The following is a 54,329-nucleotide window of genomic DNA, read 5'->3' as shown; positions in this document are numbered from 1 at the left end:
TCGGGCGCGATCGGGATCGAATTCGCCAGCTTCTTCAACACGCTGGGCGCGGACACCACCGTGGTCGAGGTAATGGACCGCATCCTTCCCGTGGAAGACGCCGAGATCAGCGCCTTCGCCAAGAAGCAGTTCGTCAAGCAGGGCATGAAGATCCTGGAAAAGGCCGCGGTCAAGAAGCTCGACCGCCATCCCGGCAAGGGCGTGACCGCCCATATCGAACAGGACGGCAAGATCACCACGCAGGACTTCGACACCGTCATCTCGGCCGTGGGCATCGTCGGCAACGTGGAAAACCTCGGGCTCGAGGCGCTGGGGGTGAAGATCGACCGCACCCATGTGGTGACGGACGAATACTGCCGCACCGGGGTTCCCGGGCTTTACGCCATTGGCGACATCGCCGGCGCGCCCTGGCTGGCGCACAAGGCCAGCCACGAGGGCGTGATGGTTGCCGAACTGATCGCGGGCGGCCATCCGCACCCGATCAAGCCGAACTCCATCGCCGGCTGCACCTATTGCCACCCGCAGGTGGCCTCGGTCGGCCTGACCGAGCAGAAGGCGAAAGACGCGGGCTACACGGTCAAGGTCGGCCGCTTCCCCTTCATCGGCAACGGCAAGGCCATCGCGCTGGGGGAACCCGAGGGCATGGTGAAAACCGTGTTCGACGCAAGGACGGGTGAGCTTCTCGGCGCCCACATGGTCGGCGCCGAAGTGACCGAGCTGATCCAGGGCTATGTCATCGGCCGCACGCTGGAGACGACCGAAGTCGAGCTGATGAACACCGTCTTCCCGCACCCGACCCTGTCCGAGATGATGCACGAAGCCGTGCTAGATGCCTACGGACGTGCGCTGCATTTCTGATCGCGGCAGGGTTTGCCTGTTCGCACGACTTCCTCTTCGCGTCGGTGTACTGCGGCGCGAACTCATGAAGTCATCGACGAGCTACCCCGGCCGCGCTATCCCTCGATGATGCGCAGCCTTTCCCCCATGTTTCTGGTCCTGCTCTTGTGGTGCGCCGGCCTTGGCGCAGCGGCCCAGTTCGGCAAGATCTCGATCCTCTACGAGACCCTGCGCACCACCTACGGCGGCGGGGGAGAAGTCGCGCTTGGCCTTGTCGTGTCGATCGTCGGCATGGTCGGGTTGATCTTCGGCACCACCGCCGGCCTTCTGGTCGCCCGGATCGGCCCACGCCGGGCCATTGTCGCGGCGCTGGCGGCGGGGGCGGCGATGTCGGCGCTGCAAGCCCTGCTGCCGCCCTATCCGCTGATGCTGGCCAGCCGCATCGTGGAAGGGGCGAGCCACCTCGCCATCGTCGTCGTCGGCCCGACGATGATCGCTACGCTTGCCCCCGAACATCGCCGGCCGCTGGCGATGACGCTCTGGTCGTCGTTCTTCGGGGTGACCTACACGATCCTGGCGCTGATCGGCCCCCATGCCGGCCCGACCGGGCTTTTCCTCGGCCACGCCGCCTGGATGGGCGCGCTGGCCGCGATCCTCGCCCTGACCCTGCCGCCCGACCCACGGGGCCATGCGCTGCCGATGGACAACCTTCTGGCCCAGCACGCCCGGATCTACGCCTCGCCCCGCCTTGCCGCCCCGGCGATGGGGTTCTGCTGCTATACCTTCCTTTACGTCGCCGTCCTGACCCTGCTGCCGCCCGAAACCCCCGCGACGCACCGCGCGCTGATCGCGGCGGGGATGCCGCTGGTCTCGATCGCGGTCTCGCTGACGCTGGGGGTCTGGCTGCTGGGGCGGATGAGCGCGGTTGCGCTGGTGCAGACCGGCTATGCCGTAGCGATCCCCGGCTTCCTGATCCTCTGGGTCTTCTGGGGGCAGGGGGCCGGGATGGTGGCGGGGGGCTTCCTGCTTTCGGCCGCGCTCGGCATCGTGCAGGGGGCGAGCTTTGCCGCGATCCCCGAGCTGAACGCCAGCCCCGACGACCGCGCCCGCGCCGCCGGGGCGGTGGCGCAGCTGGGCAATCTGGGCACGACGACGGGCACGCCGGTCCTGGCCGCGCTGCTGGCCAACGCCGGGCCGGCCGGGCTGACCGCCGCGGCCGTCACGCTTTCGGCGCTGGGGCTTGCCATTCACGCCGTGCAGAAGGCCCGGCGCGCGCGGCTCTGACCCGGGATCAGTAGGCGACGACCCGGCCGCCGCCCGCCGCCCAGTCGCGCAGGCCGCCAAGGTTGGTGACCGGGCCATAGCCCAGCCGCTTCAGCAGATCGGCCGCCGAGGCCGACCGCCCGCCCGAGGCGCAATAGACCGCGATCGGCAGCCCTTGCGGCACTTCGCAGCCCGGCTGGCGCGGGTCGGCCTTCAGCGGCAGCAGTGACAGCGGGATCACCCGCGCCCCCTGGGCCACGCCGGAGGCCCTCGCCTCGGCGAACTCGCGCACGTCGATCAGCACCATCCGTTCCGAGGCGACCTCGCGGGCAATTTCAGCAATGTCGATGCGCTGCGCGCCAGCGCCAGTGGGGAAGAAGGAGAACATGGAAAACCTCTCGTTTGGGTTTACACCTATATACATTAAAAGATGACAATGTAAACCCCTTCCCGCGATTTTCGCTGTTCGCTATATGTTCACTTTTTCCGGTTGGAGACTCGGCCAAACCGTCCTATGTCTTGCGCCTGCACCTATGGGGCCGGCCATGGCGGAACAGAAGTTCATCGAAGTGCGCGGCGCGCGCGAGCACAACCTCAAGGGCGTGGATGTCGATATTCCGCGCGACAAGCTGGTGGTTATCACCGGGCTGTCGGGGTCGGGCAAGTCGAGCCTGGCCTTCGACACGATCTATGCCGAAGGTCAGCGGCGCTATGTCGAATCGCTTTCGGCTTATGCCCGGCAGTTCCTGGACATGATGGGCAAGCCGGATGTGGACCATATTTCGGGCCTGTCGCCGGCAATAAGCATCGAACAGAAGACGACCTCGAAGAACCCGCGTTCGACTGTCGGCACGGTGACGGAAATCTACGACTACCTGCGCCTGCTGTTCGCCCGGGTCGGCACGCCCTACAGCCCGGCCACCGGCCTGCCGATCACCGCGATGCAGGTGCAGGACATGGTCGATGCCGTGATGGCGATGGAGGAGGGGACGCGCGCCTATCTGCTGGCCCCGATCGTGCGCGACCGCAAGGGCGAATACCGCAAGGAATTCCTGGAGTTGCGCAAGCAAGGCTTCCAGCGCGTCAAGGTCGATGGCGCCTTTTACGAGCTGGAGGAACCGCCCACGCTGGACAAGAAGCTTCGCCATGACATCGACGTGGTGGTGGACCGGATCGTGGTGCGGGATGGCATCCAGACCCGGCTTGCCGACAGTTTCCGCACCGCGCTGAACCTGGCCGACGGGATCGCGGTGATCGAACTCGCCGACGTCAAGGAGGGCGAGGCGCCCACCCGCATCACCTATTCCGAGAAATTCGCCTGCCCGGTCTCGGGCTTCACCATCGCCGAGATCGAGCCGCGGCTGTTCAGCTTCAACGCCCCCTTCGGCGCCTGCCCCGCCTGCGACGGGCTGGGGGTGGAGCTGTTCTTCGACGAACGCCTCATCGTCCCCGACCAGAACCTGACGCTGCTGCAAGGCGCCATCGCGCCCTGGGCCAAGTCGAAATCGCCCTATCTGACCCAGACGATGGAGGCCCTGGCCAAGCACTACGGCTTCAACCTCAAGGCCAGATGGAAGGACCTGCCGGAGAACATCAAGGAATTGTTCCTGCGCGGGTCCAAGGGCGAGGAGATCGAGTTCCGCTATGACGAGGGCGGGCGGGTCTATCAGGTGAAGCGCGTCTATGAGGGGATCATCCCCAACATGGAACGCCGCTACCGCGAGACCGACAGCGCCTGGTCGCGCGAGGAGATGGAGCGCTACCAGTCCAACCGCGCCTGCGGCGCCTGCGGCGGCTACAGGCTGAAGCCCGAGGCGCTGGCGGTCAAGATCGCCGGTCTGCACATTGGCCAGGTGGTCGAAATGTCGATCACCGAGGCCTTCGCCTGGGTCGAGGGCGTGGCCGAGACGCTGACGAAACAGCAGAACGAGATCGCGCGGGCGATTCTGAAGGAAATCCGCGAACGCCTTGGATTCCTTGTGAATGTCGGCCTGAACTACCTGACGATGAGCCGTGCCGCCGGCACCCTGTCGGGTGGGGAATCGCAGCGGATCCGGCTGGCCAGCCAGATCGGCTCGGGCCTGACGGGGGTCCTTTATGTTCTGGACGAACCCTCCATCGGCCTGCATCAGCGCGACAACGACCGGCTTCTGACCACGCTGAAGAACCTGCGCGATGCGGGCAATACGGTACTGGTCGTCGAACATGACGAAGACGCGATCCGCGAGGCCGACTATGTCTTCGACATGGGGCCGGGGGCGGGGGTGCACGGCGGCCGCGTGGTCAGCCACGGCACGCCCGCACAGGTGGCCGCCGATCCGACCAGTCTGACAGGCCAGTATCTTTCCGGCGCGCGCGAGATTGCGGTGCCGAAGACCCGGCGCAAGGGGAACGGCAAGGTGTTGACCGTGGTGGGCGCCACGGGGAACAACCTGAAGAACGTCACCGTCGATTTCCCGCTGGGCAAGTTCATCTGCGTCACCGGCGTCTCGGGCGGGGGCAAGTCCTCGCTCACCATCGAGACCCTGTTCAAGACCGCCGCGATGCGCCTGAACGGGGCGCATGAGACGCCGGCACCCTGCGAGACGATCAGGGGCTTCGAACACCTCGACAAGGTCATCGACATCGACCAGCGGCCGATCGGGCGCACGCCGCGCTCGAACCCGGCGACCTATACCGGGGCCTTCACGCCCATCCGCGACTGGTTCGCCGGCCTGCCGGAATCCAAGGCGCGCGGCTACGGGCCGGGGCGGTTCAGCTTCAACGTCAAGGGCGGCCGCTGCGAGGCCTGCCAGGGCGACGGTGTTCTCAAGATCGAGATGAACTTCCTGCCGGATGTCTATGTCACCTGCGAGACCTGCAAGGGCCAGCGCTACAATCGCGAGACGCTGGAAATCAGGTTCAAGAACAAGAGCATTGCTGATGTTCTTGACATGACGTGCGAAGATGCCCGCGCCTTCTTCCAGGCGGTCCCCGCCATCCGCGAGAAGATGGACGCGCTCTGCGAGGTGGGCCTTGGCTACATCAAGGTCGGCCAGCAGGCGACGACGCTGTCAGGCGGCGAGGCGCAGCGTGTGAAGCTGTCGAAGGAACTCAGCCGCCGGGCAACGGGTCGGACGCTCTACATCCTCGACGAGCCGACCACGGGCCTGCATTTCGAGGATGTGCGCAAGCTTCTGGAAGTGCTGCATTCCCTTGTGGATCAGGGCAATACGGTCGTGGTGATCGAGCACAACCTTGATGTGGTCAAGACCGCCGACTGGGTGATCGACATCGGGCCCGAGGGTGGCGACGGCGGGGGCGAGATCGTAGCCACCGGCACGCCCGAGGACATCGTGAAGGTGGCTGCCAGCCATACTGGCCGATATCTGAAGGATCTTCTGCGCCCGCGTCGTGTCGCGGCGGAATAGGTCAGTTCAGGGCGCGGTCCAGAATCCGGATAGCTTCGATCACTGTCAGCGTATCGCGCGCGACCCTGAGGATCTGGTTGTCGATGCGCAGGTAAGTGCTGCCATCGCGATAGTCCCGAAGGGCAAGGCGTTCCCAGTCGGCGCGCGGAATCAGGACGTAGTCGCCATAGATCGGCTCTCCGTAATGCCAGGACTTGCGGTGCTTTTTCTTGGCTTGGCCGGGGGGAACGCAGGGAACTGCCTTCTTTGCCAGCCCCGGCGGGCAATGCCTGGGCTCTGCTGCGGCGGGAAGGGTTCCCAGAAGGCAACCCGCAGTCAGGGCGGCGGTCAGGATCAGGGTCAGTCTGGGCATGTCTTGCATCTCTGCGTTGCCGGGACGGTCTGCCGTATTTCCGCACCAAGGTCGATGGCGCATTGCGATGACGGACGGCGACCGGCAGATCCTTGCCGGCAGAAGTTCAAAGCAAAAGGGGGGGCGCCGGAACTGCCTGCGCCCCCTGCCGGTTTCAGACTGCGATCTGCCTAGTCCAGAGCCTTGAAGTTCAGGCTTGCACCTTCCTTGATGCCGCTGAACCAGCGGGCGGTCACGGTCTTGGTCTTGGTGTAGAAGCGGAAGGCGTCAGGCCCGTACTGGTTCAGGTCGCCGAAGGCCGACTTCTTCCATCCGCCGAAGCTGAAGTAGGACAGCGGCACCGGGATCGGGAAGTTGATGCCGACCATCCCGACGTTGACACGCGAGGCGAAGTCGCGCGCGGTGTCGCCGTCGGCGGTGAAGATCGCGGTGCCATTGCCGTAGTCGTTGTCCATCACCAGCTTCAGCGCGTCGTCGTAGGATCTTGCGCGGACGGTGGACAGGACCGGCCCGAAGATTTCCTGCTTGTAGATGTCCATGTCGGGCGTCACATGGTCAAACAGCGTGGCGCCCACGAAGAAGCCGTTCTCGTAGCCCTGAATCTTCAGCCCGCGGCCATCGACCACCAGCTTGGCGCCCTGTGCCACGCCGCTGTCGATCAGGCCTTTCACGCGCTCTTGCGCCTGGCGGGTGATCAGCGGCCCAAAATCAACATCGTTTCCAGCGGTATAGGGGCCGACCTTCAACTTTTCGATCCGCGGGATCAGGCGTTCGATCAGCGCATCGGCCGTCTTTTCGCCCACCGGCACCGCAACCGAGATCGCCATGCAGCGTTCGCCCGCCGCGCCGTAGCCCGCGCCAACCAGCGCATCGGCCGCCTTGTCCAGATCGGCATCGGGCATGATGATCATGTGGTTTTTCGCACCGCCGAAGCACTGCGCGCGCTTGCCGTTTGTCGCGGCGCGGCCATAGATGTATTGCGCGATCGGGGTCGATCCGACGAAGCCCACGCCCTGGATTACCGGATGGTCAAGAATGCCGTCCACCACTTCCTTGTCGCCGTTGACCACCTGAAGCACACCATCCGGCAGCCCCGCCTCTTGCAGAAGCTGCGCAAGATACAGCGAGGTCGAGGGCACACGTTCGCTGGGTTTCAGGATCATCGCGTTCCCGCAGGAAAGCGCCGGGGCCATCTTCCACAGCGGGATCATGGCCGGGAAGTTGAAGGGCGTGATGCCTGCGACGACGCCCAGCGGCTGGCGCATGGCGTAAAGGTCGATGCCAGGGCCGGCCGAGTCCATGTATTCGCCCTTCAGCATTGCCGGCGCACCCATGCAGACCTCGACGACCTCGAGGCCCCGCTGCACGTCGCCCCTGGCATCGGGGAGGGTCTTGCCATGTTCGCGTGCGACCATTTCGGCCAGCTTGTCCATGTCGCGGTTGATCAGCTGGCCAAAGGCCATCATCACCCGCGCGCGACGCTGCGGGTTGGTCGCGGCCCATGCCGCCTGGGCCTTCGCGGCCTCGCGGATCGCGTGGTCAAGTTCCGCCGTGGTCGCCAGCGCGACGCGGGCCTGCACTTCGCCGGTGGCGGGGTTCATCACTTCGGCAAAGCGGCCGGAGGTTCCGGGGACAAGCTTGCCGTTAATCCAGTGACCGATCTCTTGCATGGTATCCTCCCGAATGAGCTGAGGCGCTTTTACTCTTGCGGAAACGCCAGACAAAGAAGCAATCTGCCAAAAGGGTCTTGCAGGAATGCATGAATGGACTGGGACGATCTGCGCGTCTTTCTGGCGGTGGCGCGGACAGAAAGCCTTTCGGCGGCCGCCAAGCGGCTGAAGATCGACCCGGCCACGGTCGGACGCCGCATCGCCCGTCTGGAGGAGGCGACGCGCGCGCGTCTGTTCACCAAATCTCCCCAAGGCTATGCTCTCACCGAAGAGGGTGCGCGGCTTTTCCCTCACGCCGAAGCGGCCGAGCACGCCGCACTGGGGGCACAGGAAAGCCTGTCCGGCCCCGGTGGGCTGACCGGCCTGGTCCGCATCGGGGCGCCGGATGGCTGCGCGAACTATCTGCTGCCGCAGATCCTGGCGCGGATCTGCGACGCGAACCCCGGACTGGAGGTGCAGATCGTCGCGCTGCCCCGCGTGTTCAACCTGTCGAAGCGCGAGGCCGACATGGCAATCGCCGTCTCGCGCCCCGAGGCCGGGCGGCTGACTGTGCAAAAGCTGACCGATTACCGGCTGCATCTGGCCGCCAGCCGCAACTATCTGGCGACGCATCCGCCGATCCGTGTGCCGGCGGATCTGACCGGGCACCGGGTGGTGGGTTACATCCCCGACATGATCTTTGACAAGGAACTGGACTATCTGGCCGAAATCGGGATCGGTCCGGCCAGTCTGACATCGAATTCGGTCTCGGTTCAGCTGAACTGGCTGCGGCACGGGGCGGGGATCGGGGTGGTGCATGACTTTGCGTTGCCCGCCGCCCCTGGCCTGACCCGCATCCTGACCGACCGGATCAGCCTGACGCGGGCCTTCTGGCTGATCCGTCACGAAAGCGACGCGCGGCTGGACAGGCTGAACCGTTTTGCCGACCAGCTGGTCCGCGAGGCGCGGGCCGAGATGGCGCGGCTGGAAGCGGCACTGGCGCAAGCCGAACAGCAGGCTTGACAGAATCCCCGTTGCGGTCCGACCCTTGTCGTCCGGTCAGGAGGAGGGGCCGTCCCATGCTCGTTCAGCAGATCCTCAAGTCCAAGGGTGACGATGGCGTGGTCACCGTGCCGCCCGGCACCAGCGTTCTGAAAACTGCCGAGCTTCTGTCGGCCCGCCGCATCGGGGCGGTCATCGTATCGGCCGACGGCAAGCGCGCACAGGGCATTGTGTCGGAACGCGACATCGTGCGCGAAATCGGGCGGCGCGGTCCGGCCTGCCTGTCGGAGCCGGTGGAATCGCTTATGACCGCGAAGATCGTTTCCTGCACCCGCGGCGAAAGCACCGACGAAGTGCTGGGCCGGATGACCGACGGTCGTTTTCGTCACATGCCGGTGGTCGAGGGCGACGAGATGATCGGCCTGATCTCGATCGGTGATGTGGTGAAGGCGCGTCTGATGGAGCTTGCGGCCGAAAAGGACGCGCTGGAAGGGATGATCAAGGGGTTCTGAGCGCCCGCGTTCATCTGTCTGGCCGGATCCCGGGTTGGGGCGCAGTGGCGTGTGCCCGCAGGCAAGCGACAGCTTTCCGCTTGCACAGGTTGGCGCAATATTGTTGCGTGCGCGGGCAGAGACAGGGCAGGGGGCAGCTGGCCATGCGCATCGGGCTTTATCCGGGAACCTTCGATCCGATCACGCTGGGCCATGTGGACATCATCCAGCGCGCGATGGCACTGGTCGACCGGCTGGTGATCGGTGTGGCGATCAACCGGGACAAGGGGCCGTTGTTCACCCTGGAAGAGCGTGTGGCGATGGTCGATGCCGAATGCCGCGCGATCGCGTCCCGAACCGGCGGCGAGATCGTGGTGCATCCGTTCGAGAACCTGCTGATCGACTGCGCGCGTGATGTGGGTGCGGGCATCATCATCCGCGGCCTGCGGGCTGTTGCGGATTTCGAGTATGAATTCCAGATGGTCGGCATGAACCGGGCGCTGGATTCCAGCATCGAGACCGTCTTCATGATGGCCGATGCCCGGCGGCAGGCGATTGCCTCGAAACTGGTGAAGGAAATTGCGCGGCTTGGCGGCAATGTCTCGAGTTTCGTGCCGGAACCTGTCGTAGCGGCGCTGCAACGGAAATTCGGCTGAGGCGCGATCGGATTTCGGAAACGCAAGAGGGGCCCGAAGGCCCCGCGTCTGGACTGGTCAGGGTGTCATGCGGCTTTGCCGTAGACCGCCTCGCGGGCAATCCTCTCGGCGTCGCCGGGGTAGATCCCCAGGTCCAGGGCCACATTCAGCGGCAGGTTCGCGATCTCGTCGCGGGTCTGCCGATAGCGCGCGTAATTCGCGGCAGCGGTCTTCAGCATGTCGATCACGGCAATCATCTCTTCATCCTTTCGTGCGGGGGTCTGCTTGTCCTCCTCGCATGGTCAGTATGTGGGGATGATGTTAGCGCCAACAACGGCCAATGCTGCGATGCGGCTATGCGTCGGTCGCATGGCTTGCGCAAAAATGAAGGGGCGCCCGAAGGCGCCCCCAAATACCGGATCGCAAGAGATCAGAGCAGTCTGCCCATCGCCACGGCCGTATCGGCCATGCGGTTCGAGAAGCCCCATTCGTTATCATACCAGGACAGGATCGACACGAAGGTGCCGTCCATGACCTTGGTCTGATCCATGTGGAACACCGATGAATGCGGGTCGTGGTTGAAGTCGGACGACACGAGCTTTTCGTTGGTATAGCCGAGGATCCCCTTCAGCCGCCCCTCGGCCGCTTCCTTGATCGCGGCGTTGACCTCTTCCACGGTAGTCGGACGCTTGGCGATGAACTTCAGGTCCACGACAGACACGTTCGGCGTGGGGACGCGCATCGCAAATCCGTCCAGCTTGCCCTTCAACTCGGGCAGAACCAGACCCACCGCCTTGGCCGCGCCGGTCGATGTGGGAATCATGGACAGCGCCGCAGCACGGGCGCGGTAAAGATCCTTGTGCATCGTGTCCAGCGTCGGCTGGTCACCAGTGTAGCTATGGATCGTGGTCATCATGCCCTTCTCGATCCCGATTGCCTGGTGCAGGACCTGGGCGACAGGGGCAAGGCAGTTCGTGGTGCAGGAAGCGTTCGACACCACGATGTCGTCACTGGTCAGGGTGTCGTGGTTCACGCCATAGACGATGGTCTTGTCCGCCCCGTCGCCAGGCGCCGATATCAGCACCCGCTTTGCGCCGTTTTCCAGATGCGGCTGGCATTTTTCCTTCGAGGTGAAGATGCCCGTGCATTCCATCACGATGTCCACGTCCGACCAGGGCAGGTCGGCGGGGTTCTTCATGGCAGTCACCCGGATCGGGCCGCGGCCCACGTCGATCGTGTCTGTGCCAGTGATCACCGGGGCGGGAAACTTCCCGTGGACCGAGTCGTAGCGCAGAAGATGAGCGTTGGTTTCCACCGGCCCAAGATCGTTGATCGCCACCACCTCGATATCGGTACGCCCCGATTCGATGATGGCGCGCAAGACGTTGCGCCCGATGCGTCCAAACCCGTTGATGCCAACCCTGACCGCCATGTCCTCGTCCTCCGAAGCTCAGATCCATTGCGGCGGTCCCGTGACCGCCCGATAGCGCTAACAAAGCGATATCGCATGGAAATGCAACCTCAGTTTGACGCGGTCAGCGCCAGAAAGCCACCCATTCGATCAGCTCAAGGAACTTGCGCGCCAGGAAGACCAGCGCGGCTGCATCATTGAGGGCCAGGTCGGCGCCGATGCCTGCCAGCAGGACCAGCCCCAGCCACAGCGCGATACGGTTGGTCAAGCCCGCCCCTCCTGCGGGGCCTGCCGCGCCCCGCCTATTGTGCAAGCCGCCCCATGACGCCGGCCACATCGGCCATCCGGCAGGAGAAGCCCCATTCGTTGTCATACCACGCCAGCACGCGAACGGAACGGCCCACGACCTTGGTTTGATCCGGCGCGAAGATCGACGATTGCGGCGTGTGGTTGAAGTCGATCGAGACCTTGGGTTCGGGATCATAGGCCATGACCATGCCCATGTAGCCCTGGCAGGCCTCGCGCACGATCTGGTTCACCTCCTCTGCGGTCACCGACTTCTGTGCAATGAAGGTCAGATCCACGGCGCTGACGTTCGGGGTGGGAACGCGGATCGCGCTGCCGTCCAGCTTGCCCTTCAGCTCCGGCAGAACCTCGCCCAACGCCTTTGCGGCACCGGTCGAGGTCGGGATCATCGCCATGGCAGCGGCACGGGCGCGATACAGATCCTTGTGGCGGCGGTCGAGCGTCGGCTGGTCGCCAGTATAGCTGTGGATCGTGGTCATGATGCCGCTTTCGATGCCGATGGCGTCGTTCAGCACCTTGGCCAGGGGTGCAAGGCAGTTCGTCGTGCAGGATCCGTTCGAAACGACGAGATGTTCCGGCAACAGGCTGCGGTGGTTCACGCCGTAGACCACCGTCATGTCGGCCCGCTTGGCCGGGGCCGAGACCAGAACCCGCTTTGCCCCGCGACCCAGATGCACGGCGGCCTTGTCACGGTCGTTGAACTTGCCGGTGCATTCCAGCACCACGTCCACGCCTTCCCAGTCCAGCTCCTCAGGATTGTAGGTGGACATCACCCGGATCGGCCCGCGACCGAGGTCAAGCCCGCCATCCGTGACCTTCACCACGCCGGGAAAGCGGCCGTGCACGCTGTCGTATTTGAGCAGATGCGCGTTGGTTTCCACCGGGCCGGTCGCGTTGATCGCAACCACCTGCACGTCGTTGCGGTTGGATTCCGCGATATGGGCCAGCGTGCAGCGTCCGATCCTTCCGAAGCCGTTGATGCCGATGGTGATGGTCATGTCGCCCCTCCGGTTCACAGTCTCTGCCGCGCCATAACCGCTACCGCCCGCCCTGCAAAGGCATAAAGCGACACAAAATCATAATGTTAGCGCAATCTTCGCCTGTTTGCGCTAACCTGGGGCGGGGCTTTGCCGAATCCCCCAGTTCCGGGTTACGCGTGAGACCTCAGCCGACGGAGCCGATGCCAATGAGCGGACTGCTTGCCCTTCTTGACGACGTTGCCGCCATCGCCAAGGTGGCGGCGGCCTCGGTGGACGACATCGCCGGTGCGGCGGCCAAGGCGGGGGCAAAGGCCGCGGGCGTGGTGATCGACGATGCGGCGGTCACGCCAAAATACGTCCATGGCTTTTCGGCCGACCGGGAACTGCCGATCATCTGGCGAATTGCGCTTGGTAGTCTGCGCAACAAGCTGCTGATCCTGTTGCCGGGCCTTCTGGCACTGGATGCCTTCCTGCCGCAGGCGATCATCCCCTTGCTGATGCTGGGCGGGGCCTACCTGTGCTTCGAGGGTGCCGAGAAACTGGTTCATGCGCTTGCCCCCCATGCCGACGAGGCAGTGGAGGCCGACTTCGATACGAAGGATCCGGTGCATCTGGAAGAGGACAAGGTGGCCGGCGCAATCAAGACCGATTTCATCCTGTCGGCCGAGATCATGACCATCGCACTGGCTGCCATCGAGGCGCCAAACCTCTGGCTTCAGGCCGCCACGCTGGCGGTGGTGGGCACGCTGATCACGGTCGCGGTCTATGGCGCCGTGGCGCTGATCGTGAAGATGGATGACGTGGGCCTGCACCTGGCTGCCACGGGCCGGACCGGGGCGGGCAGGGCGCTGGGCCGGGGGCTGGTGCTTGGCATGCCGAAGTTGATGGCGCTGCTTTCTGCGGTGGGAACTGCGGCGATGCTGTGGGTCGGGGGTAATATCGTGATCCACGGGCTTGAGGTCACGCATTTCTGGCCTTGGCCCTATCAGACCATTCACCACATCGCCGAGGTCGCCGCCCATGCCGTGCCCGCCGCGCCGGGCGTGGTGGGCTGGCTGACCACCGCCGCGCTGGACGGGGTGTTCGGTCTGGTCCTTGGTGTGCTGCTGATTCCGGTGGCAACGCGGGTGATCGGGCCGATCTGGGCCACGATCACCGTGGGCAAGGCCGGCACGGACTGATCGGTGCGACCTCACCGGGGCGTAGAAGGCAAACCCAGGAATTTTCACCGAGAAATTCCTGGGCTTCCTGGATCAGAGCAGCGTCTTGACCTTCGCTACCGTTGCCTCGGCGGTGATGCCGAACTCGGCGTAAAGCCGCTCCATCGGGGCCGAGGCGCCAAAGGTGGACATGCCGACGAAACCGGCCTTCGCCTCGCGTCCGCGTTCGCCCAGAAGCCAGCGGTCCCAACCCTGCCGGACTCCCGCCTCGACGGCCACGCGGACCGGGCCGGGCGGCAGGATCTTGCGGCGATACGCCTCGTCCTGTTCGGCAAAAAGCTCCATCGAGGGCATCGAGACGACGCGGGTGCCGATGCCTTCTGCCTCGAGCGCCGCACGCGCCTTCAGGGCGATCTCCACCTCCGAACCGGTGGCAATCAGGATCGCCTGGCGTTTGCCTGTGGCCTCGGCCAGCACATAGGCGCCTTTCGAGACCATGTTGGCGTTGGTGTGGGTCTTGCGCACCGCGGGCAGGTTCTGGCGGCTCAGCGCCAGGACCGTGGGCCGGGTCTTCTGGGTCAGCGCGATCTCCCAAGCCTCGGCCACCTCGACCAGATCGGCGGGGCGAATCACCAGCGTGTTGGGCGTCGCCCGGCTGATCGCCAGATGTTCGACCGGCTGGTGGGTCGGCCCGTCCTCGCCCAGACCGATCGAATCATGCGTCATGACATAGACGACCGGAATCCCCATCAGCGCCGAAAGCCGCATCGAAGGCCGGGCATAGTCGGTAAAGCACATGAAGGTGCCGCCATAGGGGCGCACGCCGCCATGCAGCGCCATGCCGTTCATCGCGGCGGCCATGCCGTGTTCGCGGATACCGTAATAGACGTAGCGGCCCTTGCGGTCCTCGGGGGTAAAGACGCCCAGGTCCGGCGTCTTGGTGTTGTTCGACCCCGTCAGGTCGGCCGAGCCGCCGATGGTCTCGGTCATGACCGGATTCACCGCCGTCAGCACCTTTTCCGAGGCCGCGCGGGTGGCCAGTTTCGGCGCATCGGCCACCGCCTGCTTCTTCACCGCCCGGATCGCCGCGCCCAGTTTCGTCGGGGCATCGCCGGCGAAGATGCGGGCGAATTCGGCCTGTTTCGCGGGCGAAAGCGCGGCCAGCCGCGCCTCCCAGTCCGCGCGGGCCTTCGCGCCGCGCGCGCCCAGGCCTTCCCACCACTGCTTGATGTCGGCCGGCACCTCGAAAGGTCCGCCCGGCCAGCCATAGGCGTCCTTGGCCGCCTGCAACTGCGCCTTGTCGGTCAGCGCGCCGTGGCCCTTCGAGGTGTCCTGCGCCGCATGGCCAAGAGCAATATGCGTCCTGCAGGCGACCATCGCGGGGCGAGCGCTGGCCTTGGCTGCCGTCAGCGCCCGGTCGATGTCCACCGGATCATGACCGTCACACTCGAACACGTCCCAGCCCGAGGCGGTGAACCGCGCCTTCTGGTCGGTGATGTCGGCGATCGACACCTTGCCGTCGATGGTGATGCCGTTGTTGTCCCAAAGAACGATCAGGCGGCTCAGTTGCTGCTTGCCCGCAAGGCCGATAGCCTCCTGGCTTACGCCTTCCATCAGGCAGCCGTCGCCGGCGATGACCCAGGTGTAATGGTCCTGGATCTTCGCACCCCAGCGGGCGCGCAGGTGTTCCTCGGCAATCGCAAAGCCCACGGCGTTCGAGATGCCCTGACCCAGCGGGCCGGTTGTTGTCTCTACCCCCGCAGCATGGCCGTATTCCGGGTGTCCCGCCGTGATCGCGCCCCACTGGCGGAAGGCCTTGATCTGATCCAGCGTCATGTCCTCGTAGCCGGTCAGGTACAGGATCGCGTAAAGCAGCATCGAGCCGTGCCCGGCCGACAGGATGAAGCGGTCGCGGTCCGGCCAGCGCGGGGCCTTCGGGTCGAACTTCAGGTGCTTCTCGAACAGCACGGTGGCCACATCGGCCATGCCCATCGGCATGCCCGAGTGGCCCGAATTCGCGGCGGCCACGGCGTCAAGCGCAAGCGCGCGGATCGCGGTGGCGCGCATCCAGTGGTCGGGATGGGTCTGGCGCAGGGTCTGAATGTCCAAGGCGGCGTTCCTTCGGCAAGGGCTGGGCTTGACCTGCGTCCTATCCAGCACGACCGGCAAGATCAAGCTTGGACCCCAAGGCCTTGGGAAGAAAGGCCGGTCGCCTTTCCCGGCTTTCACGTTAAGATCGGTCTTGACCCGCCGCGCCCGATTCGGACATTGGCGGTCAGCGGCCCGGAGCCGGGTCGTGCGCAAGCTGCAAGGGGTAGGGAATGCAGGACATCGCGGAACTGGAACAGCGGATCACCGCTGCGCTGGAACGGATCGGCAAGGGGCTTGACCGGATCCGCGCCGCCCCGCGCGCGCCGGCACCCGCACCAGCCCCTGCCGCAGCCGCCGGTGGCGACGCCGCCCTGCGTGCCCAGCTGGAGGAGGAGAAGGCGCTGAACGCCCAGTTGCAGGAACGTCTGCGCAACCTGAGAGAACGTGAGTCGAAGTCCGACCTGCAGGCCAGGATCGACCGGTTGACCCAGCAGCTGGACGTCCAGGGGCTGGAGTTGCAGCGTCTTCGCCGCACAGCCGCCAATCTGCGCGAGCAGCTTGCGGCCCTGACCGCAGCCCAGGCGGCCGGCGTGACTGAACCTCAGCTGATCAACAAGGCCATGGCGGCAGAGCTGGATGCCCTGCGTGCGCTGCGCCTCAGCGAAATGGCGGAAATGGACGAGATCCTGGCCGCGCTTGAACCGCATCTGATGGAGGCTGGAAATGCCCGAACTTGAGGTGATGATCGGTGGCAAGGGCTTTCAGGTCGCCTGCCAGGCCGGAGAAGAACATTTCCTGCGGTCGGCCGCGGCCATGCTGGACGCCGAGGCTCAGCCGCTGATCGCCCAACTTGGGCGGTTGCCCGAGGCCAAGATGCTGCTGATGGCGGGCCTGATGCTTGCCGACAAGACCGCCGCGGTCGAGGATGAATTGCGTTTGTTGCGCGCCAGGGTGGCCGAACTTGAAGCAAGGCCTGTGGCAACCCGCGACGTGCCCGTGGTGCCGCAGCAGGTGACCGAGACCCTGGCCGAAATCGCCGCGCGGGCCGAGGCGATGGCGGCAAAGGTGGAAGAGCAGGTGCGGGCATGATCCGGCTGTCCCTGATCGCGGCGCTGCTGCCGAGCGCCGTTGCCGCTGCACCGGAGTTCCAGGCAGTCACCTATTTCTGCGACCGCGGGGTGCAGGTACCGGCGACCTATGTCAACATGCCGGAAGGCAGCCTTGTGGTGCTGATGGTCGATGGCCGGCAGATCACACTTGTGGGCGAAGAGGCCGCCTCGGGCGCACGCTACGGATGGCCCTCGGACGGCTCGACCTATGTGTGGTGGACCAAGGGACAGGAAGCCACGCTCTACTGGAAGACGCCCGAGGGCGAGACGCCGATCCTGACCTGCCTGTCCTGAAAGGCGTTTGCAGGGCGGACAAGCTGGCCCGCCCTGCCACGAAGTCATGCGTTGGCTTCGCGGATCTTGTCCGCGGCAGCCTTGTCGAAGGCGATGCCCTTCGATTCCAGAAGCTGGTCAAGTTCGCCCGAAAGGGTCATCTCGGTCACGATGTCGCAACCGCCGACGAATTCGCCCTTCACATAAAGCTGCGGGATCGTTGGCCAGTCGCTGAAGTCCTTGATCCCCTGACGGATTTCGGGGTCGGCCAGCACGTTCACGTCCCGATATTCCACCGACATGTAGTTCAGCACACCCGCCACACGCGACGAAAATCCGCACTGTGGCATCAACTTGGTGCCTTTCATGAACAGCACCACATCGTTGTTCTCGATCAGATCCCTGATCGTCGCTTCCGCGCTCATCGCCCGTTCTCCCGTTCGTCTTCGATGGCGGCATGGTGCCGCCCTGCATCGCGCTGGGCCAAATAGGATGCCATGCGCCGTTCCATTTCCGCAGCTTCGGCCCGCCGCCGTTCGAATTCTTCGTCGCGGGCGGGTGGACCCGCCCGCCGCTTAGACCGGGCCCGGGCCATGGTCACGATGCCGACCAGTGTCATCGCTACCGGGACAAGCCCGCCAAGACCAGAACCCGCGGCCATGTCAGTCAGGCGCCTTGGTGGTCAGCGCCAGCGCATGAAGCTCGCCGTTGGCACCATCCATCTTGCCCTTCAGCGCCGCATAGACCGCGCGCTGCTGCTGAACCCGGTTCATTCCCCGGAAGCTTTCGTCGATCACCTCGGCCGCGAAATGCGCGCCGTCATCGCCCTGGACGCTGATCCTGGCATTCGGAAAGGCTTCCCGGATCAGGGCTTCGATGTCGCGGGCTTCAATGGGCATCGCAGACGCCTCCTTTCTGTCTGGCTTCAACCTAGGCCCGCGCTGAAGTCGCTTCAAGGGCCTGCCACTCGCTGCGCAGCATTCCCATCAGGATCAGGTCCACCGCCCGGCCGAGGGCAGGGCGGAACCAGTGCGCGCGAAGCCGCCCCTCCTGACGGAAACCGGCACGCGTATAGACCTTGATTGCGCGTGCGTTCTCGGCGCTGGCGTCCAGCCATAGCCGTTCCGCGCCGAGGTCGCGGAAGGCATGGTCCACCAGCGCGCGAAAGAAGGCGTCGCCATGCCCGCCGCCCGCGCGGTCGAGCGCGATGCGGAACAGTTCGACCACCGGCTGATCGGCGCTGCGGAAGATCGCAAAGCCGCGCGCCACGCCTTCCCAGATCAGCACCCTTACCGAGGGATCGTCGATCCAGGCCCGCAGCTGCGCCTCGTCCGCATCGCCGATGAAGGGCGCATAGTCGGGCCGCGTTGTCAGGCTGCGGATGAAGCCGATGTCCGCCGCTGTTGCCGGGCGCAGCATCAGATCCCCAGGGAAGTGGCAAAGGCCGTGCGATAAAGCTTCGACAGTTCGGTAAGTGGGGCGGAATCGCTGCCGAATGCGACGGTCGCGCCGCCGAAGCGTCCGACCACGGATAGCGGAACACCCGCTACCGCTGCCGCAGCGGCCAGCGCCTCGGCTTCGCCTGGTGCCGCTGCCAGCAGATAGCGTGCCTGATCCTCGCCGAACAGGGCAGGGGTGCCCGACACCTCCAGCGTCACGCCAAGGCCCGCGCCTTCGGCCATTTCAAAGGCAGCCAGCGCCAGCCCCCCATCCGACAGGTCGGTGCAGGCGCGGATGTGCCTGCGGTTGGCCCGTACGAATTCGCCGTGGCGCAGTTCGGTTGCAAGATCGACCGGTGGCGCATCGCCTGCTTCGATCCCGAAGGCCTCGGCCAGAAGGGCCGACTGGCCGAGATGGCCTTTGGTTTCGCCCACCAGGATCGCAAGGTCGCCCTCTGCGGGCTTGCCGGCGATCAGTTCGTCAAGGTTGCGCAAAAGACCCACCGCACCGATGGTGGGCGTGGGCAGGATCGGCTGGCCGTCGGTCTCGTTGTAAAGGCTGACGTTGCCGGACACGATCGGCATGTCCAGCGCCCTGCAGGCCTCGCCGATGCCCTGCAGGGCGCCAACGAACTGGCCCATGATCTCGGGCTTTTCGGGGTTGCCGAAGTTCAGGTTGTCGGTGGTGGCCAGCGGCTTCGCCCCAACGGCGCAGAGGTTGCGGAAGGCCTCGGCCACTGCCTGCCTGCCACCCTCGACCGGGTTCGCCTTGACGTAACGCGGGGTCACGTCGCTGGTGAAGGCAAGGGCCTTGCCCGTCCCGTGCACCCGCACGACGCCCGCAGGCAGGCCAGGCGTGACCAGCGTATCCGCGCCCACCTGGCTGTCATACTGTTCCCAGACCCATGCCTTGTGCGCGTAGGAGGCAGAGCCGATCAGCGCCTTCAGCCCGGCGATCGCCCCAATTTCCGGAACTTCCTTCAGCGGCGCGGGGGCGGGGGTGGGCACCCAAGGCCGGTCGTATTCCGGCGCGCTGGACGACAGCTTCGACAGCGGAATGTCGGCCTTTACCTCGTTGCCATGCAGGATCAGGAAGCGGTCCTCGGGGATGGTCTCGCCCACGATGGCAAAGTCGAGATCCCACTTCTCGAAGATGGCCCGCGCCTCGGCCTCCTTCTCGGGTTTGAGCACCATGAGCATCCGCTCCTGGCTTTCGGACAGCATCATCTCGTAGGCGCTCATTCCCGTTTCGCGCTGCGGCACGTCGTTCAGTTGCAGCTTGATGCCTAGCCCGCCCTTGTCACCCATTTCCACCGCCGAGCAGGTCAGCCCCGCCGCGCCCATGTCCTGGATGGAAATGACCGCGCCCGACGCCATCAGCTCCAGGCACGCCTCCAGAAGGCACTTCTCGGTGAAAGGGTCGCCGACCTGCACGGTGGGGCGTTTTTCCTCGATCGTGTCGTCGAACTCGGCACTGGCCATCGTGGCTCCGCCCACCCCGTCGCGCCCCGTCTTGGCGCCCAGATAGACGACTGGCATACCCACGCCCGAGGCGGCCGAATAGAAGATCTTGTCCGCATCCGCGAGGCCCGCGGCAAAGGCATTGACCAGACAGTTGCCGTTGTAGCTGCGATGGAAACGCACTTCGCCGCCCACGGTCGGCACGCCGAAGGCATTGCCGTAGCTGCCGATGCCTTCCACGACACCCTTGACCAGATGCGCGGTCTTGGGGTGGCTTGGCAGGCCGAAGGACAGCGCGTTCATCGCCGCGATGGGCCGCGCGCCCATGGTGAAGACGTCACGCAGGATGCCGCCCACACCGGTCGCTGCGCCTTGATGCGGCTCGATGTAGGAGGGGTGGTTGTGGCTCTCCATCTTGAAGATGACGGCCTGCCCGTCGCCGATATCCACCACGCCCGCGTTTTCCCCCGGACCGCAGATCACCTGCGGGCCGGTGGTGGGCAGCTTCTTCAGGTGGATCTTCGAAGACTTGTAGGAACAATGCTCGTTCCACATTGCCGAAAAGATGCCCAGCTCGGTGAAGGTCGGCTCGCGGCCCATGATTTCCAGCAGGCGTTCCCATTCGTCGGGCTTGATCCCGTGGGCAGCGACGAGTTCGGGCGTGATGGCGGGTTCTTGCATGGCATCCCCTCTGGCGGCTTGGCCCGCCTCATAAGGGAAAGGCCGAGGAAGGGCAAACCGCCGCAGCCCGTCCGGGTCGAAAATTCTTTGCCCGGGATGCCATGGGCTGCGGCTGCGGCCGCACGGGCACGAGACCGGGCCGGGGGACATGAGCCAGGAGGCATCATCCGGGCCGCCGCGACCCGGCCCCGGCATGGCGACGTTCGAAAAAAAAAGGCCGAGCTTCCGCTCGGCCAAGTCCAACAGGGAGGTACGAAGGAACGCGAGCCAGGCTCAGCGTCGCTTCGAGCGTTCAGATAGTGCCCTGTGCTTGCGCAAACAAGTCTGGATTGCCCGACGTTTAAGCATTGCCGATATGCAAATGCTGCATGGCGGCATCCCACCCTTGCGTTCAGGCCGCGGCCTCCTCCTGCTGACGGCGGCGGAAGGACATGATCTCGTCGGTCACGAAGTCGCGGAAGGCGGCCACGCGCTTGGAATGGCGCAACTCTTCGGGATAGGCCAGGAACACTGGCACCTCGGCGCTCTGGACATCCGGCAAGACCCTGACGAGGTTGGGAAAATCCTCGGTCAGATAGTCGGGCAGGACGCCCACGCCCAGATGGTTCAGCACCGCCTGCAAGACTCCGAAATAGTTGTTCACCGTCAGGGTCGAGGGGATGTCATGCGTCATGAGTTCCGCCACCAGAAGCGCACCTGCCGCGACCTGCGGCGTGCCGGCGTGCTGGCTGATCAGCCGGTGGGCGCTGAGATCGTCCATCGTCTCGGGCGTGCCGTGGGCGGCCAGGTATTCGGGCGTCGCGAATAGCTGCATCCTGATGTTCATCAGCCGCTTGCGGATCAGGTCGGCCTGGCTGGGCTCTTTCATGCGGATTGCGACGTCCGCCTCGCGCATCGGCAAGTCCAGAACGCGCTCTTCCAGCATCAGGTCGATCTTCAGCGCCGGGTATTTCTCGTACAGCCGGGCGAGGCGCGGGGCCAGCCACAGTGTGCCGAAGCCCGTGGTGGTGGTCACGCGCAATTCGCCGAAGACTTCATCCTCGCTGTCGCGGATGCGTGCGGCCGTGGCATCCAGCCGCTTGACCATCTGGGTCGTGGCGTCGAACAGCAGTTCGCCCTGTTCCGTCAGGATCAGCCCGCGCGCATGGCGGTGGAACAGCGTGACCGACAGGCTTTCCTCCAGCGCGCGGATCTGCCGGCTGACGGCGGACTGCGACAAGTGCAGCACCTCGCCGGCATGGGTCAGGCTGCCCTTTTCCGCGACGGCGTGAAAGATTCTCAGCTTGTCCCAGTCCATGAAGCACCTCGCGAAATCAGCCGTGACCCTAACACGACCGCCCCTAGATAGGGAAATGCGAATGCAAGTGAATGGGGCTTTACCGCATCTTGCGCCAGCGCTTGCCCCTTTCACGCCACCGACACCCGCCGTATGATGAAATGAAGGCAAGACGCGCAGAACGCGACGGCCGAGGAAAGGGGCAGGCATGGCGGTAGGTATCTTCGATTCGGGCCTCGGCGGCTTGACCGTTCTTGAGGCGGTGACAAAACGGTTGCCGGATGTTCCCTTTGTCTATTTTGGCGACAATGCCCACGCGCCCTATGGTGTGCGCACGGCGGATGACATCTTTCATCTGACCTGCGCCGCAGTGGAACGGCTGTGGGCCGAGGGTTGCGATCTGGTGATCCTGGCCTGCAATACCGCCAGCGCGGCCGCGCTGAAGCGGATGCAGGAAACCTGGTTGCCGCCCCACAAGCGTGTTCTGGGCGTCTTCGTGCCGCTGATCGAGGCGCTGACCGAACGGCAATGGGGCGACAACTCGCCCCCGCGCGAGGTTGCGGTGAAGCATGTCGCCCTTTTTGCCACCCCTGCCACCGTTGCAAGCCGTGCCTTCCAGCGCGAGCTGGCCTTCCGCGCCATCGGAGTGGATGTCGAGGCCCAGCCCTGCGGCGGCGTTGTGGATGCCATCGAGCAGGGCGACGAGATTCTGGCCGAGGCCTTGGTGCGCAGCCATGTCGAGGCACTGAAGCGCCGCATGCCGCATCCCGAGGCGGCGATCCTGGGCTGTACGCATTACCCCCTGATGGAAAAGGCTTTTCAGGAGGCGCTGGGCGAGGAGGTCAAGGTCTATTCCCAGGCAAACCTGGTGGCCGAGGCCCTGGCCGACTATCTGCAGCGCCGGCCAGAGTTTCTTGGGCCAGGCACCGAGGCGAAGTTCCTGACCACGGGCGATCCTGCAAGTGTTTCGAACAAGGCCACCCAGTTCCTGCGCCGGAAGATCACTTTCGAGGCAGCCTGAACCCCGCAAACTCAAGCAGGGCGGGCATTGCTGCCCGCCCTGCACATGGTTCAGCCGTGGTCCGGGCTTGTAGCCTCAGTCCTTGGCGCGTTCGACGTAGGAATCGTCGTCGGTGTTGATCACGATACGGGTGCCGGGCCCGATGTGCGGCGGCACCATCACGCGCAGCCCGTTCGAGGTGATTGCGGGCTTGTAGCTCGAGGAGGCGGTCTGCCCCTTCACCACCGGCTCGGTCTCGACGATTTCCACCGTGATCTTCTGGGGCACCTCGATCGCGATCGGCACGCCCTCGAAGGTCTTGAGATAGCAGCGCATGCCTTCCTGAAGGTAGGGCTTGTTGCCGCCCATCACGTCCTCGGTCACGACGACCTGTTCGTAGGTGTTCGGCTCCATGAAATGGAAGCCTTCGCTGTCTTCATAGAGAAAGTCGTATTCGCGTTCGTCGACGGTGGCCTTTTCCACCATCTCGGTCGTCCGCCAGCGTTCGGAGACCTTAACCCCATCGGAAATCCGGCGCATGTCCACGCTGGTCGTGGGCGTGCCCTTGCCGGGGTGGAAGTTCGAGGCGGTAAGAACAACGTAGAGCTTGCCGTCCATCTCGACGACATTGCCCTTGCGAAGGCTTGAGGCGATGACTTTCAAAGGTCTGGTCCTTGCTATATCCCGGGGCCCGGTCCCACGGACCGGCATCTGCACGCGCCCCTAACCGATCCCGACCGGAATTTCCAGATGAATCCCTCGTCCCAATGGTGGAACCCAGCCGTTCATGCCGACCGCCGCCCCGTGCTGATGGCGCGCAACCGTATCCAGGCCGCAATCCGGCGCTACCTGGCGAAGGAGGCTTTCGTGGAGGTCGATCCGGCGGCGCTTGCGGTCAGCCCTGGCAACGAGGCGCATCTTCACGGCTTTGCCACCGAAGCCATCGGCAATGACGGGCAGCGTCGCCGGATGTATCTGCACACATCGCCCGAGTTCGCGATGAAGAAGCTGCTGGCCGCCGGCGAGACACGCATTCACGCCTTTTCGCATGTCTGGCGCAACCGCGAGCGCGGGCCGCTGCATTCCCCCGAGTTCACCATGCTGGAGTGGTATCGGGCGGGCGAGGGGTATGAGGCGCTGATGAACGATACGCTTGTGTTCCTGCGCCTTGCCGCCGACGAGGCGGGGGTAAAGCTGCTGCGCTTCCGCGACCTTGCCTGCGACCCCTTCGCCGAAGCCGAGCGGCTGACGGTGGCCGACGCCTTCGGCAGGCATGCCGGGGTGGATCTGATGGCTTCGATCCGTCCTGACGGAACCACCGATGCCGCACGCCTGGGGGCAGAGCTGGACCGGATCGGTTTGCGCCGGGCGGCCGATGATACCTGGTCGGACATGTTCAGCCGGGTGCTTTCAGCGAAGGTCGAGCCGCATCTGGGGCAGGGCAGGGTGACGATCCTTGACCATTATCCCGCAGCAGAGGCCGCCCTGGCGCGAAAGGTGCCCGGAGATGCAAGGGTTTCCGAACGGTTCGAGGTATATGCCTGCGGGGTGGAACTGGCGAACGGCTTCGGCGAACTGACCGACCCCGAGGAACAGCGCCGGCGGTTCGAGGCCGAGATGGCCGAGAAGGCGCGCGTCTATGGCGAAAGCTACCCGCTGGACGAGGATTTCCTCGCGGCGCTTGCGCTCATGCCACCCGCTGCCGGCATCGCGCTGGGTTTCGATCGCCTTGTGATGCTGGCGACGGCTGCGCCGCGGATCGACGATGTGATGTGGACCCCGGTGCCCTGACCTCATCGCGGTTTGAAAGGGCTGACGAATTGAGCGGCTGGCGCCGCAAGGCAGTGTCTCGCCTCTGGCCTTCGGCCAACTGGCTCGCGTGCCGGGGCTTTCCCCCCCCCGGACCCCCGGAGGATATTTCCGCAGAGAGGAAGGACAACCGGCAGACTTGCATTGTCACGGCCAACCGCGCAAAGAGGGCGCGGTTTTGACAGGAGCCGCGCAATGACCCATCGCATCGCCATTCTTGGGGCTTCAGGCTACACGGGAGCCGAGCTTGTCCGCCTGATCGCGACGCATCCGGGAATGCGCATCGTGGCCCTGTCGGCCGACCGCAAGGCAGGGATGACGATGGCCGAGGTCTTTCCCTTCCTGCGACATCTGGACCTGCCGCGGCTGGCGAAGATCGACGAGATAGATTTTTCCAATGTAGACATGTGCTTCTGTGCACTTCCTCATGCCACGACGCAAGAGGTTGTGGCCCGCCTGCCGCACGATCTGCGGATCGTGGACCTGTCGGCCGACTTCCGGTTGCGCGATCCGGCGGAATACCAGAAATGGTATGGCCAACCCCATGCCGCGGTGGAAATCCAGAAGGAAGCGGTCTATGGCCTGACCGAGTTCTACCGGGCCGAGATCCGCCGGGCTCGGCTGGTGGCGGGCACGGGCTGCAACGCAGCGACCGGCCAATACGCCCTGCGCCCGCTGATCGCGGCGGGGGTGATCGACTTGGACGACATCCTGATCGACCTGAAGGCCGGCGTGTCCGGCGCGGGGCGCAGCCTGAAGGAAAACCTGCTTCACGCGGAATTGTCCGGCGGCACCCATGCCTATTCCGCGGGCGGCAAGCACCGGCATCTGGGAGAGTTCGATCAGGAGTTCTCGAAAATCGCCGGCCGGCCGGTGCGGGTGCAGTTCACGCCCCACCTTCTTCCGATGAACCGGGGAATCCTGGCGACGGTCTATGTCAAGGGCGATGCGACGATCGTTCACGAGGTTTTGGAAAAGGCTTACGAAAATGAGCCGTTCCTCAAGGTCTTGCCCTTCGGGGCGCTGCCATCGACGCGCGACATCGCAGGGTCGAACTTCTGCCATCTGGGGGTTGTGGGCGACCGGATTCCCGGCCGGGCTGTGGTGGTTGCGGTTCTGGACAACCTGACCAAGGGATCCTCGGGACAGGCGATCCAGAACGCCAATCTCATGCTGGGCCTGCCCGAGACCGAGGGTCTGATGCTGGCGCCGGTCTTCCCCTGAGCCCCGCCTATGGCACCGTGTCGCTGCCTGGGGGCTTGACTGGACGGGTGCCATGCCCAAGTTGGAGGCGCTGGCCCGGCATCGGGCGGGGAGAGAGGCATGACCGAAAAGCAGGCGTTCCGGGGCCTGAAGGGGCTGAAGAAGCAACGGCGCATCCAGATCGTCGCCCTGGCCGCGGTGGCGCTGATCGGCGCGACGGGGCTGGTCGGTTACGCCATGCGCGACGGGATCAACTTCTTCCGTTCGCCCAGCCAGGTCATGGAGAATCCGCCCGGCCCCGGCGAGACGTTCCGCATCGGTGGTCTGGTGGTCGAAGGCTCGATCGTCCGGGGGGAGGGGACAGAGATCGCCTTCGCCGTCACAGACACAAATGCCACCGTTCCGGTGCGCTATACCGGCATCCTGCCCGACCTGTTCCGCGAGGGCGAAGGCGTGGTTGCCCTGGGTCGGCTGGAGGGCGGCACCTTCGTTGCGACCGAAGTCCTGGCCAAGCATGACGAGACCTACATGCCGAAGGAAGTGGTCGACGCGCTGAAGGAGCAGGGGGTTTACGTCGATCCGAAGGCCCAGCCCGACAGCTGAGCGCGCGCTGCATCAGGGGGGCGTTAATGCCGCCTTGTCAGGCTATCCCTGTCTGAAATGGGGGTCAGCATGCCGGATGTCCGACGGATTGCCGAAGAGATCGTCGCCCGCGAGGGCGGTTTCGTGAACGACCCGGACGATCCGGGCGGGGCCACGAACCACGGGGTCACCATCGGCACGCTGAGGCGGCTGGGGATCGACGTGAACCGCGACAGGCGGATCGATGTGGCCGATGTGAAGGCCTTGACCCGCGCCCAGGCGGTGGAGATCTATCTGGAACATTACTATCGCCGTCCCGGCATCGCAGCCCTGCCCGAGCCGATCCAGGCCAGTGTCTTCGACATGTATGTGAATGGCGGGGCCAATGCGGTGAGAATACTGCAGCGGCTGCTGACCGAGATGGGCTTTCCCTGCGAGCCGGACGGGGTGATCGGGCCGAAGACGATTCGCGCGGCGCAGCTGGCCCATGAGGCGGCGCCTGCGCATCTGGCCGATGCCTACGGAATCGCGCGTCGGAACTATTACTACGCGCTGGCCGACAGCCGCCCCGCCAGCCGCAAGTTTGCCAGGCGCAAGGACGGCGGAAAGGGCGGCTGGATCCTGCGTGCAGAGGAATTCATCTCTCCGAAATACCATCTGACCGAGGCGCAGCACCGGGCGCGGGTGGCGCGATGGGTATGATCGGCAGGCTGATTGGTTCCCCCGGCACGGTCACGGCGCTGGGCGAGGCTGCGAAGGGCGTGGCCGAGGTCTTCGTGCCCAGCGCCACGAAGCGCATGGAATATTCGGCAGAGGCGCAGATGGCCGCCTTGCGCCAGTTGGGCGAGGAGTATCAGCATCCCGCCCTGTCCCGGTTCGACCGGATGGTGAACGGGCTGAACCGGCTGCCGCGGCCGTTTCTTGCCTTCGGCACAATCGGGTTGTTCGTCTACGCCATGGTGGACCCGAGGGCCTTCGCTGACCGGATGGCGGGGCTGAATGCGGTGCCCGAGCCGCTGTGGTGGCTGCTGGGCGCGATCGTCGCCTTCTATTTCGGCGCGCGCGAGACGCATTACTTCCGCAATCACGCCGTGACGTCCGCGTCCGCAGCGCCACAGGCGGCGGCCGAAGAGAATGCGGCGCTGGAGGATTGGCGGCGGTCGTGAGCCATCCTTGACCACGGGCCGGGCCTCTGGCATGGCCTGTTCGGGGAAAGGATGTGATCAAATGAACCTGTTCGCCGATATCCGTGAGCTAGTGGTCGCCGAGTTGCAGGCGCTGATGGCCGAGGGCGTGCTGCCCCAAGGCCTCGACCTGTCGAATGTCGCGGTCGAGCCGCCGCGCGATGCGGGGCATGGCGAGATGGCGACGAACGCGGCGATGGTGCTGGCGAAACCGGCCGGCATGCAACCCCGCGCGATTGCCGAGGCACTGGCCGTGCGGCTGATGGAGGATCCGCGCGTGGCGGGCGCGGATGTGGCGGGCCCGGGGTTCCTGAACCTGCGGCTTGAGCCGGCCGCATGGCAGGCCCTGGTGCGCGACATCCTGACCGAAGGCACCGATTTCGGCCGCTCGACCATCGGACAGGGCCGCAAGGTGAACGTGGAGTTCGTAAGCGCCAACCCGACCGGGCCTATGCATGTGGCCCATGCGCGGGGCGCGGTGGTGGGCGATGCGCTTTCTTCGCTGCTTGCCTTTGCAGGCTGGCAGGTCACGCGCGAATATTACATAAACGATGGTGGCGGCCAGGTCGATGTGCTGGCACGCTCTGCCTATGAACGCTATCGCGAGGCGCATGGCCTGTCGCCCGAGATCGCCGAGGGGCTTTATCCCGGCGATTATCTGATCCCGGTGGGTCAGGCGCTGAAGGAAAAATACGGCGACAGCCTTCTGGAACAGCCCGAAAGCGTGTGGCTGGCCGATGTGCGCACCTTCGCCACCGACATGATGATGGCAATGATCCGCGATGACCTGGCGGCGCTGGGCGTCACGATGGATGTCTATTCCAGCGAGAAGGCGCTTTACGGCACAGGCCAGATCGAGGCCGCGATCGAGGCGCTGCGCGCCAAGGGGCTGATCTACGAAGGTATCCTTGAGCCGCCCAAAGGCAAGGCGCCCGAGGACTGGGAGCCGCGCGTGCAGACGCTGTTCCGTTCCACCGCCTTCGGCGACGATGTCGACCGCCCGGTGAAGAAGTCGGATGGCAGCTGGACCTACTTCGCCCCCGACATCGCCTATCACTTCAACAAGGTGCAGCGCGGCTTCGACGAACTGATCAACATTTTCGGCGCCGACCATTCCGGCTATGTCAAGCGGCTGAAGGCGGTCGTCTCGGCCCTGTCCGAGAACCGGGTCAACCTCGACATCAAGCTGATCCAGCTCGTCAAGCTTCTGAAGGGCGGCGAGATCGTCAAGATGTCCAAGCGCGCGGGCACCTTCGTCACGCTGCGCGATCTGATCGACGAGGTCGGGCCTGACGTGGTGCGCTTCGTCATGCTGACGCGCAAGAACGACGTCGCACTGGATTTCGATTTCGACAAGGTGACCGAACAGTCGAAAGACAACCCGGTCTTCTACGTCCAGTATGCCAATGCCCGGGTGAACAGTATTCTGCGCAAGGCGCGCGAGGCGGGACTGGATGTGTCGGATGCGGCGCTGTCGCTGGCGCATCTTGCCCATCTCGGGCATCCGGCCGAGCTTGAGGTGATCCGCAAGCTGGGTGAATGGCCAAGGCTGGTGGAGATTGCCGCCAAGGGGCACGAGCCCCACCGGGTGGCCTTCTACCTTTACGAACTGGCCTCCGACTTCCACGGTCTGTGGAACAAGGGCAACGACGATGACAGCCTGCGCTTCATCCAGGAGGACGTGGCCGTGTCGCAGGCGAAAATCGCCCTTGCAAGGGCCGTGGGCGTTGTCATTTGCGCCGGTCTTGGTATCCTTGGTGTTACACCGGTTGAGGAAATGCGCTGAAACAATTGCGCCCCGCCGGCTATGAGGCGTGTATGCAGGGGCGGACGAACCGTCCCGCAGGCAGGGGCAGCACATGGCGGACGCGGACTACGACGGCTACGGCAGCTATGACGGCGGGCACGGGGGGGCGCCGGTCGTGGCCCGGCGGTATGTCAATCTCGCAGGGGCGCTGGTCTCTCTCGGCCTTGTGGTGGGCCTTTCCATCTGGGGCTACAAGCTGGCCGTGCGCGATGTGCGTGGTGTGCCTGTCATCAAGGCGATGGAAGGGCCGCTTCGGGTGGCGCCCGAGGATCCGGGCGGCGAGATCGCCAATCATCGTGGCCTTGCCGTGAACGAGGTGGCCGCCTCTGGCGTGGCGGCAGAGGTGCCCGATCGTCTGGTTCTGGCCCCCCGCCCACAGGAACTTGAACCAGAGGACGAGGCTGGTCTGGCCGGACCCGGCGGTTCGGCCCTGGCCGCAGTGGCTGCGCCCTTGCCTTCGCTGGGCGGGGCAGGGGTCGAGAATCCGGATCTTGCCCTGGCTGCGGCGCCGCCGACGGAAAGCGCCAGTCCTACCGCCATCGCTGTGGATGCCGCGATCGCCGAAGCCCTGGGTCTGGCGCCGGAGACGGTCTCTGCAGGGATTGCCGATCCGGTCGAGGACGACGACAGCATTCTTGCACTGGGCGACCTGGGCCCGGAGTTCGCGCCCGAGTTGCCTGATGATGGCGGAATTGCCGTCTCTCCGCGGCCAAAATCGCGCCCGGGCAGCAGGTCTGCCGCAGCGGCGCCGGCGCCAGCGGTCGCGATGTCAGCCCCTGAAGAGATCGACCCGGCCACCATTCCTGTCGGTACCCGGCTGGTTCAGTTCGGCGCCTTCGACACGATGGACGAGGCGCGGGCCGAATGGGCACGTCTTTCGGGTCAGTTTGGCGAGTTGATGGCTAGCAAGCGGCTGGTGCTGCAACCGGCCGAAAGCGGTGGGCGCACCTTTTATCGCTTGCGCGCCCATGGCTTCGACGACGAGGCAGACGCGCGCCGCTTCTGTTCCGCCTTTGTTGCGCAGAACGCCACCTGCATCCCGGTGCCGCAGCGATGACCATCGGCCGCGGGGCGACGATCTTCGGCTGCGCCGGCCCGGTCCTGTTGCAGGACGAACGCGCCTTTTTCCGCGAGGCAGACCCCTTCGGCTTCATCCTTTTTGCCCGCAACATCGAGTCGCCGGATCAGTTGCGGCGTCTGACCGCCGACCTGCGCGCGGCCGTGGGCCGCGATGCCCCGATCCTTGTGGATCAGGAAGGCGGTCGCGTGCAGCGCCTGCGGGCTCCGCACTGGCGCGAATGGGATCCGCCACTGGACACCGTCGAACGGGCCGGCTCGGTTGCGGTCGCCGCGCGCGCGATGCGGGCGCGGATGCGGGTGATCGGCGCCGAATTGCGCGCGGTCGGCATCGACGCGAACTGTGCGCCGCTAGGCGATGTGGCCCGGCCCGGAACGCATCCTTTTCTTCGCAACCGCTGCTATGGATCGGACCCCGAAACAGTGGCAATCATTGCACGCGCCGTGGCCGAGGGGCTGAAAGAGGCCGGCGTCCTGCCGGTCGTCAAACATCTGCCGGGCCACGGCCTGTCGCATCTGGACACCCATCTTGCCCTGCCGACGGTGGATGCCCCCCTGGACGAGTTGCGCGCCGTCGATTTCGCCCCCTTCCGCGCCCTGAACGATCTGCCGATGGCGATGACCGCGCATCTGGTCTTTGCGGCGGTCGATCCGGGCTTGCCTGCCACACAGTCGCCAACCATGATCCGGCTGATCCGGGACGAGATCGGTTTTCAGGGCCTGTTGATGAGCGACGATCTGAACATGGAGGCGCTGAAAGGCAGCCTTGCCGATCGCACCGCGCGAACGATGGCCGCAGGCGTGGATATCGCGCTGCACTGCAAGGGCGATCTGGCGGAAATGCAGGCTGTGGCCGAGGCGGCTGGGGACATGACGCCCGCAGCAGCCGACCGCGCCCGTGCGGCGCTTGCCGCCCGCACTGCGCCGTTGCCCTTGGACGCAGCCCTTGCGGACCTTGCCGATGGCTGAGCCCGACGACTGGGATCAGCCGGAACGTCTGCCCATCGACGACCGCCTTGCCGCCGAGGCGCTGATCGTCGATGTCGATGGGTTCGAGGGGCCGCTTGACCTGCTGCTGACGCTTTCCCGCACGCAGAAGGTGGACCTGCGCAGGATTTCCGTCCTGAAACTGGCCGAGCAATACCTGGGCTTCGTCGAACGCGCCCGGACGCTGCGGATCGAACTGGCCGCTGATTACCTTGTGATGGCGGCCTGGCTTGCCTTCCTGAAATCACGCCTTCTGCTGCCGCCCGAGCCCGGCGAGGCAGGGCCTTCCGCCGAAGACCTGGCCGCGCATCTGGCCTTCCAGCTGGAGCGCCTGCAGGCCATGCGAGACGCAGCGGCCCGGCTGATGGGGCGTGACCAGTTGGGGCGCGACTTTTTCGCCCGCGGCGTCCCCGAGGAAGTGACGCATCACCGCAAGGTCGTCTACACCGCCACGCTTCTGGACCTGATGCGCGCCTATGCAATGATCCGTACGAAGGACGAGTTCCGTCCCTTCGTGCTGGACCGTGAACATGTCTATACAATGGAGCAGGCGCTGGATCGTCTGCGCGGCCTGATCGGTTACGCCGGGGACTGGGCGAGCCTGACCAGCTTCCTGCCTGAAGGCTGGGACGTGACGCCTATGGCCCGCCGCTCGGCCCTTGCCGCGCATTTCGCCGCCGTTCTGGAGCTGGCCAAGCGCGGTCAGGTCACCCTGCGCCAGGGCGAGACCTTCGCGCCCATCGAACTGCGCCGCCGGGAGGGATGATGGACACCGGGGAAGAACAAAGCCTTTTCGATGCACCGCCTATGGGCGAACAGGAGCGGATGGTAGAGGCGATCCTGTTTGCGACGGCCGAGCCCGTGACCGTGGCCGAACTTCAGGCCCGGATGCCGCATGGCTGCGACCCGGCCGAGGCGCTGGTCAGGCTGCGCAAACGCTATCAGGGGCGGGGCGTCAATCTGGTCAGGGTGGGTGATGCCTGGGCAATGCGCACCGCGCCGGACCTCGGCTTCCTGATGCGCCGCGAGACGGTAGAGACGCGAAAGCTCAGCCGTGCGGCAATCGAGACCCTGGCGATCATCGCCTATCATCAGCCGGTGACGCGGGCCGAGATTGAAGAGATCCGCGGCGTCGCGGTCAGCCGCGGCACCATCGACCAGTTGATGGAACTGGAGTGGATCCGCCTGGGCCGCCGACGCATGACCCCGGGCCGACCGGTGACTTTCGTGGTGACCGAACGGTTCCTGGATCATTTTGGTCTGGAATCGGCCCGCGACCTGCCGGGCCTGAAGGAGTTGCGCGCTGCCGGGCTGCTGGACAGCCGCCCCCTGCCGGGCCAGGCGGCCACAAGCGAGGATGACGATGCCATGACCGGCCAGAGCGAGCTGTTCGAGGACTAGGGTGAAGCAAATGGACCTGAACCGGCTTTTCGGCATGCTGACGCGGATGTTTGTCCGCAGCGCGGTGAACACCGGGGTCGATTTCGCAGCGCGCCGGGGCAAGCCCGACTCAAAGCTCACACCCGAAGAACGCAGGCAGGCCCGGGACGCAAAGGAAACCGCAAGGAAGGCGCAGAAGCTGGCACGGCTGGGCCGGCGATTTTTTCGCTAGGAATGCCACCGGCAAAGACCGTCCGGGGACTTTGCGCCGTCTTGAAAGACCCGCGCTTCCGGCGGCGCGTCAGCCCGGCCGGAACTGCTTTGCCAGTTTCAGCCCTTGCCCCTGATAGTTTGAGGCGATCCCCGCGCCATAAAGTGTTTCCGGCCGCTCTGCCATGCGTTCATAGACCAGCCGGCCCACGACCTGCCCGTGTTCCAGCACGAAGGGTGCCTCGTGGCAGCGCACCTCCAGCACGCCGCGCGACCCTGCGCCACCGGCCGAGGCATGGCCAAAGCCGGGGTCGAAGAAACCCGCGTAATGCACCCGGAACTCGCCCACCATTGCCAGATAGGGCGCCATCTCGGCGGCATAATCGGGTGGGATCGTCACCGCCTCGCGGCTGACAAGGATGTAGAAGGCCCCCGGGTCCAGGATGATGCGGCCGTCACGGGTGTGCAACTCTTCCCAGAAGTCCGAGGCCGGGTAATGGCCGATCCGGTCCAGATCGATCACGCCGGCATGCGGTTTGGCGCGGTAGCCGACCAGAGTGCCCTGCGCCGGGCGCAGATCGACCGAGAAGCCCAGACCTTCCGAAATCACGGCCTCGCCCGTCACCAGCGGTTCGCGCGCATGAAGTGCGGCAAGTTCGGCATCCGACAGCACGGCCTGGCCGTGGCGGAATCGGATCTGATTCAGCCTTTGCCCTTCCCGCACCAGCACCGAGAAGCTGCGCGGGCAGACCTCGGCATATAGGGGACCGGTGTAACCTTCTGGAATGCGGTCGAATTCTATTCCGCCGTCGGTGATCGTACGGGTCAGCAGGTCCAGCCGGCCGGAAGAGCTTTTGGCATTGGCAACCGCCGTGATGCCCCGTGGAAGCGACAGGTGTTCCGCCAACGGAATCACATAGACGCAGTTCTTTTCCAGAACCGCACCCCCGGCAAGATTCACCTGGTGCATGGTGAATTCCTCCAGACGGTCGGCGACCTTGCGTCCCCTGCCGGCCAGGAACGATGCGCGCACGCGATAGGCCACCGGCCCCAGGCGCAGGTCAAGGCTGGCGGGCTGGATCTGGTCCTCACGGATCGCGGGGGCGGCCGAAAGCGCGCCGTTGGCAATCAGCCGGCGCAGGGCCTGTGCGGGAAGCACTCCGGTCGTCATGTCTGTCTCTCCCTGGCCCCGGATATGAAACTGCCCGCTCTGCCGTGGCGGCAGGCGGGCAGGTTTTCGATGGTCGGGCCGGAGAGATTCGAACTCTCGACCTCCCGCCCCCCAGACGGACGCGCTAACCAGGCTGCGCTACGGCCCGACACGGGGCGATACATACCGATATTCCGGGCAGGGGCAAGCGGGAAAGCGCATGGCGGGGCACCGACTTATCCCAGACCTTCGGCGCGGTCGGCTAGCCGGGCCCGCAGCGCGGCTAGCCGGCGGGCCAGGGCGGCGACTTCCGGTCGTGCCGTGCCGGGATATCCGGCGGGCAGGGCACGGATCAGGCCGGCAAGGGTCACGTCGTCGCGCTGCACGCGCTGGGCAGGCGCTACGGGTGCCGGCGGGGCAGGCGCAGGCTCGGGAGCCGGGGCAGCGGGTGAAACCTCGACCACGGCATCGAACAGCGGCAGCGACGGCTGTTCGGGTCTGGCGCGCGTCGCGGGCTTCGCGGGCGGCGGCGCGGCTTCGGGCTCTTCATCCTCATCCTCGACGGCAATGAAGCCGGCTTCGGGCACCTCGTCCTGCCAATTCGCGGCTGAGACCGGTTCCTCGGCATCCTGCGGGCCGACCAGCGGAACCGCACCGTCCGCCAGGCTGGCCACATGCCGCACGCCCTTGTCGCGCAGCATCTTCTGTACGCCCCGGATCGTCATACCTTCGTCGTGCAGCAGCCGCTTTATCCCGGCCAGAAGCGCCACGTCCGACGGGCGATAATAGCGTCTGCCGCCGGCTCGCTTGACCGGACGCACTTGCGTGAACCGGCTTTCCCAGAAGCGCAGCACATGGGCGGGCGTGTTCAGCACCTCGGCGACTTCGCTGATGGTGCGAAAGGCGTCCGGCGACTTGTCCATATGGGGTCAGCCCCTCAGCGCTTCTTGCCCGCGGCGACGCGGTCCTTCATCAGATGCGAGGGGCGGAAGGTCAGAACCCGGCGCGGCGAGATCGGAACTTCCTCGCCCGTCTTGGGGTTGCGACCGATCCGCGCCGTCTTGGACCGGACCGAGAAGGTGCCGAAGGACGAGATCTTCACCGTCTCGCCTGCGACCAGTGCGTCGGACATGTGCCGGAGCACACTTTCCACCAGTGCGGCCGATTCATTGCGGCTCAGTCCTACCTCGCGGAACACAGCTTCGCTCAGATCCATCCGGGTCAAGGTCTTGTCGCTCATCTCGTCCCCCCACGAGGTTGTTTGAACGACCATGCGACCGTTGGATTTCCGAGTCAATATCAACCACTTGGACCGCGTGGTTGAAGGCGTCTACCAGCGCAGGACGACCGAACCCCAGGCAAGCCCGCCGCCGATCGCCTCGGTCACAAGCAGGTCGCCAGGCCTGATCTGGCCGCGCGCCTTGCCGACCGACAGCGCCAGCGGGATCGATGCGGCCGAGGTGTTGCCGTGGTCCTGCACGGTGACGACCACGCGGTCCATCGGCACCTGCATCCGTTTCGCGGTGCCCTCAATGATGCGGATATTGGCCTGATGCGGCACGATCCAATCCACGTCGTCAGGGGTCAGTCCGGCCTTGTCCAAGGCGCGGTGTGCGGTTTCGGCAAGTTTTTCAATGGCATGGCGGAAGACTTCCTTGCCTTCCATCACCAGATGTCCCGTCGTGCCCGTCGAGGTGCCGCCGTCCACATAAAGGATGTTGCGGTAACGCCCGTCCGAGTTCAGATCGCTTGCCAGGATGCCGCGATCCGCCGGTGTGCCTTCGCCCTGGGCTGCCTCAAGCACCAGTGCGCCAGCCCCGTCGCCGAACAGGACGCAAGTCGTGCGGTCCTTCCAGTTCATCAGGCGGCTGAAGGTTTCCGCACCGATCACCAGCACCCGGTTCGCCTGACCGGTGAGAATCAGTGCATTTGCGTTCGCCAGCGCAAAGACGAATCCGGCGCAGACTGCCTGAACATCGAAGGCAAAGCCGCGTGTCATGCCCAGTTCTGCCTGAACCATGGTCGCAACCGAGGGGAAGGTCAGGTCCGGTGTCGAGGTCGCCACGATGATCGCATCGATGTCGTCGGCTGTCAGACCCGCATCAGTCAGCGCCGCGCGAGCGGCACGGGCGGCAAGGTCGCTGGTCAGCTGGCCTTCGGCCGCAAAGTGGCGCCGCTCGATCCCCGAGCGGCTGCGGATCCACTCGTCCGAAGTCTCGACGATGGATTCGAACTCACTGTTCGGAACGATGCGGTCGGGAAGATAATGCCCGACGCCCTTGACTGCCGCGCGTAAACTCATTCGGTCGGACTGCCCCCCGCCCCATGTGCGTCGGGGCTTGCCTGTGCGGCATCCTGCCCCGCTCGCCCGGCGGATGCAACCCGTGCAGCCAGCCGTTCGATGAACCGTGCGCGCGCCAGCTGATAGGCAAGGCTGACGGCTGCAGACACCCCTGTTGCATCCGCGGCACCGTGTGATTTCACCACGGTGCCATTCAGCCCGAGAAACACCCCCCCGTTCACCCGGCGCGGGTCGATCCGGCGTTGCAGTCGCTTGAGCGAATTCATCGCCAGAAGCGCCGCGAACTTCGACAGGATGCCCGCACCGAACGCCTCGCGCAGGAAGTCGGCAATAAGCTTTGCCGTGCCCTCGCCGGTCTTCAGCGCGACGTTGCCGGTGAAGCCATCGGTCACGATCACATCGACCCGGTCAGAGGGCAGGTCTCCGCCCTCGACGAAACCGACATAGTCGAAATCCCCCGCCTTCGCGATCGGCCCCATGCGCTCATGCGCCTCTTTCAGTTCGGCGCGGCCCTTGTGATCCTCGGTGCCGACGTTCAGCAGGCCGATGCGCGGCCGCTTCAGCCCCAGGCCATTGCGCGCATACGAGGCACCCATTGTGGCATACTGCAGCAGATCGTCGGCTTCTGCCTTCACGTCGGCGCCCACGTCGAGCATGAGGTTGAACCCGCCCGGATTGCGCGAGGGCCACAGACAGGCGATTGCCGGACGGTTGACCCCCGGCAGCTTGCGAAGCCGCAGCATGCTGACCGCCATGAGCGCCCCAGTGTTGCCGCAGGATACGGCAACAGAGGCCTCGCCGTTCTTCACGGCATCAATGGCCGACCACATCGAGGTGCCCTGACCGTGACGCATCACCTGGGCGGGCTTGTCCTCCATGGTGACGACACGATCGGCATGGCGCAGGGTGATGCGGGAAGCCAGTTCAGGGTGACGGGCAAGCAGGGGCCTGAGGCTTGCCTCATCCCCGTGCAGGATCACCTGCATGTCTGGGTGCTCGACCATCGAATCGACAAGACCGGCAACAACTGCTGCCGGTCCCTGGTCTCCACCCATCGCGTCAACGGAAATCACGACGCGTTCGGACGCCGGAGTGAGGGCCGTGACAGAGGCAGACTCGGGTCCGGTGGCCATCTTCACGGTCGCGCGGGCGTTGGATTACGCCGCGTCCTCGTCGACATCGACTTCGCGCGCCATCGATACGACTTCGCGCGAATCGTAGTGGCCACAGGCGCTGCAAACATGATGCGGGCGCTTCAGTTCGCCACAGTTCGGGCATTCGTTCGGGTTCGCTGCAACCAGAGCATCATGTGCACGGCGCATGTTGCGGCGGGAGCGGGTGGTGCGGTTCTGCGGGACAGCCATGTCTAAACCTCGGGCAGTGGGGACACGTGCCCCTGTTTTCCTTATCGATCCAGCACCTTGGCCCATGCTTGCGGCAATAGCCGAACGGCGCTGTTTCGCAGCTTGAACGAGGCGCGGAACATACTCGGATTCCGTCCGGGCGCAAGCCCCCTTTTGCCGGGCGCGCAGCAGTTCTCAGTCGTCGGTTTCGTTGTCTGGCTTGCCTTTCGTCCCAAGGCGGGCAGCCAGTGCGGAAAGACCCGCAAAAGGCTTCATGTCGTCATCCCGCAGTGGCTCGACGCCCTCTGCGCTGTGCACCATTTCGCCCAGTTCCGCGCCCGGGGCGCGGGGATACAAGGGCAGGGCCAGGGCCAGCGCCTCGGCAGCGATCTCGGCAAGGTCGATCACCTCGGGCATCGGCTCCAGCGTGTCGTCTTCGGGCATTTCGACCTCTTCGCCCTGCGGTTCGGTAAGTCCCGCGACGTAGCGGCGGTGGATTTCCTCGTCGATGGCGGCGGCCACCGGCTTCAGCGTCACGACGCAGGATTGGTCGGCTGCCGCTGTCAGCCGGGCGGTCAGAACAAGTTCATCACGACCCACGGGCCGGATCTCTCCGGCAAGGTGAAGCCGCTTCAGGGCCAAAAGACCAAGTTGCCGGGCCAGTTCGGCGCGCGCCGAGCCATCCGGGGCATAGTCGAAGCGCGTCGGCTTGCGTGGGCTCAGTCCACCGGTGCGGAACCGGGTCGGGCTGTTGGGGGCAGGGTCGGTCATCGGGTGCCAATTCCCATGGCTGCGGCGTTCCATTCTTGAACAATGGGCTGCCCTTCTGTTATCGGGAAAGCCAGAGGTTTTGAAGCACCCGCGCCGCGTGCCGGCGTTTCAGGGGCAAGAGGGCAGGTATGGCAGATTTCCGGTTGACGCGGATGGTCGGAGCGGCCCGCACAGGGTTTCTCCGAAAGGCCATTGCCCTGATGCTGGTTGGCGCGCTGATCGCTTGCTCACCGGTGTTCCGCAATCACGGATACGTCCCGGCAGATGACGAACTTGCCAAGATCGAGGTTGGTGTCGATACCCGGGAAAGCGTCGGCGAAAAGATCGGGCGCCCTTCCACTTCGGGTCTGCTGAACGACGAGGGCTGGTATTACGTACAAAGCCGATACCGCCATTTCGGCCCGCGCGAGCCGCAGGAAATCGAGCGGCAGGTCGTGGCCGTGACCTTCGACAGTTCTGGCCGGGTGGAGAACATCGCCCGCTTCGGGCTTGAGGACGGCAAGGTGGTGGAAATCTCGCGTCGTATCACGCAGACCAACATCAAGGGCCTTGGCCTGATCCGTCAGCTTCTGGGCAACTTCGGCCGCATCCAGGCGGGCGACGTTCTGTGACGCGGGGCCTTTTGGTCAGGCGGCCGGGTCGAACTTCAGCGCCACTCCGTTGATGCAGTAGCGCAGCCCCGTGGGGGGCGGGCCGTCTGGAAAGACATGGCCGAGGTGGGCATCGCAGCGGTTGCAATGCACCTCGGTGCGCCGCATGAACCAGCTGTTGTCGGCCTGTTCGCCGACGCTTTCGGGGTCGATCGGGGCATAGAAACTGGGCCAGCCGGTGCCGCTGTCGAATTTCGTCGCCGCATCGAACAGCGGCGCGTCGCAGCAGATGCAGCGGAACGTGCCTGGGCCCTTCGGAAAGTTGTCGTGCGTGAAGGCGCGTTCTGTCGCGTGCTTGCGCGTCACGCGATAGGCGAGGTCGGACAGCTGCGCCTTCCATTCGGCATCGGACTTGACGATCTTTTCCATCGGGGTCTCCTTTGAGACGCAGTCTATAGTGTGACGGGGCGGGGTAAAGGGGCGTGGAGCCACTTCAGCGGGGCGGTATGGTGGCGCGGTTGGCGCGGGGCCGGGCCGACATGGCCCGCGTGATGGCCTTTCGCAGCGCGGCCTTCCCCCGACGGGCCGGCCGGGAAGGGGATGCCCAGGACGCGCTCTCCGCCCATGTCGTGGTCGAGAGCGACGGGGTGCTGCTTGCCTATTTCCGGGTCATGCTGTTCGGCTGGGGGGCGGGGCTGGCTCAGGGCTATGCGGCGCGCTTTTACGATGTGGCGCCACTGGCGGGTTATGCCAGGCCCATCGCCGAGATGGGGCGCTTCTGTGTGGCCTCGGGCGGCGTGCACCCTGACGTGCTGCGCCTGGCGTGGGGCGCGATGACGCGGATCGTGGATGAAGGCCAGGCGGGGCTGCTGGTTGGCTGTACCAGCTTTCGTGGGGCGGAATGGCAGGCGCATCGGGCGGGGCTGGCGCTGCTTGCGGCAGAGTTCGTAGGCCCTGCGGAGCATCTGCCGCGGCAGAGGGCAGCGGAGGTGGTGGACTATCCGGCGCTGGCCGGGCCGGTTGCCGACCGCCGTACATCGCTTGCTGCGCTGCCACCGCTGCTGCGCACCTATCTGGGCATGGGGGGCTGGGTGTCGGATCATGCGGTGGTGGACAGGGAGCTGGACACGCTGCATGTCTTCACCTGTGTCGAGGTGGACCGGGTTCCGCCGGCCAGGGCGGCCTCCTTGCGTGCGGTGGCGGGTTAGCGGTTCGTGTCGGGCGGACCTTCCGTGCGAAAAAGGTTGGCGGATCATGCCAGGCCCTCCAGGCGGCCCGGACCCTTCGACCGGTCTCATCCGCCGCCGTGGATGGCCTTCACCACGTCGCCGATCGCATAGGCCTCGGCCTCGACCGTTGCGTGGTCGAGGACGTAGCGACGGGCAAAGCCCGAAAGGCCCCAGCGACGGAACTGTTCCACGTGCTTGACCTCATGCGCCCAAAGCGCAATGTCGGTCTCGGCCTCGCGCGGGTCGGCAAAGACGATGGTGTCGATCAGGGTGATGGCATTGGCCCGGCCATGGCGGATGGCCAGGGATTGCAGCGTCGAATCCTCGGCGATGCCCACGCGGTATTCGATGCTGTCGAGGAGGTCTGCCGGATACCAGGCAAGCAGCGCCTGCCGGATATGGGGCGGCATTGGCCGGGTGCCGGCGGCCCAGGCCGCGTCGCGGGACAGGACCAGGGAATTGGCCAGAGATGCCGCCGCCATATCAAGCGCCGTTTCCAGCGCGGCGCGGCCAGTGGCATCGAAGGGCATGGTCAGGCCGCTGCCCTGGGCAGAGGCCGGGGCGGCAAGCAGACAGAGCGCGAGGGCAAGACGGCGCGGCATGGCGGCAAGGTGCCAAGGCCGGGGCCGGGGTGCAACGGGCCTTCGGGTGCACTGTCGCAAAGGTGAAGCGCCGCGCAGCACGGCGGCCGCGCGTTCCGCACCACGGCAGGTGTTGCGCGGAGTTGCGTCGGGGACGCAGCTCCGCACGCGCGCCTCTGGCCGGGACATTGCGGAACAGAAGAAGGGAAGGCGCGCGAGCCCCCTTGGCTGGCAAGGGGGCAGGGAGGCGCTCAGGCCCGACCGCGGCGGCCGCCGCGACGCCCGCCGGCGGCCTGGGAGGCGGCGGCGGAGGCTTCGGAGAAGCTCATGCCACCCTCGACGGCTTCCAGAACCTTGGCGAAGCGGATCCATTCGCCGCCGTTCGGGTCGTGGTTCATCAGGAAGTTGGCGGCGCGGATCGCCTCCATCTCCTGCTGGCGGACGGGGTTCATGATCGCCGACGTCATGCCGGCGCAGATCGCCATGGGCAGGAAGGCCGCGTTGATGCCGTGGCGGTGCGGCAGGCCGAACGATATGTTCGAGGCACCGCAGGTGGTGTTCACGCCCAGCTCTTCGCGCAGACGCCGGACCAGGGTAAAGACCTGCTGGCCGGCCGAGGCCATGGCGCCCACGGGCATCACTAGGGGATCCACCACGATGTCATGCGCGGGGATGCCGTGGTCGGCGGCGCGCTGCACGATCTTCTTCGCCACAGCGAAGCGGACATCGGGGTCGGGCGAGATGCCGGTGTCGTCGTTCGAGATCGCCACCACGGGCACGTTGTATTTCTTGACGAGGGGCAGGACGAGTTCGAGGCGTTCCTCCTCGCCCGTGACCGAGTTCAGGAGCGGGCGGCCTTCGCAGGCCTGAAGTCCCGCCTCGAGCGCGCCGGGGACCGACGAGTCGATGCAGAGCGGCACGTCCACGGTCTGCTGCACGATCTCGATCAGCGCCTTCATCAGGGGCGGCTCGACGAAGTTGTTGTCGGCATAGCGCGGGTCTTCGGCCATCTTGTTGGTGAAGACCGCGCCCGAGTTGATGTCGAGCACCGTCGCCCCGCAGGCGACCTGTTCCAGCGCGTCCTTGATGACGGTTTCGAAATTCCCCGCCTCGAGTTCCGCGGCCAGCTTCTTGCGCCCCGTCGGGTTGATGCGTTCGCCGATCACGCAGAAGGGTTCGTCGAAACCGATGACAACGGTTTTCGTCTTGGATTCAATGACAGTACGGGTCATTCCTAAACCTTTTTCTCAGGCAGTTGCGCTGGCCGGAACGCCGGAGGCGCCGCCATGTTCGGTCACCCACTGGGCATTGGTCTTGATACCGCCGAGGGGGAAGAAGTGGACCTGCTCGATGCCGAAGCCGGGGTTCGCGGCCTTGTGGGCGGCGAGATCCTGCAGGATCTCGGTCGGCTCGTAGGGCAGGAGAAGCTTGGTGACATCCATCGCGCGTTTCTGCAGCACGCGCAGGCTGGGCCCGACGCCGCAGGCAATGGCGAACTTGATGAGGGTCTGAAGCTTCGCAGGCCCGGCGATGCCGATATGGACCGGAAGCTTCACGCCCTCGGCCTGAAGCCGGTTGACCCAGTCGATCACCGGCTGGGCCTCGAAGCAGAACTGGGTGGCCATGGCCATCTGCGCATCGGTGCGTTCGGCGAAGGCGGATTTCCAGCGCGCGGCCTCCATGACCATGCGGTCGGAGCCGTCGGGGTCGATGTCCTTGTTGCCTTCGGGGTGACCCGCGACATGCAGGCGCTTGAAGCCGGTAAAGGCGCCGGATTCAAGGAGTTGCATCGAGGAGTGGAAGTCGCCCACGGGCTGCGCGACGCCGCCGGCCAGGAGCAGGCCCTGTTCGACGCCGGCATCGCGGTAGCGGGCGACCCAGTCGAAAAGTGTGGCCTTGTCCTTGATGATGCGCGCCGGGAAATGGGGCATCACGGCAAAGCCTTCGCCGGTGATGCGTCTGGCGGTGGCCACCATGTCCTCGATCGGGGTGCCGTCAATATGGGCGATGTAGACGCGGGTGCCCCTCGGCAGGATGTCGCGGAAATCCTCGACCTTCTCGGCGGTGCGGGGCATGACCTCGATGGAATAGCCCTTGAGGAAGGCTTCCAGCGACCCGGTGGCGGTGGCGGTGTCGTCCTTGCGGCGGAAGTTGAACAGGGCCATCACGGTCTCCTTCAATGACGGTGGCATGGGCGTCAGGCCTTGGCCCAGCCTTCGGCGTCGATCAGCGATTTCAGGCGGTTGGTGTCGTATTCGGTTTCCAGCTTCGCGGCCCAGTCGGCGGCAATGGTATCGGGGTCGCCCTCGACCTCGGCCACGACGGCCTTGCGCCATTCGGCGAGATAGCTGTCGGTGTCACGCGCCCCGACCTTCATGGCGCACCGGTCGATGGCCTGTTCGAAGCGTTCGGAAAGCTGCACCTTCGAGCCGCGACGACCCTTGCCGACGATGACCTGGGCCGGGATGTCGCGCCATGAGACGATGGTGACTTCGGCCATGATCCGGTGATTCCCCTTGGCTGTGCTGACCTCGTTGATAATCGCCGATCTCCGACAGCCGGTGTCGGATTTCGACATGGCGCGCGATGGATGCGACCCCGGTGCACGCCAACTGTGGGTAGCACGCGACAGCTGCAGTTGCGACAGGAGAAGGTCGGAAAAGTCTTCATGCAGATCATGAGCCTTGGCCAAACCCCCCTTGGCCTCATGGATGCGCGCTTGCGCGAAGGTGGGATCGAGACTACCTTTGGATCCAACCACAGATGGAGGGCGGCCATGACGCCCGAGCGTCCCCGCAGGGCGGACGCTTTCCAGGCGCAGGTCGAGACGCCCCTTGCCGTTTCCCGCGCCGGTAAGCCGTCAGCCCTTTCCGACCCAGGGTCGGCCCCGCTTTATGCGGCGCTTGACCTTGGCACAAATTCCTGTCGCATGCTGATTGCCCAGCCCAGGGGCAGTCAGTTTGCGATCGTTGACAGCTTTTCCAAGACTGTGCAGCTGGGCGTCGGGCTAGAGGCTACGGGAAGGCTGAGCCGTTCGTCCATGGGCCGGACGATCCAGGCCCTGCGCATCTGCGAGAAGAAGATCGAACGGCACGGTGTCGTGCGGATGCGGCTGGTTGCCACCGAAGCCTGCCGCCGCGCCCGGAACGCCCGCGACTTCATCCGCCAGGTCCGGCGCGAGACCGGTCTAAGCCTGGAGATCATTGCGCCCGAGGAAGAGGCCCGGCTTGCCGTGATCTCTTGTGCGCCGCTGGTCAATCCGTCCACCGAACAGCTGCTGGTGGTCGATATCGGCGGCGGCTCGACGGAACTGGTCTGGATCGACCTGAGCGCCGTGCCGCCGGCCGAACGCGCCCGTGCAATCATGCGCCTGCACATGGGCTTCGATGCGCAGGGCGACGGGGCGGTTGCAAGGGTGGTGGACTGGATCAGTGTGCCGCTCGGCGTGGCCACGCTGAAGGACCAGTTCGCCGATGTCGATGATGACGCGGCGCGCTTCGCCCTGATGAGCTGGTTCTTCGAAGAGAACCTGGCCAGCTTCAGCCCATACAACGCCCAGAACCCGCGCGAGGGCTTCCAGATCATCGGCACCTCGGGCACGGTTACCACTGTCGCGGCATCTTTCCTGAACCTGAAACGCTATGATCGCACGAAGGTCGATGGTCTGCAGATGACCAGCGACCAGATCGACATGGTGATCCGGGAATACCTGGTGCTGGGGCCGGAAGGCCGGCGGACCGACCCGCGTATCGGGCGCGACCGGCACACGCTGATCATGTCCGGCGCGGCGATCCTGCAGGCGCTGATGCGCATATGGCCCACCGACCGCTTGTCCGTTGCCGACCGTGGCCTTAGGGAGGGGCTTCTCTATGCGCAGATGAGCGCGGACGGCGTTCTGGAAGACGGACCTTATACATGATCGACAAGCCGAATTCGGGGCGCGGCCAGCGCGAACTGCGGGTGCGGGTCAAGACCGCGAAGGGGCGGAAGCTCAGCTCCACCCTTTGGCTGGAACGGCAGCTGAACGATCCCTATGTCCAGCGCGCAAAGCGCGAGGGCTATCGCGGCCGCGCGGCCTACAAGATCATCGAACTGGACGACAAGTATGGTTTCCTCAAGCCTGGCGCCCGGGTGGTCGATCTGGGCTGCGCGCCGGGCGGCTGGTGCCAGGTGGCGGTGGCACGGGTGAACGCGCTGGGGCAGAATCCGAAAAAGCCGGTCGGCCGCGTCCTGGGGGTGGATCTGCAGGAAGTGGAGCCGATTGCCGGCGCCGAAATCCATCAGCTGGATTTCCTGTCTGACGACGCCGACGAGAAGGTGAAGGGCTGGCTGGGCGGTCGTGCCGACGTCGTGATGTCGGACATGGCGGCCGCGGCATCGGGTCACAAGGCGACCGACCATCTGCGGATTGTGGCCCTGGTCGAGGCGGCTCTGGCCTTCGCCTTCGACGTGCTGGAGGACGGCGGAACCTTCGTGGCCAAGGTGCTGGCCGGAGGGGCCGAGAACGAGATGCAGGCCATGCTGAAGCGCAACTTCCGCAAGGTGGCCAACGTCAAGCCGCCTGCCAGCCGGTCTGACAGTTCCGAGAAATTCGTGGTGGCAATGGGCTACCGCGGGCGCGAGATCGCGGGCGGGGCAGGGCAGGGCGTCCCGGTCTGAAAGGCCCGACCGCGTGATGACGGTGGCAAGCCGTGGCGTAGCCACCGATGATCGGCCGGGCAGGTGCCAAGGAAAAAGGCGCCATACGGCGCCCTTCCTTCATCAGACGAGGCGGCTCAGCCGCCCCAGCTGCGGACCGGACCGCAATCCATGTGGACGAAGTTCGACCGCGAATACTTGCCTACGCCACCCGAGGCACAGGCCGCCGCCGCACGGGCCATCTGGCTGACCGAGCGCGATTTCAGCCGCAGGTCGGCTGCCTGCCCCTTCATGTGCAACGAGTTCTTCGCCACGCCACGCGATTTCGACCGCAGCATGGCATTCGTCTTCGGGCAGCGATAACCCGACAGAAGCATGTAGGGTTCGTTAACGTCCATCAGCCGGTGCGATGCAGCCATGATGTCGACGGTGCGCATGTCCATGTTCATGGCTTCGTTCGACCGCCAGTCGCGCATGAAGTAATTGATTTCCTTCATGACTTCTGGGATGTACTCGCCATCGACCCAATATATCGTGTCGATGCTTTCGCCTGTACGACCTGAATACATGCGAATGCGGCGAATGTCCCCTGCACCTTTCAGAAGGCCGAAGGCGTTCGAATATGTCGGAGCGGCCACAACCGCGGTTGCCGCGAACACGCCCAGAAGGCCACGCCGCGTGACGCCGTAAGTCCCAAGATCCGTCATTCTAACGCCTGTCCCCGTAGCTGTCTCTGGCTGCTGAACGCAGCTTTTGTGCAACTTCTTCCCCAAGTGCCGGTATCTTATGGCACAGGTCGAATCGAAGCCCAAGTGCCGATTGCCCGGGCGAGGGACAACTCAACCTGAATAGGCAAATTTTTGCTGAACGCCCGCGCAAATGATCGTCTGTTGTCATTTTGCATCAAAAGGCCCCAGAACTGTTGCCGGTTCGGAAATAGTCGCCGTGGCAAAACCTGGCCGGGTCGGTTTGTGAATGGACAGTCCGGACAGAATCCGCTGATAGTGGCAAGAGATGCAAGTCCTTGAACTCGGTGCCTGAATGGTCATTTCCGCATTCGCAAGGCTGACGGCCTGCACAGTGTTTCTGTCGTGTTCGCTGGCCCTGTCGCCTGCGGTGCAGGCACAACCCTCCTCGTTCACCCAGTCGCTGGCCGCGGCGGCCAGCGAGGATCAGACGATCGCGGACTGGTATCGGAAGACCGGCTACAAGACGCTATGGACCGGGCCCGAGGATGCCGGCCGCCGCCAGGCGCTGCTGACCGCGATTTCCGCAGCAGCCGATCATGGCCTGCCGGTGGCTCGCTATGACGCCAAATCACTGGCGGCGGCCTTCCGCTCTGCCCAGACCGAGGCGGACCGGGGACGGGTCGAGGTGGAAATGACGCGGGCCTATCTGGCCTGGGCGCATGATCTGACTTCGGGGGCGCTGGATCCGGCGAAGGTGGACAAGGGGATCGTCCGCAAGATCGACGTGACCGATCCCGCCGTTTTCCTAGTGCGGATGGCCAATGGCGATCCAGCCACGGTGCTGAGCCGCCTTTTGCCGAAATCATCGGTCTACTTGAACCTGATGAAGGCCAAGATCGGGCTTGAAGCGCAGATCGCAGCTGGGGGCTGGGGTGCGCCCGTGCCGCCGGCAGAGCTGAAGCCGGGCGCGACCGGCCCGGCGGTGGTGGCGCTGCGCGACCGGCTGATCCGGATGGGTTATCTGCGGCCTACCGCCACCTCGACCTTCGACCGTGCGGTTCAGGCGGCCGTGCTTGAGTTCCAGCTTGCACACGGGCTGGTCGCGGACGGCATCGCCCGAGAGGGAACGATTGCAGAGATCAACAAGGGACCGGAAGAGCGGCTGAAGTCTGTCATCGTGGCGCTGGAACGCGAACGGTGGATGGATATCGACCGGTCTGTGCGCCACGTCTGGGTGAACCTGCCCGACTTCAAGGCCCGCATCATCAAGGACGGCCGGACCATCTTCGAGACGCGCGTCGTCATCGGCAAGGACGTGCCCGACCAGCGCAGCCCGGAATTCTCGGACGAGATGGAACACATGGTCATCAACCCCTCATGGGGTGTGCCCCGGTCGATCATCGTCAAGGAATACCTGCCGCTCTTGCAGAGAAATCCTAATGCCGTCAGCCACTTGCAGGTCATTGACGGTCGCGGTCGCGTGGTGCCGCGTGGGTCGGTGAACTTTGCCGCCTACACGGCCCGGAACTTCCCCTTCGCGATGCGCCAGCCGCCTTCCGACGCGAATGCATTGGGCAAGGTCAAGTTCATGTTCCCGAACGAATACAACATCTACCTGCACGACACGCCGTCGAAATCGCTGTTCGACAAGGAAATCCGCGCCTACAGTCACGGCTGCATCCGTGTGGCCGACCCCTTCGAGCTGGCGCACGAGCTGCTGTCCTGGCAGACCGACAATGCCGAGGAAGAGTTCGACCTTGCATTGCAGTCCGGCAAGGAGACGACGGTGAAGCTGAAGCAGACGCTGCCGGTGCACCTGGTCTATTTCACCGCCTATCCCAATGCGAAGGGGCGGATCAACTATCGCCGGGATGTCTATGGGCGGGATGAAGCGCTGTTCCAGGCGCTTTCCTCTGCCGGGGTGGAACTGCCGGGCGTTCAGGGGTAATCCTGCGGGCTGGAACGACCTGTCGAGGATGCGATGCCCCATACGATCCGCGCCATTGCCCTTGCTCTGGGGGCCGAGGCCGAGGGTGATCTCGACCTGACGGTAACCGGTGCGGCCGAACCGCAGATGGCCGGGCCCGACCAGTTGGCCCTGGCGATGGACCCGCGCTATGGCGAGGGCATCGCGAAGGGACGGGCGCGGGCGGCAGTGGTTTGGCCCGGGGCCGACTGGCGGGCGATGGGATTGAAGGCCGCGATCTTCGCCCCGCGCGGGCGGCTAGCCATGGCGGGGCTGACGCGGCTGATGGATCCGGGGCCGGCGGTTGCTGCTGGCTTGCATCCCATGGCGATCGTCGATCCCTCGGCCGAGATCGGGCCGGGCGCGGCCATCGGGCCTTTCGTCGTTATCGGCGCGGGCGTGCGGATCGGCCCGAACGCACGGATTGCCAGCCACGTTTCCATCGCCGAGGGCGCGACCATTGGGGCCGATGCGCTGATCCTGCAGGGCGCGCGGATCGGGGCGCGCGTCACCATTGGCGACCGCTTCATCTGTCAGCCGGGCGCGGTGATCGGGGCGGACGGGTTCAGTTTTGTCACGCCCGAGAAATCCGGTGTCGAGGAAATCCGCGAGACCCTGGGCAGCCGGGCCGAGATCCGCGACCAGTCGTGGACCCGCATCCATTCGCTGGGGGCCGTTACCATCGGCGACGATGTGGAAATCGGCGCGAACGTCTGCATCGACCGTGGCACGATCCGCGATACCTCGATCGGATCGGGCACAAAGCTGGATAACCTTGTTCACATCGGACACAACGTGCAGGTCGGGCGCGACTGCCTGCTATGCGGGCAGGTCGGCATTGCGGGTTCTGCCCGGATCGGCGACCGGGTGGTGCTGGCCGGGCAATGCGGGGTGAACGACAACATCTTCGTCGGAAATGACGTGATCGCGGGCGGGGCGACCAAGATCTTCACCAACGCACCGGCGGGAAGGGTGCTTCTGGGCTATCCGGCGGTCAAGATGGAAAGCCATGTCGAGATACAGAAGGCGCTACGCCGCCTGCCTCGGCTTGCCGCGCGGGTGGCGGCCCTGGAAAAGGGCGTTCCGCCGGGGTCGGATTCCGACTAGATCATGGGCATGACGAAGGGCAGAACGGCCATGACCACACGGGCAGAGATCGAAGAGGCGGTGATTGCCATTCTGGCTCAGGAACTGTTGTTGCCGCCGGGCGAGATCTCGCCGGATGCCCGGATCGATGATCTGGGGCTGGACAGCCTGGGCAAGGTCGAGGCCATCTTCGCGCTGGAGGAGCGCTTCGGCATCGCCATCCCGTTCAATGCGAACGAGCCTGACCTGCCGGAATTCGACTTTGCCACTGTGCAGCAGATCGTGGACGGCGTTGAAAGGCTGATCGCCCAGTCAGCGGAATGAGGCGCGTCGTTGTCACCGGCATCGGCACGGTCAATGCGCTGGCGCCAGATGTGCCGGGAACCTTTGCCGCGCTGGCCGAGGGGCGGTGCGGCATTGGCCCGCTGACCTTTCGCGATGCAGACCGCCTGACTGTAAGGATCGGCGGCGAGGTCCGCGACTGGCCGTCCGAGGGGCGGTTCGATCCCGCCCGACTTCCCCTTTATGACCGTGTCACCCAGTATGCCATAGCCGCCGGGGCGGAGGCGATGGCGATGGCCGGGCTCGCCCCCGGGTTGGGCAATCGCGGCGGCGTGATCCTTGGCACGGCGGCGGGGGGCATCGCCACCTGGGAGGAGGCATATCGCGCGGTTCTGGCCGAAGGGAAGAACCGCGTATCGCCCCTGACCGTGCCGCGACTGATGCACAATGCGCCGGCATCGCATCTTTCGATCCTGCACGGGCTGACCGGGCCGGTGCTGTCGGTCTCGTCGGCCTGCGCCAGCGCCAACCATGCCATGGGGCTGGCACTTCAGCAGATCCGTCAGGGGGCGGCAGATGTGATGCTGACCGGCGGCACCGAGGCGATGCTGTGTTTCGGTGGCGTCAAGGCTTGGGAGGGCCTGCGCATCCTGGCGCCCGATGCCTGCCGCCCGTTCAGTCTTGGGCGCAAGGGGCTGGTGATCGGCGATGGCGCAGGGGTGCTGGTGTTCGAGGCCGAGGATCACGCCCGCGCGCGCGGGGCGCAGATCCTGGCAGAAGTCGCGGGTTTCGGCATGTCGGCGGATGCGGGCGACATCGTGGCGCCGGATCCCGAAGGGGCTGCCCGTGCCATGCGCGCAGCGATTGAAGATGCCGGGCTGTCGCCTGCCGACATCGGTTATGTCAACGCTCACGGCACCGGGACGCTGCTGAACGACCGCTCCGAGGCCACGGCGATCCGGGCGGTGTTCGGCGATGCGCCGCCGCCGGTGTCATCCACCAAGTCGATGCACGGCCATGCCATCGGCGCAACCGGGGCGCTGGAGGCGGTCGCCTGCCTGTTTGCCCTGACCCGGGGCGTCCTTCCCCCCACAATGGGGTTCGAAAGCCCCGACCCGGATTGCAATCTGGATGTCGTGCCGAATGCGGCGCGCCCATCCGATGTGACGGCCTGCCTTTCCAATGCCTTTGCCTTCGGCGGCCTTAATGCGGTGCTGGCCTTCGCCAGGACGTGAAATGCAACGGGGCCGGCCCCGACAGGCCGGCCCTCGATCCACCCTGACGACAGGCGGCCTATTCGTTCGCCGGCGCGGGCGTCTGTGCCTGGGCGGCTGCCGCTGCGGCATCCGCTGCATCGTTGGCCGCATCCACTGCGGCCAGGCCGGCCGTGAAGCCCTTCAGCGAGACCGACAGTTCTACCTTGTCGTTCGGCGCAACGAAGGGAACGATGGTGATCTTGGCGTTCGCGCCTTTCTTCATCTGTGCCACTTCCTCGGCGGTGAAACCGATGCGTGCCACGCAGCCGATCTGGGTGCAGAAGGTGAAGGGATAGGCCTTGGGCTTGCCGGCATCGATCTGAAGCGTCATGCCCGCCGTCAGCAGCGTCTCGAGCGGGGCGATGAACGTCGCCCCTGCCACGGCCGGGCCTTGCGTACCCTTCGGCAGGCCGAAGATCGTGAACTCGGCCACGTTGTTGCCGTCACCGTCCTTCAGCAGCATGTAAAGCTGGCAAGGGTCGATACCGTTTTCGGTGCGCACGCAGCGCTGCTGCCAGGCCTCGAAGTTCGCGGCAACGTAGGTGTCGCCGACCCCGCTGCCGGCCACTTCCTGGCCCATTGAAAGCCCTTCGGGCGTCGCGGAATCGGCAGCCGCCGGTGCTTCGGTCGGCGCTTCTTCCGTGGTCTGTGCGGCCAGCGGCAGCGCGGCAAGCGCAAGGATGAAGGCAAGCGCAGAGGTCGTGGTCTTGGCCATCTGGGGCAGTTCCTTTGGTCTTGTGTCTGCGGCGGTCTCTAGCACGGTGCCAGCGCCAAGTCAGGTGGCAAATGGCCGCCCTGGCGCGGTTCTGCGCGTCTGACCCGCCAAGCCACGCAAATGTGAAAAAGGGCCGGTGAGACCGGCCCTTCCCGAAAGTTATTGTTTGCTCCCTGTCGGACTGGCCGACTTCATGGTGAGGGACGCTATTGTGCTTTTCCCATCAGGTCAACGGGATTCTGGCCTGCCGCATCCTGCATCTGCGACGAAAAAAAGCCGCGCCTTTTCAATGGCGCGGCCAGTCGACAGGGAGGAAGTCACCACCAGTGCACCGCCGGGCGATGCACTGGTCGCTTCAGTCTGGCGCGAAGGGGTTAAGAATGTATTCTGGCCCCGGGCGACAAGCGGCCGTGCGGCGCAAAGGGTGGCCGTCGGGGATGCGATCAGGGCAAGAGGTGTGACGTGGCAGAGCAGGGTTCGACCGAAGACAGCATCTTCGTTGGCGGCGGCGGGGAAGGCCATGCCGTGCCGCAGCGGCTGCTTCTGCGGTATGGCAACCGTCATGGCCTGATCGCGGGCGCCACCGGCACCGGCAAGACGGTGACACTGCAGATCCTGGCCGAGGGGTTCTCGGCCGCCGGGGTTCCGGTGTTCCTGTCGGATGTAAAGGGTGACCTGTCGGGAATCGCCGTCGCCGGTTCGGCAGACCATAAGCTGCACGAAGCCTTCATGAAGCGCAGCCAGACCATCGGGCTTGACCTGAAGTATCGCGCCTTTCCCGTGATATTCTGGGATCTGTTCGGCGAGAAGGGCCACCCTGTCCGCGCCACGGTCGAGGAGATGGGGCCGCTTCTGTTGTCGCGGCTTCTAGAACTGACCGAGGCGCAGGAGGGCGTTCTGAACGTGGCGTTCCGCCTGGCCGATGAAGAAGGCCTTGCGCTGCTGGACCTGAAGGATCTGCAGGCGCTGCTGACCTTTGTCGCCGAGAACGCAAGGGAGATTTCAGCCCGCTACGGTCTGGTCGCGCGAGACTCGGTAGGTGCGATCCAGCGGCGGCTTCTTGTGCTGGAGAACCAGGGTGGCGCCGGCTTCTTCGGCGAGCCGGCGCTTGATCTGGCCGATCTCATGACCGTCGCTCCCGATGGGATGGGACGGATCAGCATCCTTGCCGCCGACCGGCTTATGAACGCGCCGCGGCTTTACGCGACCTTCCTGCTGTGGCTGCTGTCGGAACTGTTCGAGGCGTTGCCGGAAGTTGGCGATCCCGAAAAGCCTAGGCTGGTCTTCTTCTTCGACGAGGCGCATCTTCTTTTCAACGATGCACCCAAGGCATTGATCTCGCGGGTCGAGCAGGTTGCGCGGCTGATCCGTTCCAAGGGGGTGGGGGTATATTTCATTACGCAGAACCCGGCAGACGTGCCCGATACGATCCTCAGCCAGCTAGGCAACCGAGTGCAGCATGCGCTGCGTGCGTTCACGGCGAAGGATCAGAAGGATCTGGCCAAGGCGGCCGAAACCTACCGCCCGAACCCGGCCTTCAGGATCGATGAGGCGATCCGCGACCTTGCCACCGGTGAGGCGGTGACCTCTTTCCTGGAGGCGAAGGGCATTCCCGGAATTGCGCAGCGCACCTTGATCCGGCCGCCTTCCAGCATGCTGGGCCCGATCGGGGATGATGTTCGGGCCTCGATCATCGCTGCGTCGCCGGTACGGGGAAAATATGACACGCCGCTGGACCGGGACAGCGCCTACGAGCGGTTGCGCGCCCGCACCGAAGCGGCTGCTGCCGAGGCCGCCCGTGCCAGGGAACGGATGGAGGAAGAAAAGCGCGAGTTCGAGCGAGCCCGGCGCTACGACGGCAGGAACAATGGCGAAGCTGGCGCAAAGCCGCGCACGTCGGGCGGGGGAAGCCGGTCGGATTCCATCAGCACGGCCTTCGCCAAGAGCTTTGCGCGTCAGCTGGGCACACGGTCGGGCCAGGCCCTGGTTCGCGGCATCCTCGGCTCGCTGTTCGGGAAACGCTAGACCGGCGGGCCGTCATGCCCTGATGGCAGGACGGGGCAGTGCGGTTCCTTCGCTATTCGGCAGCAATCCGGATGACCGGCTCCATCGTCGCCAGCACCTCGCGGCTGAGGTGGCACTTGATCTGGTGCCCCTCGGCAAGCGTCTGCACAGGCGGCACTTCGCGCTCGCACAGGCCGCCGGGCACCTGGGATTTCCAGCGGCAGCGTGTCTGGAACGGACAGCCCGGAGGCGGGTTCATGGCGCTGGGAATATCGCCTTCCAGAACGATCCGCTTGCGCGTCACGTGGGTGTCGGCAATCGGCACGGCTGAAAGCAGCGCCTCGGTATAGGGATGGTAAGGGGGCGAAAAGACCTGGTCGGTCGTACCCATTTCCATCACATGGCCGAGATACATCACCATCACCCGGTCAGACAGGTAGCGGACGATGCTGAGGTCGTGGCTGATGAACAGAAGCGTCGTACGGTTTTCCCGCTGGATATCCATCAGAAGGTCGGTCACCGCGGCCTGCACGCTGACATCCAGTGCGCTCACGGGTTCATCGGCCACCACGACCTTGGCGCCACCGGCGAAGGCGCGGGCGATGCCCACGCGCTGCTTCTGCCCGCCGGACAGCTGGCGGGGCATCCGGTCGGCAAAGGCA

Annotated in this window: 60 protein-coding genes and 1 tRNA gene (2 of these 61 cut by a window edge); 30 read left to right on the top strand and 31 right to left on the bottom strand. The window is 65.3% G+C overall.

What is annotated here, in order from left to right; all coding sequences use genetic code 11:
* Positions 1–858 carry the 3' portion of a dihydrolipoyl dehydrogenase gene (gene lpdA, locus EYB42_RS04805; protein ID WP_135448719.1) on the top strand. The gene continues 540 nt to the left of window position 1, outside the view, so only the last 858 of its 1,398 coding nucleotides appear in the window; its start codon lies off the left edge, out of view; its stop codon occupies positions 856–858.
* Between the two features lie 126 nt (positions 859–984).
* Positions 985–2,121, top strand: a complete 1,137-nt coding sequence (locus tag EYB42_RS04800) for an MFS transporter (RefSeq protein WP_240783964.1) — start codon at positions 985–987, stop codon at positions 2,119–2,121.
* 7 nt (positions 2,122–2,128) lie between these two features.
* Here EYB42_RS04800 and EYB42_RS04795 read toward each other — a convergent pair whose 3' ends face one another.
* Positions 2,129–2,488, bottom strand: a complete 360-nt coding sequence (locus EYB42_RS04795) for a rhodanese-like domain-containing protein (RefSeq protein WP_167850925.1) — start codon at positions 2,486–2,488, stop codon at positions 2,129–2,131.
* Positions 2,489–2,645: 157 nt separating this feature from the next.
* Between EYB42_RS04795 and uvrA the strand changes: the two genes are divergently transcribed.
* Positions 2,646–5,510: an excinuclease ABC subunit UvrA gene (gene uvrA, locus EYB42_RS04790; RefSeq protein WP_135448716.1), complete on the top strand. Its 2,865-nt coding sequence runs from the start codon at positions 2,646–2,648 to the stop codon at positions 5,508–5,510.
* A gap of 1 nt (position 5,511) precedes the next feature.
* On the opposite strand, the gene EYB42_RS04785 is transcribed toward uvrA, so the two are convergent.
* Positions 5,512–5,862, bottom strand: coding sequence for an excinuclease ABC subunit A (locus EYB42_RS04785; RefSeq protein ID WP_135448715.1), 351 nt, complete (start codon positions 5,860–5,862; stop codon positions 5,512–5,514).
* A gap of 170 nt (positions 5,863–6,032) precedes the next feature.
* The gene (locus EYB42_RS04780; RefSeq protein WP_135448714.1) at positions 6,033–7,532 is read right to left on the bottom strand and encodes a CoA-acylating methylmalonate-semialdehyde dehydrogenase; all 1,500 of its coding nucleotides are present in this window, start codon (positions 7,530–7,532) and stop codon (positions 6,033–6,035) included.
* A 93-nt stretch (positions 7,533–7,625) separates the two neighbouring features.
* Between EYB42_RS04780 and EYB42_RS04775 the strand changes: the two genes are divergently transcribed.
* From EYB42_RS04775 to coaD, 3 genes are all read left to right on the top strand, one after another.
* Positions 7,626–8,534 (top strand): LysR family transcriptional regulator, encoded by a 909-nt coding sequence (locus EYB42_RS04775; RefSeq protein ID WP_135448713.1) that lies wholly within the window; start codon positions 7,626–7,628, stop codon positions 8,532–8,534.
* Positions 8,535–8,590: 56 nt separating this feature from the next.
* Complete coding sequence (locus EYB42_RS04770) at positions 8,591–9,025, top strand: CBS domain-containing protein (RefSeq protein WP_135448712.1); 435 nt, start codon at positions 8,591–8,593, stop codon at positions 9,023–9,025.
* A gap of 143 nt (positions 9,026–9,168) precedes the next feature.
* Positions 9,169–9,660 (top strand): pantetheine-phosphate adenylyltransferase, encoded by a 492-nt coding sequence (gene coaD / locus EYB42_RS04765; protein ID WP_135448711.1) that lies wholly within the window; start codon positions 9,169–9,171, stop codon positions 9,658–9,660.
* 65 nt (positions 9,661–9,725) lie between these two features.
* Here coaD and EYB42_RS17270 read toward each other — a convergent pair whose 3' ends face one another.
* The 4 genes from EYB42_RS17270 to gap (EYB42_RS04755) all read right to left on the bottom strand — a co-directional run bounded on the left by EYB42_RS17270 (position 9,726) and on the right by gap (EYB42_RS04755) (position 12,354).
* Positions 9,726–9,896, bottom strand: coding sequence for a hypothetical protein (locus EYB42_RS17270; RefSeq protein WP_167850924.1), 171 nt, complete (start codon positions 9,894–9,896; stop codon positions 9,726–9,728).
* A gap of 173 nt (positions 9,897–10,069) precedes the next feature.
* Entirely contained in the window at positions 10,070–11,071 is a 1,002-nt protein-coding gene (gene gap, locus EYB42_RS04760; protein ID WP_135448710.1) for a type I glyceraldehyde-3-phosphate dehydrogenase, read from the bottom strand.
* A 103-nt stretch (positions 11,072–11,174) separates the two neighbouring features.
* Positions 11,175–11,318, bottom strand: coding sequence for a hypothetical protein (locus tag EYB42_RS17265; RefSeq protein ID WP_167850923.1), 144 nt, complete (start codon positions 11,316–11,318; stop codon positions 11,175–11,177).
* Positions 11,319–11,352: 34 nt separating this feature from the next.
* Positions 11,353–12,354 (bottom strand): type I glyceraldehyde-3-phosphate dehydrogenase, encoded by a 1,002-nt coding sequence (gap, locus tag EYB42_RS04755; RefSeq protein WP_135448709.1) that lies wholly within the window; start codon positions 12,352–12,354, stop codon positions 11,353–11,355.
* 188 nt (positions 12,355–12,542) lie between these two features.
* Here gap (EYB42_RS04755) and EYB42_RS04750 point away from each other — a divergent pair, with 188 nt between their 5' ends.
* Positions 12,543–13,517 carry a DUF808 domain-containing protein gene (locus EYB42_RS04750; RefSeq protein ID WP_135448708.1) on the top strand — a complete coding sequence of 325 codons (975 nt, stop codon included), beginning with the start codon at positions 12,543–12,545 and terminating at the stop codon, positions 13,515–13,517.
* A 72-nt stretch (positions 13,518–13,589) separates the two neighbouring features.
* On the opposite strand, the gene tkt is transcribed toward EYB42_RS04750, so the two are convergent.
* A complete protein-coding gene (gene tkt / locus EYB42_RS04745) occupies positions 13,590–15,605 on the bottom strand; it encodes a transketolase (RefSeq protein ID WP_135448707.1) in 2,016 nt (671 codons plus the stop codon).
* A 212-nt stretch (positions 15,606–15,817) separates the two neighbouring features.
* Here tkt and EYB42_RS04740 point away from each other — a divergent pair, with 212 nt between their 5' ends.
* From EYB42_RS04740 to EYB42_RS04730, 3 genes are read left to right on the top strand one after another with little or no spacing between them, the layout of a single operon-like run.
* Positions 15,818–16,324 (top strand): hypothetical protein, encoded by a 507-nt coding sequence (locus tag EYB42_RS04740; RefSeq protein ID WP_135448706.1) that lies wholly within the window; start codon positions 15,818–15,820, stop codon positions 16,322–16,324.
* A complete protein-coding gene (locus EYB42_RS04735) occupies positions 16,311–16,676 on the top strand; it encodes a cell division protein ZapA (RefSeq protein WP_135448705.1) in 366 nt (121 codons plus the stop codon). The genes EYB42_RS04740 and EYB42_RS04735 overlap by 14 nt, the downstream gene beginning before the upstream one ends.
* On the top strand, positions 16,673–16,990 hold the full coding sequence (locus EYB42_RS04730; protein WP_135448704.1) for an MliC family protein: 318 nt from the start codon (positions 16,673–16,675) through the stop codon (positions 16,988–16,990). Before EYB42_RS04735 ends, EYB42_RS04730 begins: the two co-directional genes overlap by 4 nt.
* Before the next feature lie 44 nt (positions 16,991–17,034).
* On the opposite strand, the gene grxD is transcribed toward EYB42_RS04730, so the two are convergent.
* From grxD to EYB42_RS04700, 6 genes are all read right to left on the bottom strand, one after another.
* Positions 17,035–17,394 (bottom strand): Grx4 family monothiol glutaredoxin, encoded by a 360-nt coding sequence (grxD, locus tag EYB42_RS04725; protein ID WP_135448703.1) that lies wholly within the window; start codon positions 17,392–17,394, stop codon positions 17,035–17,037.
* Entirely contained in the window at positions 17,391–17,630 is a 240-nt protein-coding gene (locus tag EYB42_RS04720; protein WP_135448702.1) for a hypothetical protein, read from the bottom strand. The genes grxD and EYB42_RS04720 overlap by 4 nt, the downstream gene beginning before the upstream one ends.
* Position 17,631: 1 nt before the next feature.
* Positions 17,632–17,868, bottom strand: coding sequence for a BolA/IbaG family iron-sulfur metabolism protein (locus tag EYB42_RS04715; RefSeq protein WP_135448701.1), 237 nt, complete (start codon positions 17,866–17,868; stop codon positions 17,632–17,634).
* A gap of 31 nt (positions 17,869–17,899) precedes the next feature.
* Positions 17,900–18,388 (bottom strand): GNAT family N-acetyltransferase, encoded by a 489-nt coding sequence (locus tag EYB42_RS04710; RefSeq protein WP_135448700.1) that lies wholly within the window; start codon positions 18,386–18,388, stop codon positions 17,900–17,902.
* Positions 18,388–20,550, bottom strand: coding sequence for a phosphoribosylformylglycinamidine synthase subunit PurL (gene purL / locus EYB42_RS04705; RefSeq protein WP_135448699.1), 2,163 nt, complete (start codon positions 20,548–20,550; stop codon positions 18,388–18,390). The genes EYB42_RS04710 and purL overlap by 1 nt, the downstream gene beginning before the upstream one ends.
* A gap of 391 nt (positions 20,551–20,941) precedes the next feature.
* Positions 20,942–21,847 carry a LysR family transcriptional regulator gene (locus EYB42_RS04700; protein WP_135448698.1) on the bottom strand — a complete coding sequence of 302 codons (906 nt, stop codon included), beginning with the start codon at positions 21,845–21,847 and terminating at the stop codon, positions 20,942–20,944.
* Between the two features lie 187 nt (positions 21,848–22,034).
* On the opposite strand from EYB42_RS04700, the gene murI reads away from it, so the two are divergent.
* Positions 22,035–22,847, top strand: a complete 813-nt coding sequence (gene murI / locus EYB42_RS04695) for a glutamate racemase (RefSeq protein ID WP_135448697.1) — start codon at positions 22,035–22,037, stop codon at positions 22,845–22,847.
* Positions 22,848–22,922: 75 nt separating this feature from the next.
* Here the strand turns inward: murI and efp are convergent, their stop codons facing one another.
* A complete protein-coding gene (gene efp, locus EYB42_RS04690) occupies positions 22,923–23,489 on the bottom strand; it encodes an elongation factor P (RefSeq protein WP_135448696.1) in 567 nt (188 codons plus the stop codon).
* An 87-nt stretch (positions 23,490–23,576) separates the two neighbouring features.
* On the opposite strand from efp, the gene epmA reads away from it, so the two are divergent.
* From epmA to scpB, 10 genes are all read left to right on the top strand, one after another.
* Positions 23,577–24,617 (top strand): EF-P lysine aminoacylase EpmA, encoded by a 1,041-nt coding sequence (gene epmA, locus EYB42_RS04685; protein WP_135448695.1) that lies wholly within the window; start codon positions 23,577–23,579, stop codon positions 24,615–24,617.
* Between the two features lie 213 nt (positions 24,618–24,830).
* On the top strand, positions 24,831–25,859 hold the full coding sequence (argC, locus tag EYB42_RS04680) for an N-acetyl-gamma-glutamyl-phosphate reductase (protein WP_135448694.1): 1,029 nt from the start codon (positions 24,831–24,833) through the stop codon (positions 25,857–25,859).
* Between the two features lie 126 nt (positions 25,860–25,985).
* The gene (ccmE, locus tag EYB42_RS04675) at positions 25,986–26,441 is read left to right on the top strand and encodes a cytochrome c maturation protein CcmE (RefSeq protein WP_135448789.1); all 456 of its coding nucleotides are present in this window, start codon (positions 25,986–25,988) and stop codon (positions 26,439–26,441) included.
* A 69-nt stretch (positions 26,442–26,510) separates the two neighbouring features.
* Positions 26,511–27,122, top strand: a complete 612-nt coding sequence (locus tag EYB42_RS04670; RefSeq protein WP_135448693.1) for a holin-associated N-acetylmuramidase — start codon at positions 26,511–26,513, stop codon at positions 27,120–27,122.
* On the top strand, positions 27,113–27,586 hold the full coding sequence (locus EYB42_RS04665) for a holin family protein (RefSeq protein ID WP_135448692.1): 474 nt from the start codon (positions 27,113–27,115) through the stop codon (positions 27,584–27,586). Before EYB42_RS04670 ends, EYB42_RS04665 begins: the two co-directional genes overlap by 10 nt.
* Positions 27,587–27,647: 61 nt before the next feature.
* Entirely contained in the window at positions 27,648–29,390 is a 1,743-nt protein-coding gene (gene argS / locus EYB42_RS04660) for an arginine--tRNA ligase (protein WP_135448691.1), read from the top strand.
* A gap of 73 nt (positions 29,391–29,463) precedes the next feature.
* Positions 29,464–30,468, top strand: coding sequence for an SPOR domain-containing protein (locus EYB42_RS04655; protein ID WP_135448690.1), 1,005 nt, complete (start codon positions 29,464–29,466; stop codon positions 30,466–30,468).
* Positions 30,465–31,457, top strand: a complete 993-nt coding sequence (locus tag EYB42_RS04650) for a glycoside hydrolase family 3 N-terminal domain-containing protein (protein WP_135448689.1) — start codon at positions 30,465–30,467, stop codon at positions 31,455–31,457. The genes EYB42_RS04655 and EYB42_RS04650 overlap by 4 nt, the downstream gene beginning before the upstream one ends.
* Positions 31,450–32,241, top strand: coding sequence for a segregation and condensation protein A (locus EYB42_RS04645; protein ID WP_135448688.1), 792 nt, complete (start codon positions 31,450–31,452; stop codon positions 32,239–32,241). The genes EYB42_RS04650 and EYB42_RS04645 overlap by 8 nt, the downstream gene beginning before the upstream one ends.
* Positions 32,241–32,876, top strand: a complete 636-nt coding sequence (gene scpB / locus EYB42_RS04640) for an SMC-Scp complex subunit ScpB (protein WP_135448687.1) — start codon at positions 32,241–32,243, stop codon at positions 32,874–32,876. Before EYB42_RS04645 ends, scpB begins: the two co-directional genes overlap by 1 nt.
* 280 nt (positions 32,877–33,156) lie before the next feature.
* Here the strand turns inward: scpB and EYB42_RS04635 are convergent, their stop codons facing one another.
* The 8 genes from EYB42_RS04635 to EYB42_RS04600 form a co-directional block, all read right to left on the bottom strand.
* Positions 33,157–34,236 (bottom strand): 2'-deoxycytidine 5'-triphosphate deaminase, encoded by a 1,080-nt coding sequence (locus EYB42_RS04635; protein ID WP_135448686.1) that lies wholly within the window; start codon positions 34,234–34,236, stop codon positions 33,157–33,159.
* Between the two features lie 70 nt (positions 34,237–34,306).
* Positions 34,307–34,384: transfer RNA gene (locus EYB42_RS04630), tRNA-Pro, on the bottom strand.
* 67 nt (positions 34,385–34,451) lie between these two features.
* Positions 34,452–35,138 (bottom strand): MerR family transcriptional regulator, encoded by a 687-nt coding sequence (locus tag EYB42_RS04625; RefSeq protein WP_135448685.1) that lies wholly within the window; start codon positions 35,136–35,138, stop codon positions 34,452–34,454.
* Between the two features lie 14 nt (positions 35,139–35,152).
* The gene (ihfA, locus tag EYB42_RS04620) at positions 35,153–35,455 is read right to left on the bottom strand and encodes an integration host factor subunit alpha (RefSeq protein ID WP_135448684.1); all 303 of its coding nucleotides are present in this window, start codon (positions 35,453–35,455) and stop codon (positions 35,153–35,155) included.
* A gap of 90 nt (positions 35,456–35,545) precedes the next feature.
* Positions 35,546–36,517, bottom strand: coding sequence for a beta-ketoacyl-ACP synthase III (locus EYB42_RS04615; protein ID WP_135448683.1), 972 nt, complete (start codon positions 36,515–36,517; stop codon positions 35,546–35,548).
* Positions 36,514–37,650 carry a phosphate acyltransferase PlsX gene (gene plsX / locus EYB42_RS04610; protein WP_135448682.1) on the bottom strand — a complete coding sequence of 379 codons (1,137 nt, stop codon included), beginning with the start codon at positions 37,648–37,650 and terminating at the stop codon, positions 36,514–36,516. The genes EYB42_RS04615 and plsX overlap by 4 nt, the downstream gene beginning before the upstream one ends.
* A 24-nt stretch (positions 37,651–37,674) precedes the next feature.
* Positions 37,675–37,881 carry a 50S ribosomal protein L32 gene (gene rpmF / locus EYB42_RS04605; protein WP_135448681.1) on the bottom strand — a complete coding sequence of 69 codons (207 nt, stop codon included), beginning with the start codon at positions 37,879–37,881 and terminating at the stop codon, positions 37,675–37,677.
* Positions 37,882–38,055: 174 nt separating this feature from the next.
* Positions 38,056–38,631 carry a YceD family protein gene (locus EYB42_RS04600; RefSeq protein ID WP_135448788.1) on the bottom strand — a complete coding sequence of 192 codons (576 nt, stop codon included), beginning with the start codon at positions 38,629–38,631 and terminating at the stop codon, positions 38,056–38,058.
* A 128-nt stretch (positions 38,632–38,759) separates the two neighbouring features.
* Here EYB42_RS04600 and EYB42_RS04595 point away from each other — a divergent pair, with 128 nt between their 5' ends.
* Positions 38,760–39,242 carry an outer membrane protein assembly factor BamE gene (locus EYB42_RS04595; RefSeq protein WP_240783962.1) on the top strand — a complete coding sequence of 161 codons (483 nt, stop codon included), beginning with the start codon at positions 38,760–38,762 and terminating at the stop codon, positions 39,240–39,242.
* Positions 39,243–39,257: 15 nt separating this feature from the next.
* On the opposite strand, the gene msrB is transcribed toward EYB42_RS04595, so the two are convergent.
* Positions 39,258–39,650 (bottom strand): peptide-methionine (R)-S-oxide reductase MsrB, encoded by a 393-nt coding sequence (msrB, locus tag EYB42_RS04590; protein WP_135448680.1) that lies wholly within the window; start codon positions 39,648–39,650, stop codon positions 39,258–39,260.
* Positions 39,651–39,703: 53 nt separating this feature from the next.
* On the opposite strand from msrB, the gene EYB42_RS04585 reads away from it, so the two are divergent.
* Positions 39,704–40,429 (top strand): GNAT family N-acyltransferase, encoded by a 726-nt coding sequence (locus EYB42_RS04585; RefSeq protein ID WP_240783960.1) that lies wholly within the window; start codon positions 39,704–39,706, stop codon positions 40,427–40,429.
* Positions 40,430–40,515: 86 nt separating this feature from the next.
* Here EYB42_RS04585 and EYB42_RS17260 read toward each other — a convergent pair whose 3' ends face one another.
* From EYB42_RS17260 to EYB42_RS04565, 4 genes are all read right to left on the bottom strand, one after another.
* Entirely contained in the window at positions 40,516–41,052 is a 537-nt protein-coding gene (locus EYB42_RS17260; protein WP_167850921.1) for an eCIS core domain-containing protein, read from the bottom strand.
* Between the two features lie 230 nt (positions 41,053–41,282).
* Complete coding sequence (locus EYB42_RS04575; RefSeq protein WP_135448678.1) at positions 41,283–42,263, bottom strand: methyltetrahydrofolate cobalamin methyltransferase; 981 nt, start codon at positions 42,261–42,263, stop codon at positions 41,283–41,285.
* 15 nt (positions 42,264–42,278) lie between these two features.
* Positions 42,279–43,196 carry a methylenetetrahydrofolate reductase gene (locus EYB42_RS04570; protein ID WP_135448677.1) on the bottom strand — a complete coding sequence of 306 codons (918 nt, stop codon included), beginning with the start codon at positions 43,194–43,196 and terminating at the stop codon, positions 42,279–42,281.
* A gap of 32 nt (positions 43,197–43,228) precedes the next feature.
* Positions 43,229–43,531 carry a virulence factor gene (locus EYB42_RS04565; RefSeq protein WP_135448675.1) on the bottom strand — a complete coding sequence of 101 codons (303 nt, stop codon included), beginning with the start codon at positions 43,529–43,531 and terminating at the stop codon, positions 43,229–43,231.
* Positions 43,532–43,807: 276 nt separating this feature from the next.
* Between EYB42_RS04565 and EYB42_RS04560 the strand changes: the two genes are divergently transcribed.
* Positions 43,808–44,950 carry a Ppx/GppA phosphatase family protein gene (locus EYB42_RS04560; protein ID WP_135448673.1) on the top strand — a complete coding sequence of 381 codons (1,143 nt, stop codon included), beginning with the start codon at positions 43,808–43,810 and terminating at the stop codon, positions 44,948–44,950.
* Positions 44,947–45,690, top strand: coding sequence for an RlmE family RNA methyltransferase (locus tag EYB42_RS04555; protein ID WP_135448671.1), 744 nt, complete (start codon positions 44,947–44,949; stop codon positions 45,688–45,690). The genes EYB42_RS04560 and EYB42_RS04555 overlap by 4 nt, the downstream gene beginning before the upstream one ends.
* A gap of 116 nt (positions 45,691–45,806) precedes the next feature.
* On the opposite strand, the gene EYB42_RS04550 is transcribed toward EYB42_RS04555, so the two are convergent.
* Positions 45,807–46,376, bottom strand: coding sequence for a YcbK family protein (locus tag EYB42_RS04550; protein ID WP_135448669.1), 570 nt, complete (start codon positions 46,374–46,376; stop codon positions 45,807–45,809).
* Positions 46,377–46,710: 334 nt separating this feature from the next.
* Here EYB42_RS04550 and EYB42_RS04545 point away from each other — a divergent pair, with 334 nt between their 5' ends.
* Genes EYB42_RS04545 through EYB42_RS04530 form a run of 4 tightly spaced genes read left to right on the top strand, consistent with a single transcriptional unit; the run spans position 46,711 to position 50,927 of the window.
* Complete coding sequence (locus tag EYB42_RS04545) at positions 46,711–48,306, top strand: L,D-transpeptidase family protein (protein ID WP_135448667.1); 1,596 nt, start codon at positions 46,711–46,713, stop codon at positions 48,304–48,306.
* Between the two features lie 33 nt (positions 48,307–48,339).
* A complete protein-coding gene (lpxD, locus tag EYB42_RS04540) occupies positions 48,340–49,431 on the top strand; it encodes a UDP-3-O-(3-hydroxymyristoyl)glucosamine N-acyltransferase (protein WP_135448665.1) in 1,092 nt (363 codons plus the stop codon).
* Positions 49,432–49,461: 30 nt separating this feature from the next.
* Entirely contained in the window at positions 49,462–49,734 is a 273-nt protein-coding gene (locus tag EYB42_RS04535; RefSeq protein ID WP_135448664.1) for an acyl carrier protein, read from the top strand.
* Positions 49,731–50,927 (top strand): beta-ketoacyl-[acyl-carrier-protein] synthase family protein, encoded by a 1,197-nt coding sequence (locus tag EYB42_RS04530; protein WP_135448662.1) that lies wholly within the window; start codon positions 49,731–49,733, stop codon positions 50,925–50,927. Before EYB42_RS04535 ends, EYB42_RS04530 begins: the two co-directional genes overlap by 4 nt.
* Positions 50,928–50,985: 58 nt before the next feature.
* Here the strand turns inward: EYB42_RS04530 and EYB42_RS04525 are convergent, their stop codons facing one another.
* Positions 50,986–51,663, bottom strand: a complete 678-nt coding sequence (locus EYB42_RS04525) for an invasion associated locus B family protein (RefSeq protein WP_135448660.1) — start codon at positions 51,661–51,663, stop codon at positions 50,986–50,988.
* Between the two features lie 462 nt (positions 51,664–52,125).
* Here EYB42_RS04525 and EYB42_RS04520 point away from each other — a divergent pair, with 462 nt between their 5' ends.
* Positions 52,126–53,688, top strand: coding sequence for a helicase HerA-like domain-containing protein (locus EYB42_RS04520; RefSeq protein ID WP_135448658.1), 1,563 nt, complete (start codon positions 52,126–52,128; stop codon positions 53,686–53,688).
* A 52-nt stretch (positions 53,689–53,740) separates the two neighbouring features.
* On the opposite strand, the gene EYB42_RS04515 is transcribed toward EYB42_RS04520, so the two are convergent.
* On the bottom strand, positions 53,741–54,329 hold the 3' portion of the coding sequence (locus EYB42_RS04515) for a dipeptide ABC transporter ATP-binding protein (RefSeq protein ID WP_135448656.1). It continues 1,493 nt past the right edge of the window; only the last 589 of its 2,082 coding nucleotides appear in the window; its start codon lies beyond the right edge, outside the window — the gene reads right to left on this strand; its stop codon occupies positions 53,741–53,743.

The organism is Tabrizicola caldifontis (genome assembly GCF_004762095.1).
Classification (GTDB): Bacteria; Pseudomonadota; Alphaproteobacteria; order Rhodobacterales; family Rhodobacteraceae; genus Tabrizicola; species Tabrizicola caldifontis.
Note: the sequence above shows the minus strand (reverse complement) of the source record. Positions and strands in the feature narration are given on the sequence as shown.

Bases quoted from the DNA above. Each gene is read 5' to 3' on its own strand.
- EYB42_RS04800 (WP_240783964.1), top strand. From the start codon at position 985: ATGTTTCTGGTCCTGCTCTTGTGGTGCGCCGGCCTTGGCGCAGCGGCC.
- EYB42_RS04795 (WP_167850925.1), bottom strand. From the start codon at position 2,488: ATGTTCTCCTTCTTCCCCACTGGCGCTGGCGCGCAGCGCATCGACATT.
- uvrA (WP_135448716.1), top strand. From the start codon at position 2,646: ATGGCGGAACAGAAGTTCATCGAAGTGCGCGGCGCGCGCGAGCACAAC.
- EYB42_RS04785 (WP_135448715.1), bottom strand. From the start codon at position 5,862: ATGCCCAGACTGACCCTGATCCTGACCGCCGCCCTGACTGCGGGTTGC.
- EYB42_RS04780 (WP_135448714.1), bottom strand. From the start codon at position 7,532: ATGCAAGAGATCGGTCACTGGATTAACGGCAAGCTTGTCCCCGGAACC.
- EYB42_RS04775 (WP_135448713.1), top strand. From the start codon at position 7,626: ATGGACTGGGACGATCTGCGCGTCTTTCTGGCGGTGGCGCGGACAGAA.
- EYB42_RS04770 (WP_135448712.1), top strand. From the start codon at position 8,591: ATGCTCGTTCAGCAGATCCTCAAGTCCAAGGGTGACGATGGCGTGGTC.
- coaD (WP_135448711.1), top strand. From the start codon at position 9,169: ATGCGCATCGGGCTTTATCCGGGAACCTTCGATCCGATCACGCTGGGC.
- EYB42_RS17270 (WP_167850924.1), bottom strand. From the start codon at position 9,896: ATGATTGCCGTGATCGACATGCTGAAGACCGCTGCCGCGAATTACGCG.
- gap (WP_135448710.1), bottom strand. From the start codon at position 11,071: ATGGCGGTCAGGGTTGGCATCAACGGGTTTGGACGCATCGGGCGCAAC.
- gap (WP_135448709.1), bottom strand. From the start codon at position 12,354: ATGACCATCACCATCGGCATCAACGGCTTCGGAAGGATCGGACGCTGC.
- EYB42_RS04750 (WP_135448708.1), top strand. From the start codon at position 12,543: ATGAGCGGACTGCTTGCCCTTCTTGACGACGTTGCCGCCATCGCCAAG.
- EYB42_RS04740 (WP_135448706.1), top strand. From the start codon at position 15,818: ATGCAGGACATCGCGGAACTGGAACAGCGGATCACCGCTGCGCTGGAA.
- EYB42_RS04735 (WP_135448705.1), top strand. From the start codon at position 16,311: ATGCCCGAACTTGAGGTGATGATCGGTGGCAAGGGCTTTCAGGTCGCC.
- EYB42_RS04730 (WP_135448704.1), top strand. From the start codon at position 16,673: ATGATCCGGCTGTCCCTGATCGCGGCGCTGCTGCCGAGCGCCGTTGCC.
- grxD (WP_135448703.1), bottom strand. From the start codon at position 17,394: ATGAGCGCGGAAGCGACGATCAGGGATCTGATCGAGAACAACGATGTG.
- EYB42_RS04720 (WP_135448702.1), bottom strand. From the start codon at position 17,630: ATGGCCGCGGGTTCTGGTCTTGGCGGGCTTGTCCCGGTAGCGATGACA.
- EYB42_RS04715 (WP_135448701.1), bottom strand. From the start codon at position 17,868: ATGCCCATTGAAGCCCGCGACATCGAAGCCCTGATCCGGGAAGCCTTT.
- EYB42_RS04710 (WP_135448700.1), bottom strand. From the start codon at position 18,388: ATGCTGCGCCCGGCAACAGCGGCGGACATCGGCTTCATCCGCAGCCTG.
- purL (WP_135448699.1), bottom strand. From the start codon at position 20,550: ATGCAAGAACCCGCCATCACGCCCGAACTCGTCGCTGCCCACGGGATC.
- EYB42_RS04700 (WP_135448698.1), bottom strand. From the start codon at position 21,847: ATGGACTGGGACAAGCTGAGAATCTTTCACGCCGTCGCGGAAAAGGGC.
- murI (WP_135448697.1), top strand. From the start codon at position 22,035: ATGGCGGTAGGTATCTTCGATTCGGGCCTCGGCGGCTTGACCGTTCTT.
- epmA (WP_135448695.1), top strand. From the start codon at position 23,577: ATGAATCCCTCGTCCCAATGGTGGAACCCAGCCGTTCATGCCGACCGC.
- argC (WP_135448694.1), top strand. From the start codon at position 24,831: ATGACCCATCGCATCGCCATTCTTGGGGCTTCAGGCTACACGGGAGCC.
- EYB42_RS04670 (WP_135448693.1), top strand. From the start codon at position 26,511: ATGCCGGATGTCCGACGGATTGCCGAAGAGATCGTCGCCCGCGAGGGC.
- EYB42_RS04665 (WP_135448692.1), top strand. From the start codon at position 27,113: ATGGGTATGATCGGCAGGCTGATTGGTTCCCCCGGCACGGTCACGGCG.
- argS (WP_135448691.1), top strand. From the start codon at position 27,648: ATGAACCTGTTCGCCGATATCCGTGAGCTAGTGGTCGCCGAGTTGCAG.
- EYB42_RS04655 (WP_135448690.1), top strand. From the start codon at position 29,464: ATGGCGGACGCGGACTACGACGGCTACGGCAGCTATGACGGCGGGCAC.
- EYB42_RS04650 (WP_135448689.1), top strand. From the start codon at position 30,465: ATGACCATCGGCCGCGGGGCGACGATCTTCGGCTGCGCCGGCCCGGTC.
- EYB42_RS04645 (WP_135448688.1), top strand. From the start codon at position 31,450: ATGGCTGAGCCCGACGACTGGGATCAGCCGGAACGTCTGCCCATCGAC.
- scpB (WP_135448687.1), top strand. From the start codon at position 32,241: ATGGACACCGGGGAAGAACAAAGCCTTTTCGATGCACCGCCTATGGGC.
- EYB42_RS04635 (WP_135448686.1), bottom strand. From the start codon at position 34,236: ATGACGACCGGAGTGCTTCCCGCACAGGCCCTGCGCCGGCTGATTGCC.
- EYB42_RS04625 (WP_135448685.1), bottom strand. From the start codon at position 35,138: ATGGACAAGTCGCCGGACGCCTTTCGCACCATCAGCGAAGTCGCCGAG.
- ihfA (WP_135448684.1), bottom strand. From the start codon at position 35,455: ATGAGCGACAAGACCTTGACCCGGATGGATCTGAGCGAAGCTGTGTTC.
- EYB42_RS04615 (WP_135448683.1), bottom strand. From the start codon at position 36,517: ATGAGTTTACGCGCGGCAGTCAAGGGCGTCGGGCATTATCTTCCCGAC.
- plsX (WP_135448682.1), bottom strand. From the start codon at position 37,650: ATGGCCACCGGACCCGAGTCTGCCTCTGTCACGGCCCTCACTCCGGCG.
- rpmF (WP_135448681.1), bottom strand. From the start codon at position 37,881: ATGGCTGTCCCGCAGAACCGCACCACCCGCTCCCGCCGCAACATGCGC.
- EYB42_RS04600 (WP_135448788.1), bottom strand. From the start codon at position 38,631: ATGACCGACCCTGCCCCCAACAGCCCGACCCGGTTCCGCACCGGTGGA.
- EYB42_RS04595 (WP_240783962.1), top strand. From the start codon at position 38,760: ATGGCAGATTTCCGGTTGACGCGGATGGTCGGAGCGGCCCGCACAGGG.
- msrB (WP_135448680.1), bottom strand. From the start codon at position 39,650: ATGGAAAAGATCGTCAAGTCCGATGCCGAATGGAAGGCGCAGCTGTCC.
- EYB42_RS17260 (WP_167850921.1), bottom strand. From the start codon at position 41,052: ATGCCGCGCCGTCTTGCCCTCGCGCTCTGTCTGCTTGCCGCCCCGGCC.
- EYB42_RS04575 (WP_135448678.1), bottom strand. From the start codon at position 42,263: ATGACCCGTACTGTCATTGAATCCAAGACGAAAACCGTTGTCATCGGT.
- EYB42_RS04570 (WP_135448677.1), bottom strand. From the start codon at position 43,196: ATGGCCCTGTTCAACTTCCGCCGCAAGGACGACACCGCCACCGCCACC.
- EYB42_RS04565 (WP_135448675.1), bottom strand. From the start codon at position 43,531: ATGGCCGAAGTCACCATCGTCTCATGGCGCGACATCCCGGCCCAGGTC.
- EYB42_RS04560 (WP_135448673.1), top strand. From the start codon at position 43,808: ATGACGCCCGAGCGTCCCCGCAGGGCGGACGCTTTCCAGGCGCAGGTC.
- EYB42_RS04555 (WP_135448671.1), top strand. From the start codon at position 44,947: ATGATCGACAAGCCGAATTCGGGGCGCGGCCAGCGCGAACTGCGGGTG.
- EYB42_RS04550 (WP_135448669.1), bottom strand. From the start codon at position 46,376: ATGACGGATCTTGGGACTTACGGCGTCACGCGGCGTGGCCTTCTGGGC.
- EYB42_RS04545 (WP_135448667.1), top strand. From the start codon at position 46,711: ATGGTCATTTCCGCATTCGCAAGGCTGACGGCCTGCACAGTGTTTCTG.
- lpxD (WP_135448665.1), top strand. From the start codon at position 48,340: ATGCCCCATACGATCCGCGCCATTGCCCTTGCTCTGGGGGCCGAGGCC.
- EYB42_RS04535 (WP_135448664.1), top strand. From the start codon at position 49,462: ATGACCACACGGGCAGAGATCGAAGAGGCGGTGATTGCCATTCTGGCT.
- EYB42_RS04530 (WP_135448662.1), top strand. From the start codon at position 49,731: ATGAGGCGCGTCGTTGTCACCGGCATCGGCACGGTCAATGCGCTGGCG.
- EYB42_RS04525 (WP_135448660.1), bottom strand. From the start codon at position 51,663: ATGGCCAAGACCACGACCTCTGCGCTTGCCTTCATCCTTGCGCTTGCC.